General features: G+C 56.9%; 52 protein-coding genes and 1 rRNA gene (1 of these 53 cut by a window edge). 18 read left to right on the top strand and 35 right to left on the bottom strand.

Features of this window, described 5'->3' with window-relative positions:
• A protein-coding gene (locus tag AC0TOY_RS02240; protein ID WP_023310053.1) for an MmcQ/YjbR family DNA-binding protein crosses the window boundary here: on the top strand, window positions 1–165 show its final stretch. It extends 189 nt beyond the left edge of the window; only the last 165 of its 354 coding nucleotides appear in the window; its start codon lies off the left edge, out of view; its stop codon occupies window positions 163–165.
• Between the two features lie 3 nt (window positions 166–168).
• Here AC0TOY_RS02240 and uvrA read toward each other — a convergent pair whose 3' ends face one another.
• The gene (uvrA, locus tag AC0TOY_RS02235; RefSeq protein ID WP_024906722.1) at window positions 169–2,991 is read right to left on the bottom strand and encodes an excinuclease ABC subunit UvrA; all 2,823 of its coding nucleotides are present in this window, start codon (window positions 2,989–2,991) and stop codon (window positions 169–171) included.
• A 250-nt stretch (window positions 2,992–3,241) separates the two neighbouring features.
• Between uvrA and ssb1 the strand changes: the two genes are divergently transcribed.
• Window positions 3,242–3,772: a single-stranded DNA-binding protein SSB1 gene (gene ssb1, locus AC0TOY_RS02230; RefSeq protein ID WP_023310055.1), complete on the top strand. Its 531-nt coding sequence runs from the start codon at window positions 3,242–3,244 to the stop codon at window positions 3,770–3,772.
• A gap of 61 nt (window positions 3,773–3,833) precedes the next feature.
• On the opposite strand, the gene AC0TOY_RS02225 is transcribed toward ssb1, so the two are convergent.
• On the bottom strand, window positions 3,834–4,115 hold the full coding sequence (locus tag AC0TOY_RS02225) for a YjcB family protein (RefSeq protein WP_008503385.1): 282 nt from the start codon (window positions 4,113–4,115) through the stop codon (window positions 3,834–3,836).
• A 490-nt stretch (window positions 4,116–4,605) separates the two neighbouring features.
• Between AC0TOY_RS02225 and AC0TOY_RS02220 the strand changes: the two genes are divergently transcribed.
• Window positions 4,606–6,009 carry a sensor domain-containing diguanylate cyclase gene (locus AC0TOY_RS02220; protein WP_024906724.1) on the top strand — a complete coding sequence of 468 codons (1,404 nt, stop codon included), beginning with the start codon at window positions 4,606–4,608 and terminating at the stop codon, window positions 6,007–6,009.
• A 338-nt stretch (window positions 6,010–6,347) separates the two neighbouring features.
• Window positions 6,348–7,913, top strand: coding sequence for an EAL domain-containing protein (locus AC0TOY_RS02215; protein ID WP_048989829.1), 1,566 nt, complete (start codon window positions 6,348–6,350; stop codon window positions 7,911–7,913).
• Between the two features lie 6 nt (window positions 7,914–7,919).
• Here the strand turns inward: AC0TOY_RS02215 and soxS are convergent, their stop codons facing one another.
• Window positions 7,920–8,246 (bottom strand): superoxide response transcriptional regulator SoxS, encoded by a 327-nt coding sequence (soxS, locus tag AC0TOY_RS02210; protein WP_008503387.1) that lies wholly within the window; start codon window positions 8,244–8,246, stop codon window positions 7,920–7,922.
• Between the two features lie 98 nt (window positions 8,247–8,344).
• Here soxS and soxR point away from each other — a divergent pair, with 98 nt between their 5' ends.
• The 4 genes from soxR (at window position 8,345) to AC0TOY_RS02190 (ending at window position 13,204) form a co-directional block, all read left to right on the top strand.
• A complete protein-coding gene (gene soxR / locus AC0TOY_RS02205) occupies window positions 8,345–8,803 on the top strand; it encodes a redox-sensitive transcriptional activator SoxR (RefSeq protein WP_008503388.1) in 459 nt (152 codons plus the stop codon).
• 288 nt (window positions 8,804–9,091) lie between these two features.
• Window positions 9,092–9,763, top strand: coding sequence for a glutathione S-transferase family protein (locus tag AC0TOY_RS02200; RefSeq protein ID WP_473721443.1), 672 nt, complete (start codon window positions 9,092–9,094; stop codon window positions 9,761–9,763).
• A gap of 294 nt (window positions 9,764–10,057) precedes the next feature.
• Complete coding sequence (gene ghxP / locus AC0TOY_RS02195) at window positions 10,058–11,407, top strand: guanine/hypoxanthine transporter GhxP (RefSeq protein ID WP_032650612.1); 1,350 nt, start codon at window positions 10,058–10,060, stop codon at window positions 11,405–11,407.
• Window positions 11,408–11,557: 150 nt separating this feature from the next.
• Window positions 11,558–13,204 (top strand): Na+/H+ antiporter, encoded by a 1,647-nt coding sequence (locus tag AC0TOY_RS02190; protein ID WP_024906728.1) that lies wholly within the window; start codon window positions 11,558–11,560, stop codon window positions 13,202–13,204.
• 81 nt (window positions 13,205–13,285) lie between these two features.
• Here AC0TOY_RS02190 and AC0TOY_RS02185 read toward each other — a convergent pair whose 3' ends face one another.
• The gene (locus tag AC0TOY_RS02185; protein ID WP_473721442.1) at window positions 13,286–14,173 is read right to left on the bottom strand and encodes a LysR family transcriptional regulator; all 888 of its coding nucleotides are present in this window, start codon (window positions 14,171–14,173) and stop codon (window positions 13,286–13,288) included.
• A 102-nt stretch (window positions 14,174–14,275) separates the two neighbouring features.
• Between AC0TOY_RS02185 and AC0TOY_RS02180 the strand changes: the two genes are divergently transcribed.
• Together AC0TOY_RS02180 and AC0TOY_RS02175 are read left to right on the top strand one after the other, a co-directional pair.
• Window positions 14,276–14,686, top strand: a complete 411-nt coding sequence (locus AC0TOY_RS02180; RefSeq protein WP_021242769.1) for a CidA/LrgA family protein — start codon at window positions 14,276–14,278, stop codon at window positions 14,684–14,686.
• Window positions 14,679–15,368, top strand: coding sequence for an LrgB family protein (locus AC0TOY_RS02175; protein WP_024906731.1), 690 nt, complete (start codon window positions 14,679–14,681; stop codon window positions 15,366–15,368). The genes AC0TOY_RS02180 and AC0TOY_RS02175 overlap by 8 nt, the downstream gene beginning before the upstream one ends.
• Before the next feature lie 32 nt (window positions 15,369–15,400).
• Here the strand turns inward: AC0TOY_RS02175 and actP are convergent, their stop codons facing one another.
• The 3 genes from actP to acs form a co-directional block, all read right to left on the bottom strand.
• Window positions 15,401–17,050 carry a cation/acetate symporter ActP gene (gene actP / locus AC0TOY_RS02170; RefSeq protein WP_024906732.1) on the bottom strand — a complete coding sequence of 550 codons (1,650 nt, stop codon included), beginning with the start codon at window positions 17,048–17,050 and terminating at the stop codon, window positions 15,401–15,403.
• A complete protein-coding gene (locus tag AC0TOY_RS02165; RefSeq protein WP_024906733.1) occupies window positions 17,047–17,361 on the bottom strand; it encodes a DUF485 domain-containing protein in 315 nt (104 codons plus the stop codon). Before AC0TOY_RS02165 ends, actP begins: the two co-directional genes overlap by 4 nt.
• Window positions 17,362–17,489: 128 nt before the next feature.
• The gene (gene acs, locus AC0TOY_RS02160) at window positions 17,490–19,448 is read right to left on the bottom strand and encodes an acetate--CoA ligase (RefSeq protein ID WP_032650613.1); all 1,959 of its coding nucleotides are present in this window, start codon (window positions 19,446–19,448) and stop codon (window positions 17,490–17,492) included.
• Between the two features lie 422 nt (window positions 19,449–19,870).
• Between acs and gltP the strand changes: the two genes are divergently transcribed.
• Window positions 19,871–21,184 (top strand): glutamate/aspartate:proton symporter GltP, encoded by a 1,314-nt coding sequence (gene gltP, locus AC0TOY_RS02155; RefSeq protein WP_024906735.1) that lies wholly within the window; start codon window positions 19,871–19,873, stop codon window positions 21,182–21,184.
• Between the two features lie 80 nt (window positions 21,185–21,264).
• Here gltP and AC0TOY_RS02150 read toward each other — a convergent pair whose 3' ends face one another.
• From AC0TOY_RS02150 to fdhF, 3 genes are all read right to left on the bottom strand, one after another.
• Entirely contained in the window at window positions 21,265–21,939 is a 675-nt protein-coding gene (locus AC0TOY_RS02150) for a tetratricopeptide repeat protein (protein ID WP_090420745.1), read from the bottom strand.
• A 121-nt stretch (window positions 21,940–22,060) separates the two neighbouring features.
• The gene (locus AC0TOY_RS02145; RefSeq protein ID WP_013095084.1) at window positions 22,061–22,213 is read right to left on the bottom strand and encodes a Hok/Gef family protein; all 153 of its coding nucleotides are present in this window, start codon (window positions 22,211–22,213) and stop codon (window positions 22,061–22,063) included.
• Between the two features lie 322 nt (window positions 22,214–22,535).
• Window positions 22,536–24,683 (bottom strand): formate dehydrogenase subunit alpha, encoded by a 2,148-nt coding sequence (gene fdhF, locus AC0TOY_RS02140; RefSeq protein ID WP_473721441.1) that lies wholly within the window; start codon window positions 24,681–24,683, stop codon window positions 22,536–22,538.
• 256 nt (window positions 24,684–24,939) lie between these two features.
• On the opposite strand from fdhF, the gene AC0TOY_RS02135 reads away from it, so the two are divergent.
• Complete coding sequence (locus tag AC0TOY_RS02135) at window positions 24,940–25,671, top strand: response regulator (RefSeq protein WP_473721459.1); 732 nt, start codon at window positions 24,940–24,942, stop codon at window positions 25,669–25,671.
• A gap of 3 nt (window positions 25,672–25,674) precedes the next feature.
• Here AC0TOY_RS02135 and lpxO read toward each other — a convergent pair whose 3' ends face one another.
• From lpxO to AC0TOY_RS02100, 7 genes are all read right to left on the bottom strand, one after another.
• Window positions 25,675–26,583 (bottom strand): lipid A hydroxylase LpxO, encoded by a 909-nt coding sequence (gene lpxO, locus AC0TOY_RS02130; protein WP_473721440.1) that lies wholly within the window; start codon window positions 26,581–26,583, stop codon window positions 25,675–25,677.
• 143 nt (window positions 26,584–26,726) lie between these two features.
• Window positions 26,727–27,731, bottom strand: a complete 1,005-nt coding sequence (locus AC0TOY_RS02125) for a carbohydrate kinase family protein (RefSeq protein WP_473721439.1) — start codon at window positions 27,729–27,731, stop codon at window positions 26,727–26,729.
• Window positions 27,731–28,591: a ketose 1,6-bisphosphate aldolase gene (locus tag AC0TOY_RS02120; protein WP_234085220.1), complete on the bottom strand. Its 861-nt coding sequence runs from the start codon at window positions 28,589–28,591 to the stop codon at window positions 27,731–27,733. The genes AC0TOY_RS02125 and AC0TOY_RS02120 overlap by 1 nt, the downstream gene beginning before the upstream one ends.
• A 10-nt stretch (window positions 28,592–28,601) precedes the next feature.
• Entirely contained in the window at window positions 28,602–29,288 is a 687-nt protein-coding gene (locus AC0TOY_RS02115) for a D-lyxose/D-mannose isomerase (RefSeq protein WP_473721438.1), read from the bottom strand.
• A gap of 49 nt (window positions 29,289–29,337) precedes the next feature.
• A complete protein-coding gene (locus AC0TOY_RS02110) occupies window positions 29,338–30,279 on the bottom strand; it encodes an ABC transporter substrate-binding protein (RefSeq protein ID WP_021242935.1) in 942 nt (313 codons plus the stop codon).
• Window positions 30,280–30,309: 30 nt separating this feature from the next.
• Window positions 30,310–31,305, bottom strand: coding sequence for an ABC transporter permease subunit (locus AC0TOY_RS02105; protein ID WP_048990313.1), 996 nt, complete (start codon window positions 31,303–31,305; stop codon window positions 30,310–30,312).
• Window positions 31,306–31,307: 2 nt separating this feature from the next.
• The gene (locus AC0TOY_RS02100; protein ID WP_023334199.1) at window positions 31,308–32,822 is read right to left on the bottom strand and encodes a sugar ABC transporter ATP-binding protein; all 1,515 of its coding nucleotides are present in this window, start codon (window positions 32,820–32,822) and stop codon (window positions 31,308–31,310) included.
• Between the two features lie 125 nt (window positions 32,823–32,947).
• Between AC0TOY_RS02100 and AC0TOY_RS02095 the strand changes: the two genes are divergently transcribed.
• Entirely contained in the window at window positions 32,948–35,227 is a 2,280-nt protein-coding gene (locus AC0TOY_RS02095) for an ATP-binding protein (RefSeq protein WP_473721437.1), read from the top strand.
• A gap of 69 nt (window positions 35,228–35,296) precedes the next feature.
• Window positions 35,297–35,620 (top strand): DDRRRQL repeat protein YjdP, encoded by a 324-nt coding sequence (gene yjdP / locus AC0TOY_RS02090; RefSeq protein WP_032650638.1) that lies wholly within the window; start codon window positions 35,297–35,299, stop codon window positions 35,618–35,620.
• A gap of 52 nt (window positions 35,621–35,672) precedes the next feature.
• Here yjdP and phnP read toward each other — a convergent pair whose 3' ends face one another.
• The 16 genes from phnP to AC0TOY_RS02010 all read right to left on the bottom strand — a co-directional run bounded on the left by phnP (window position 35,673) and on the right by AC0TOY_RS02010 (window position 47,387).
• Window positions 35,673–36,431 (bottom strand): phosphonate metabolism protein PhnP, encoded by a 759-nt coding sequence (gene phnP, locus AC0TOY_RS02085; RefSeq protein WP_473721436.1) that lies wholly within the window; start codon window positions 36,429–36,431, stop codon window positions 35,673–35,675.
• A 9-nt stretch (window positions 36,432–36,440) separates the two neighbouring features.
• A complete protein-coding gene (phnO, locus tag AC0TOY_RS02080) occupies window positions 36,441–36,875 on the bottom strand; it encodes an aminoalkylphosphonate N-acetyltransferase (protein ID WP_024906746.1) in 435 nt (144 codons plus the stop codon).
• Window positions 36,868–37,419, bottom strand: a complete 552-nt coding sequence (gene phnN / locus AC0TOY_RS02075) for a ribose 1,5-bisphosphokinase (RefSeq protein WP_090420717.1) — start codon at window positions 37,417–37,419, stop codon at window positions 36,868–36,870. Before phnN ends, phnO begins: the two co-directional genes overlap by 8 nt.
• The gene (phnM, locus tag AC0TOY_RS02070; RefSeq protein WP_473701781.1) at window positions 37,416–38,552 is read right to left on the bottom strand and encodes an alpha-D-ribose 1-methylphosphonate 5-triphosphate diphosphatase; all 1,137 of its coding nucleotides are present in this window, start codon (window positions 38,550–38,552) and stop codon (window positions 37,416–37,418) included. Before phnM ends, phnN begins: the two co-directional genes overlap by 4 nt.
• Entirely contained in the window at window positions 38,549–39,229 is a 681-nt protein-coding gene (phnL, locus tag AC0TOY_RS02065) for a phosphonate C-P lyase system protein PhnL (RefSeq protein ID WP_473721435.1), read from the bottom strand. Before phnL ends, phnM begins: the two co-directional genes overlap by 4 nt.
• A gap of 9 nt (window positions 39,230–39,238) precedes the next feature.
• Entirely contained in the window at window positions 39,239–39,994 is a 756-nt protein-coding gene (phnK, locus tag AC0TOY_RS02060; protein ID WP_148769101.1) for a phosphonate C-P lyase system protein PhnK, read from the bottom strand.
• Window positions 39,991–40,836: an alpha-D-ribose 1-methylphosphonate 5-phosphate C-P-lyase PhnJ gene (locus AC0TOY_RS02055; protein ID WP_148769100.1), complete on the bottom strand. Its 846-nt coding sequence runs from the start codon at window positions 40,834–40,836 to the stop codon at window positions 39,991–39,993. The genes phnK and AC0TOY_RS02055 overlap by 4 nt, the downstream gene beginning before the upstream one ends.
• Window positions 40,829–41,893, bottom strand: coding sequence for a carbon-phosphorus lyase complex subunit (locus tag AC0TOY_RS02050; RefSeq protein ID WP_370884577.1), 1,065 nt, complete (start codon window positions 41,891–41,893; stop codon window positions 40,829–40,831). Before AC0TOY_RS02050 ends, AC0TOY_RS02055 begins: the two co-directional genes overlap by 8 nt.
• Window positions 41,893–42,477 (bottom strand): phosphonate C-P lyase system protein PhnH, encoded by a 585-nt coding sequence (gene phnH / locus AC0TOY_RS02045; RefSeq protein WP_048990324.1) that lies wholly within the window; start codon window positions 42,475–42,477, stop codon window positions 41,893–41,895. The genes AC0TOY_RS02050 and phnH overlap by 1 nt, the downstream gene beginning before the upstream one ends.
• Complete coding sequence (phnG, locus tag AC0TOY_RS02040; protein WP_148768856.1) at window positions 42,474–42,926, bottom strand: phosphonate C-P lyase system protein PhnG; 453 nt, start codon at window positions 42,924–42,926, stop codon at window positions 42,474–42,476. The genes phnH and phnG overlap by 4 nt, the downstream gene beginning before the upstream one ends.
• The gene (gene phnF / locus AC0TOY_RS02035) at window positions 42,927–43,652 is read right to left on the bottom strand and encodes a phosphonate metabolism transcriptional regulator PhnF (RefSeq protein ID WP_417928073.1); all 726 of its coding nucleotides are present in this window, start codon (window positions 43,650–43,652) and stop codon (window positions 42,927–42,929) included.
• A gap of 20 nt (window positions 43,653–43,672) precedes the next feature.
• Window positions 43,673–44,452, bottom strand: a complete 780-nt coding sequence (gene phnE / locus AC0TOY_RS02030) for a phosphonate ABC transporter, permease protein PhnE (protein WP_023334213.1) — start codon at window positions 44,450–44,452, stop codon at window positions 43,673–43,675.
• 116 nt (window positions 44,453–44,568) lie between these two features.
• Window positions 44,569–45,585 (bottom strand): phosphonate ABC transporter substrate-binding protein, encoded by a 1,017-nt coding sequence (phnD, locus tag AC0TOY_RS02025; RefSeq protein ID WP_061716114.1) that lies wholly within the window; start codon window positions 45,583–45,585, stop codon window positions 44,569–44,571.
• Between the two features lie 24 nt (window positions 45,586–45,609).
• Window positions 45,610–46,398 carry a phosphonate ABC transporter ATP-binding protein gene (gene phnC / locus AC0TOY_RS02020; RefSeq protein WP_048990326.1) on the bottom strand — a complete coding sequence of 263 codons (789 nt, stop codon included), beginning with the start codon at window positions 46,396–46,398 and terminating at the stop codon, window positions 45,610–45,612.
• Window positions 46,399–46,533: 135 nt separating this feature from the next.
• Window positions 46,534–46,971 (bottom strand): VOC family metalloprotein YjdN, encoded by a 438-nt coding sequence (gene yjdN, locus AC0TOY_RS02015; protein ID WP_024906758.1) that lies wholly within the window; start codon window positions 46,969–46,971, stop codon window positions 46,534–46,536.
• 80 nt (window positions 46,972–47,051) lie between these two features.
• On the bottom strand, window positions 47,052–47,387 hold the full coding sequence (locus tag AC0TOY_RS02010) for a zinc ribbon domain-containing protein YjdM (protein WP_023310096.1): 336 nt from the start codon (window positions 47,385–47,387) through the stop codon (window positions 47,052–47,054).
• Window positions 47,388–47,983: 596 nt separating this feature from the next.
• Here AC0TOY_RS02010 and crfC point away from each other — a divergent pair.
• Window positions 47,984–50,338: a clamp-binding protein CrfC gene (crfC, locus tag AC0TOY_RS02005; RefSeq protein WP_290094318.1), complete on the top strand. Its 2,355-nt coding sequence runs from the start codon at window positions 47,984–47,986 to the stop codon at window positions 50,336–50,338.
• Entirely contained in the window at window positions 50,335–51,210 is an 876-nt protein-coding gene (locus tag AC0TOY_RS02000; RefSeq protein ID WP_024906760.1) for a diguanylate cyclase regulator RdcB family protein, read from the top strand. Before crfC ends, AC0TOY_RS02000 begins: the two co-directional genes overlap by 4 nt.
• Before the next feature lie 62 nt (window positions 51,211–51,272).
• Here the strand turns inward: AC0TOY_RS02000 and kdgT are convergent, their stop codons facing one another.
• Window positions 51,273–52,265 (bottom strand): 2-keto-3-deoxygluconate transporter, encoded by a 993-nt coding sequence (gene kdgT / locus AC0TOY_RS01995; RefSeq protein WP_024906761.1) that lies wholly within the window; start codon window positions 52,263–52,265, stop codon window positions 51,273–51,275.
• A 649-nt stretch (window positions 52,266–52,914) separates the two neighbouring features.
• Between kdgT and proP the strand changes: the two genes are divergently transcribed.
• The gene (proP, locus tag AC0TOY_RS01990; protein ID WP_473721434.1) at window positions 52,915–54,417 is read left to right on the top strand and encodes a glycine betaine/L-proline transporter ProP; all 1,503 of its coding nucleotides are present in this window, start codon (window positions 52,915–52,917) and stop codon (window positions 54,415–54,417) included.
• A 33-nt stretch (window positions 54,418–54,450) separates the two neighbouring features.
• Here the strand turns inward: proP and AC0TOY_RS01985 are convergent, their stop codons facing one another.
• Window positions 54,451–55,404 (bottom strand): nickel/cobalt transporter, encoded by a 954-nt coding sequence (locus AC0TOY_RS01985; protein ID WP_048990339.1) that lies wholly within the window; start codon window positions 55,402–55,404, stop codon window positions 54,451–54,453.
• A gap of 497 nt (window positions 55,405–55,901) precedes the next feature.
• Here AC0TOY_RS01985 and AC0TOY_RS01980 point away from each other — a divergent pair.
• Window positions 55,902–56,137, top strand: a 16S ribosomal RNA gene (locus tag AC0TOY_RS01980); the annotation flags it as partial.

The raw sequence follows: 56,137 nt of genomic DNA, 5'->3' as shown, positions 1-56,137 counted from the left end.
CATGATGACGTGAGGCCGAGCAAGCACCTCAATAAGGCGCACTGGAGCACCGTCTATCTGGATGGATCGATTCCAGGCTCACAAATTTACTACCTGGTGGACGCCTCCTATCAGCAGGCGGTTGAGCTGCTGCCGGAAACCACCCGACAGCAACTCTCCGTGTGACAACTACAGCAACGGTTTAAGGAAGCGCGCGGTGTGCGAGGCTTCGCACTCTGCAACGGTCTCTGGCGTACCGGAGACAAGAATTTCACCGCCGCCGCTGCCGCCTTCCGGGCCGAGATCGACAATCCAGTCCGCGGTTTTAATCACGTCCAGGTTATGTTCGATGACCACGATGGTGTTGCCCTGATCGCGCAGCTGATGCAGAACCTCGAGCAGCTGCTGGATGTCAGCAAAGTGCAGGCCGGTGGTTGGCTCATCCAGAATGTAGAGCGTCTGACCGGTACCGCGTTTTGACAGCTCGCGCGCCAGCTTCACGCGCTGCGCTTCACCGCCGGACAGCGTAGTGGCGGACTGTCCCAGACGAATGTAGGTCAGGCCGACGTCCATCAGCGTCTGCAGCTTACGCGCCAGCGCAGGGACGGCGTCAAAGAATTCGCGCGCCTCTTCGATGGTCATGTCCAGCACTTCGTGGATGGTCTTGCCTTTGTACTTAATCTCCAGCGTTTCGCGGTTATAGCGTTTGCCTTTGCACTGGTCGCACGGCACGTAGATATCCGGCAGGAAGTGCATCTCAACCTTGATCACGCCATCGCCCTGGCACGCTTCGCAGCGGCCGCCGCGCACGTTAAAGCTGAAACGTCCTGGCGTATAGCCGCGGGAGCGCGCTTCAGGCACACCGGCAAACAGTTCACGTACGGGCGTGAAGACGCCGGTATAGGTCGCCGGGTTAGAGCGCGGGGTACGGCCAATCGGGCTCTGGTCAATGTCGATAACTTTATCGAAATGCTCCAGCCCCTGGATGTCGCGGTACGGTGCAGGCTCGGCCAGCGTCGCGCCGTTCAGCGCCGTCTGCGCAATCGGGAATAGCGTATCGTTGATCAGCGTCGATTTACCGGAACCGGACACGCCGGTGATGCAGGTAAACAGGCCAACCGGCAGCGTCAGGGTGACGTCTTTCAGGTTGTTGCCGCGCGCGCCCGTCAGCTTCAGCACTTTTTCCGGATCTGCCGCTACGCGCTGTTTTGGCACTTCAATCTTACGCTTGCCGCTCATGTACTGACCGGTCAGTGACTCGGGTACCGCCATAATGTCCTTCAGCGTCCCTTCTGCAACGACCTGACCGCCGTGCACGCCTGCGCCCGGACCAATATCGATCACGTGGTCTGCGGCGCGGATGGCATCTTCGTCGTGCTCCACAACGATCACCGTGTTGCCAAGATTGCGCAGGTGGATCAGGGTACCGAGCAGGCGCTCGTTGTCGCGCTGGTGCAGGCCGATGGACGGCTCGTCCAGTACGTACATCACGCCGACTAAGCCCGCGCCAATCTGGCTGGCCAGACGGATACGCTGAGCCTCACCGCCGGAGAGCGTTTCCGCCGAGCGGGAAAGCGTCAGGTAGTTCAGGCCGACGTTCACCAGGAACTTCAGGCGATCGCCGATCTCTTTCAGCACTTTTTCGGCGATTTTCGCGCGCTGGCCGGAGAGCTTCAGGTTATTGAAGAAGTCCATCGCGTGGCCGATGCTCATGTCTGAGATGGTCGGCAGCGCCGTGTTTTCCACAAACACGTGGCGCGCTTCGCGACGCAGACGCGTGCCCTCGCAGGTGGCGCAGGAGCGGTTGCTGATGAACTTCGCCAGCTCTTCGCGCACCGCGCTGGATTCGGTCTCTTTGTAGCGGCGCTCCATATTATGCAGCACCCCTTCGAACGGGTGACGACGCACGGAGGTATCGCCGCGATCGTTCATGTACTTGAACTCAATGTTCTCTTTGCCGGAACCGAACAGAATCACTTTGTGCACGTTCGGGCTCAGGCTGGCCCACGGCGCTTCGACGTCGAACTTGTAGTGCTCTGCCAGCGATTTCAGCATCTGGAAGTAGTAGAAGTTACGCTTGTCCCAGCCGCGAATGGCCCCGCCCGCCAGCGACAGCTCCGGGTTCTGGATCACGCGGTCCGGGTCGAAATATTGCTGGACGCCCAGGCCGTCACACGTCGGGCACGCGCCCGCCGGGTTGTTAAAGGAGAACAGGCGCGGTTCAAGCTCGCGCATGCTGTAACCGCAAATCGGGCAGGCAAAGTTGGCGGAGAAGAGCAGCTCTTCCGCTTTCGGGTCGTCCATGTCGGAGACCACGGCCGTGCCGCCAGAGAGTTCCAGCGCCGTTTCAAAGGATTCCGCCAGACGCGTGGCGAGATCGTCACGCACCTTGAAGCGGTCAATCACCACTTCGATGGTGTGCTTCTTCTGCAGCTCCAGCTTGGGCGGATCGGACAGGTCGCACACTTCGCCGTCGATACGGGCGCGGATATAGCCCTGGCTTGCCAGGTTCTCCAGCGTCTTGGTGTGTTCGCCCTTACGCTCTTTGATGATTGGCGCAAGCAGCATCAGGCGTTTGCCTTCCGGCTGCGACAGCACGTTATCCACCATCTGGCTGACGGTCTGGGCCGCCAGCGGGACGTCGTGGTCCGGGCAGCGCGGCTCACCCACGCGGGCATACAGCAGACGCAGGTAGTCATGAATTTCGGTAATGGTACCGACCGTTGAACGCGGGTTATGCGAGGTGGACTTCTGCTCAATAGAGATAGCAGGGGACAACCCTTCAATATGGTCAACATCCGGTTTTTCCATCAGCGACAGGAACTGACGCGCGTACGCAGAGAGTGATTCAACGTAACGACGCTGTCCTTCGGCATACAGGGTGTCGAAAGCCAGTGAGGATTTGCCAGACCCCGAAAGCCCGGTCACGACAATGAGTTTGTCGCGAGGGATTATGAGGTTGATATTCTTGAGATTGTGGGTGCGGGCGCCCCGAACTTCGATCTTATCCATTCACCTTTCCCGGTTGGAACACGGATTGCCTGATTTGTTTGAAGGACAAACGGCTGTCAGAAACGGCTAATTATGACACAATTTAACCTGTTTGAATATACAGTATTGGAATGCATTTTCTGATTCGCTGTGTAACAATGTCGAGTTGCGGGAGAACTCTGGAACGTGCTACGCAACTATCAAAGTGCAGCATGGAAATGGTACACTCGCGCGTTTACACTATTAAGAAACGTATTCAGGAGACACGAACATGGCCAGCAGAGGCGTAAACAAGGTGATTCTCGTCGGTAATCTGGGCCAGGACCCGGAAGTACGCTACATGCCGAGTGGTGGCGCAGTTGCCAACATTACGCTGGCTACTTCCGAATCCTGGCGTGATAAAGCGACCGGTGAGATGAAAGAGCAGACCGAATGGCACCGCGTTGTGCTGTTTGGCAAACTGGCCGAAGTGGCCGGTGAGTATCTGCGTAAAGGTTCTCAGGTCTATATCGAAGGCCAGCTGCGTACCCGCAAATGGACCGATCAGTCCGGTGCTGAGAAGTACACCACTGAAGTCGTGGTTAACGTGGGCGGTACCATGCAGATGCTGGGTGGCCGTCAGGGCGGCGGTGCACCGGCAGGTGGCGGTCAGAGCCAGCAGCAGGGCGGTTGGGGCCAGCCTCAGCAGCCACAGGGCGGCAACCAGTTCAGCGGTGGCGCGCAGTCTCGTCCGCAGCAGCAGTCTGCTCCGGCGCCGTCTAACGAACCGCCAATGGATTTCGACGACGACATTCCGTTCTGATTTCCGCGTACTTAAAACAAAAAACCCAGACCATCGTCTGGGTTTTTTATTGATGAAGGGATCAGGTAATGACCATCGGCCAGTCTGGCGGCGTGTGGCTCATCGCCTCAACCATCACCACTTTAATATTTTCCCAGACGGCGGCGATATCCAGCAGGGTAATGCCAAGCAGACCCGTTGCAAACCAGCAGGCAGCACCCAGCCCCAGCAGGGTGCTGATGACAGCAAGACCCGCATAGTCAGATTTACGAAACTGAATGTTCAGCGTGCTGGCCAAAAACATCAGTACCGCACTCAACAAAGGCCAGCGCAGGAGAACCATGCTGGTAGTAATGGTTGCCATAAAACCCATCCTCAACAAAACAGACGAACTGAATGAAACAGATTTTTTCGTTACACTATATGTGTGAACTATATCACATTTGCTGTTTTATTCGCCAGTCCCGGGGTGATGAAAAACGGGTGATTCATAGTTGCCGAGAATCAATGGGCGCCTGAGTGAAAATATATCTTTGCTGGCTAAGTTCTCCAGTTCCCGCACTCTTTATAATGAATTCATTAAGATAGCAAAACTGATGCAAAAGGATGCTCACTGTACAATGTTTACAGCAATAACCCTATGGCTTATGCTTGAGTGGACAATTAATTTTACTCGCAGCTAACCTTTCAGGTTTTTGAATTTAATTATTTTTTTATTTCTTTGTACGTTTTTAATTACACACAACGTTGTTTTTAATTCGCTACGCTGAGATTCAGCCTGTGCGTTGGTTTGTCGATTTTTCGAATCTGAAGAAAGTTGCGTCCGGTTTATCGCCTGATAATCAGCGAAAAAAATGAAAGAAAACCGACGTGAGATTGTTAATGACAGCATGCAAGCGTTGCATGCGCTGGCTAAGCTGATGCCTCAGCTTCATGCTCAATGTTCTCTGACCGACATGCTGACGACCATCAGTCGCGCGCTGGGCGCAAGTCTTGCCTGGGTAAGCGTTAATGGTGATGACGGGCTACAGCGCGTGGTATGCGCCGGGGAGATGACCTGCCATCCCTTCGAAGTGGCCGATTTCCTGGCGGACACCCTGCTCCAGCGGCATCATCGTTCATGGCGGGTGGTCTACTGGAAAGAGAATATTGGCCGTGCGTTATTTCCTCCTCAGCACCCGGGCTATGCGCAGTTGCATAGCGGTGTCCTGTGCAAACTTTCAACCCATAACTGGCACTGCAGCGGCTATTTCTTTTTAGCGTTTGATGAACGACTTTCCTCTCTGCCAATTCTGAAAAATATCGTCGTAGTGCTGGTCGAAAAATTAAAAGACTATTTCGCGGAAATTATTGCCCGGGAGAAAACTGCCCAGGAAATGCAGCGTGTCGTGACGCAATATAAGACGCTCTTTGAACGCGCCCCGGTTTTAATGAACTCTTTCGACAAATTTAACCGCTGCGTGCTGTGGAATGCCGAATGTGAAAAAGTATTCGGCTGGACGATGGCGGAGATCGCGGAACATGCCGATCCGCTTTCGCTGTTTTATCCTGACCCTGAAGAGCGGCGGCGGGTAAGAGAGTCGGTCAATGTCTCGCCGCTGAAGGATATGTATGAGTGGCATCCGCTACGCAAAGACGGGACCCCGCTGACGGTGCTGTGGTCCAACATTCTGTTGCCGGACAACTCTATCCTCAATATTGGGCTGGATATCACCGAGCGGAAAAAAGCCGAGCAGCAGCTGCAGGTAAAAGCCACTACTGACGATCTCACCGGCTGCTTTAACCGTTCGGCGATTTTGCAGCAGCTTGAGCTTGCGCTGGCGGCCAGTGCCCGGCATGAGGTTAACAGCCATTTTTGCGTCCTGATGTTTGACCTGGATTTCTTCAAACAGATCAACGATGAGTGGGGGCACCCGGTGGGTGATGCGGCGCTCCTTCACTTTTGTAACGCGATCCGTGAGTTATCACCTTCAGATTCGGCATTAGGCCGCGTGGGAGGAGAAGAGTTTTTGCTCTTGCTGGCGCAAACAAACGGCAATGGCGCTGCGCAGTTATCCGCCAGGTTGCGCACCTTTCTGCAAACCAACCCGCTGGCCGTGGGGGAGAGAAAACTGTCGCTGTCATTTAGTGCTGGGGTTGTGGAAGTAAGCGGAGGACAGCGGGATACTTCAGTCCTGCTGAGGCGTGCCGATAAAGCATTATATGAGGCCAAGCATTCGGGGCGAGGAAAAACGGTGGTGGCAGCTGATTATTTATAAATCAACGAACAAAATACGCCCGAACAAATAGCATAAAATGCCATGTCGAGGTTATGATTTTTCGCGCTGTTACAAGTTTGGCTTAATCAACAATCGTCTGTTGTGTTATCTTCCCACCGCCCTTGCGGGCTGGATAATTATTTTCCTTAATTGAAACGGAACGAATACTTACAGTTTAGCTTACGGGAAAATATTATCGTCATAACGAAATTTAAGATTTTTAATACGAAAAGTCAGTTGCTAACTTCGCATGATTCATGCAACGTAATCACCTGTTTAACAAAGCATCCGGCCTTCATTACTACAGGCGTACAACATGCAGGGATATAGGGCGGGAAATGAATCGTAGCGCGCGGCGCAAAATGCTCAGGGTGGTAGGGATCATCATGGTAGTTATGCTGCCTGTGATGCTTGCGCTATGGTTTGCCCAGCTACGAGCCGTATCTGAAACAAGCGCCCAGCTACGGACATTTGCTGAACTGGCTTTAGACAAAACAGAACTGGTTATTCAACAGGTTGATCTGGCCCGGGACGAGGCTGAAAAATATCAGGGTGAGCTTTGCACGCCGGGACATCGTCAATATATGCTGAACGTTGTTCGTGGCCGCCTGTTTGTCGCCGATTTAATTTACGCTCAAGGTCAGAATTTTCTTTGTTCGACCGTTTTTACACCGGATCGTCCCTACGCTATTCCTGTCGCTAATTACACGCGTAAACCTGACGTCGCTATCTATTATTATCGCGACACCCCATTTTATACTGGTTATAAAATGACATATATGCAGCGCGGAAATTATGTGGTGGTCGTCAATCCACTTTCATACAGCGAAGTCATGTCTGCGGATCATTCTCTCTCATGGGGAGTGTACGACACGGTAACCAATGCTTTCTTTTCCGTCAGCCAGAAAGCCAATGTTTCTTTATTAAATTCGATGATTCGGGATAAGGAATCGGTATTTCAAAAAGATAACCGCTTTTATACGATCGTAAGTTCCCCCAAAAGACCGATTGCGGCCATTGTATCGACATCGAATAAACGCTTTTATGAAACGCTTTATCACCAGGCGACGTTGACGCTGCCGCTGGGCATGATCTGCAGCATTATTATTTTGCTGGTATGGTCCCGTACACATCGTGAGCTCAATTCGCCGGGGCGCTTACTGCACCGGGCACTGACCAAACGACAGCTTTGCGTGCACTATCAGCCGATTATTGATATCAAGAACAACCGGTGCGTGGGCGCGGAGGCGTTATTACGCTGGCCTGGTTTTAACGGGCAGGTGATGAGTCCGGCGGAGTTTATTCCGCTGGCGGAAAATGAGGGGATGAGCGAGCGGATCACAGACTATGTCGTTGAAGAGGTGTTCAGCGATCTGGGTCATTTTCTGGCCGAGCATCCCCATCTCTATATTTCGATTAACCTGTCGGCCACGGATTTCCACTCCTCGCGGCTGATCGCCATGATTTCCGAGAAGGCTCGCCATTACGCCGTCCGTGCGCAGCAAATCAAAATAGAAGTGACGGAACGCGGTTTTATCGATGTGCCAAAAACCACGCCGGTGATACAGGCTTTCCGTCAGGCGGGTTATGAAGTCGCGATTGATGATTTTGGTACCGGTTACTCGAACCTGCACAACCTCTACTCGCTGAACGTGGATATCCTGAAAATCGATAAATCGTTTATCGATACCTTAACGACCAACAGCACCAGCCACCTGATCGCCGAGCATATTATCGAGATGGCGCAAAGCCTGCGGCTGAAAACCATTGCGGAAGGGGTAGAGACGGCAGAGCAGGTGAGCTGGCTGTTGAAGCGCGGCGTCCAGTTTTGTCAGGGATGGCACTTCGCGAAAGCGATGCCGCCCCAGGAATTTATGACCTGGCAGCAGCAACCTTTGCACTGATATTCATTAATTCAACTGGTGGCGATAGTCGCTCGGCGTGCGGTCAAACTCGCGGCGAAACACGCGGGAAAAGGTTTGTTGCGACACATAGCCAAGATCCATCGCGATATCAAAAATCGGCCGCTGCGTTGAGCGTAGCGCCTGCGCCGCCAGCAGCAGTCTGCGCTGGCGAATGTACTCACCCAGGGTCTGATGCATGACCGTGCGGAACATTCTCTGTAAATACCATTTCGAATAGCCCGACTTTTTAGCGACCACATCAATGTTCAACGGTTGGTCGATATGGTCATCAATCCATTCAATAAGCGTCTGAATAATCTGCTGATGCGACATAAGGTTGCCCCTCTGTAGATACAACTATCTCGGTTAATTCGTCGTTTTCTCTGCGGGGGAGTATAATTCCTCAAGTTAACTTGAGGTAAAGAGGTTTTATGGAAAAGAGATTGCCGCGAATTAAAGCGCTTTTAACCCCCGGCGAAGTGGCAAAGCGAAGCGGCGTTGCCGTGTCGGCGCTCCACTTCTATGAAAGCAAAGGGTTAATCAAGAGTATCCGTAACGGAGGAAACCAGCGTCGCTATACCCGCGACGTGCTCCGCTACGTGGCGATTATCAAAATTGCGCAACGAATCGGAATTCCCCTGGCCACGATCGGCGAGGCCTTTGGCGTGCTGCCGGAAGGGCACACGCTGAGCCCGAAAGAGTGGAAAGAGCTGTCATCCCAGTGGCGCGAAGAGCTGGACAGGCGTATCCATACGCTGGTCGCGCTGCGTGACGAACTGGATGGCTGCATTGGCTGCGGCTGCCTGTCGCGGAGCGATTGTCCGTTGCGTAACCCCGGGGACAAGCTGGGCGAGCAGGGGACGGGGGCACGGTTGCTGGAAGAGGACTGAGATTGCGCGGCAAAAAGCACATAAAGAACTAAAGCGCCACATAAGGGCGCTTTAGTTTTTCCCGGTCTTTGTCTTTCACTCTATCCCGCTGGTTCACGGGAGGGTTTCCCCCGACGTCAGCACCCCTCGTGTCGAGCTGGTTGGGGAGGTTCCGGATTGTGCTGACACTTTAATTCTATGCAAGACCCGTTTTTTCGCCAGCCTCGCTGACCGGTTTTTAGCCGAATTTTTTTCGCGGTGTTGTTCAATTTTCTATAGTTAAAAAGTATGAATAACCAGGAGAAAACCATGCTCACGGTACATCACCTAAACCAGTCGCGCTCGCATCGCGTGATCTGGGCGCTGGAAGAACTCGGCCTGCCTTATGAGATCGTTCACTATCAGCGTGAAAAGAACATGCTGGCACCTGAGGCTCTCAAAAAAGTGCATCCGTTGGGCAAATCACCGGTCATCGAAGATAACGGACTGATCCTCGCAGAGTCAGGCGCCATTCTGGAGTATCTGCAGGAAACGTACGATGCCGAGTCGCGGCTTAAGCCTTTAGATCCGGCGCATAAGGTGCAGTACCGCTTCTGGCTGCACTACGCGGAAGGATCGCTGATGCCGCTGCTGTTAATGAAGCTGGTCTTCAACAGCCTCGGCAAGCCGCCCGTGCCGTTTGGTATCCGAACCCTGGGGAAAGCGCTGGGGCAGGGGGTGCAGAAAGCGTACCTCAACCGCCAGCTGGAAACCCATGCACGCTTTATTGAGTCGCATCTTGCTAAAAACAGCTGGTTTGCCGGGGATTCGCTCAGCATGGCCGACATCCAGATGAGCTTCCCGATCTTTGCCCTGCTGGCGCGCGGCGGTATTAATAACCTGCCGCATAGTCAGGCATGGAAAACGAAGGTTGAAAACAGCCCTGGCTGGCAACGAACGCTGGAGCAAGGGGGGCCGTTATCTATCCCGGGCGAGGACTGAAATGTAAACAAATTGCGCATAGACGATAACGTTTGCGCATCCTCTGTTTATTTCTTCAGCATCATAAGTGAATTTTAGCGAAAAACAATAAAGTTCAGTTGAAAAGGGCGGGGATTACGCTAGATAATCGTTTGCCTTAATTTGACCACCCGTTTGTAAGCGCGGAGCTAAACGTTTGCTTTTTTTGTGACGCCCTTTCGTCGCAAACGCAACACAAGGATTTGACGTTTAGCTGGCAGCGGCGTCTCCACCTCGCTTACGGACTTCCTAAAAAACTCTCAGGGGATGTTTTCTATGTCTACGCCATCTGCGCGTACTGGCGGTTCACTTGACGCCATGTTTAAAATTTCGGCCCGCGGCAGCACCGTGCGCCAGGAGATCGTTGCCGGTTTGACAACGTTTCTGGCGATGGTTTACTCCGTCATCGTTGTGCCGGGCATGCTGGGCAAAGCGGGCTTCCCGCCAGCGGCTGTCTTTGTGGCAACCTGCCTTGTGGCCGGCGTAGGCTCCATCGTGATGGGCCTGTGGGCGAACCTGCCGCTGGCGATTGGTTGCGCCATCTCTCTGACCGCGTTTACCGCGTTCAGCCTGGTGCTGGGCCAGCACATCAGCGTACCGGTTGCGCTGGGTGCCGTGTTCCTGATGGGGGTGCTGTTTACCGTGATTTCAGCGACCGGCATCCGTAGCTGGATTTTGCGCAACCTGCCGCAGGGCGTGGCGCACGGTACCGGTATCGGCATCGGCCTGTTCCTGCTGCTGATCGCCGCCAACGGCGTCGGTCTGGTCATCAAGAACCCGCTGGACGGTCTGCCGGTGGCGCTGGGCCACTTCGCCAGCTTCCCGGTGATTATGTCGCTGATCGGCCTGGCGGTGATTATCGGTCTGGAAAAACTGAAAGTGCCGGGCGGCATTCTGCTGACCATTATCGGCGTTTCCATTGTTGGCCTGATTTTCGATCCGAACGTCCATTTCTCCGGCATTTTCGCCATGCCGTCGCTGAGCGATGACAAAGGCAACTCCCTGATTGGCAGCCTGGATATCGTCGGCGCGCTGAACCCGGTGATCCTGCCAAGCGTGCTGGCGCTGGTGATGACCGCGGTGTTTGACGCGACCGGTACCATCCGCGCGGTGGCCGGTCAGGCGAACCTGCTGGATAAAGACGGTCAGATTATTGATGGCGGCAAAGCGCTGACCACTGACTCCCTGAGCAGCGTCTTCTCTGGCCTGGTGGGTGCGGCACCTGCGGCTGTGTACATCGAATCCGCAGCGGGTACGGCGGCAGGCGGTAAAACCGGCCTGACGGCAATCACCGTCGGCGTGCTGTTCATGCTGATCCTGTTCCTCTCTCCGCTCTCCTATCTGGTTCCGGCGTATGCGACTGCGCCAGCGCTGATGTACGTTGGCCTGCTGATGCTGAGCAACGTGGCGAAAATCGACTTTGCAGATTTCGTGGACGCCATGTCTGGCCTGATTACCGCGGTCTTCATCGTGCTGACCTGTAACATCGTGACCGGCATTATGATCGGCTTCGCGTCGCTGGTGATTGGTCGTCTGGTCTCCGGTGAGTGGCGCAAGCTGAATATCGGCACCGTGATTATCGCCGTTGCGCTGGTGGCATTCTACGCGGGCGGCTGGGCAATCTAAGTTGTCCTTTGATGCGAAAACGGGTGGCTCAGGCCGCCCGTTTTTATTTTCAGGACTCATCCTGTTGCCTTTTGCGTTACTCTGGGGAAGATAGAATAAAAGGCACGACGCCTTCCGGAGTACATAAGCAACACAGCAAACAGGGAACGCATGGAAATCTTCTTCACAATACTCATCATGACCCTTGTGGTCTCGCTATCCGGGGTGGTTACACGCGTACTGCCCTTTCAGGTCCCCCTGCCATTAATGCAAATTGCCATCGGCGCGCTGCTGGCGTGGCCGACGTTTGGCCTGCACGTGGAATTTGACCCCGAACTGTTCCTCGTGCTGTTTATCCCGCCACTGCTGTTTGCCGATGGCTGGAAAACGCCCACGCGCGAATTCCTTGAGCACGGGCGCGAGATCTTCGGCCTGGCGCTGGCGCTGGTGGTGGTCACCGTCGTCGGGATTGGTTTTCTGATCTACTGGGCGGTACCGGGCATTCCGTTAATACCGGCTTTTGCGCTGGCCGCCGTGCTGTCGCCAACCGATGCCGTGGCGTTGTCCGGCATTGTGGGTGAAGGCCGTATTCCGAAGAAAATCATGGGGATTTTACAGGGGGAGGCGCTGATGAACGACGCCTCCGGCCTGGTTGCCCTGAAGTTTGCCGTGGCCGTTGCGATGGGCACGATGGTCTTTACCGTCGGCGGCGCGACGCTGGAGTTCTTCAAGGTAGCGATTGGCGGTATTCTCGCGGGCTTCGTGGTGAGCTGGCTGTACGGCCGCTCATTGCGTTTCCTCAGCCGCTGGGGCGGCGATGAACCCGCTACGCAGATCGTACTGCTGTTCCTGCTGCCGTTTGCCTCTTATCTGATTGCTGAACATATCGGCGTATCGGGCATTCTGGCGGCAGTGGCGGCAGGGATGACCATTACCCGCTCCGGCGTGATGCGCCGCGCGCCGCTGGCCATGCGTCTGCGTGCCAACAGCACCTGGGCCATGCTGGAGTTTGTCTTTAACGGCATGGTATTCCTGCTGTTGGGCCTGCAGCTGCCGGGCATTATGGAATCCTCGCTGGTGGCGGCCGAGGCCGACCCGAACGTTGAGGTCTGGATGCTGTTTACCGACATCGTGCTGATCTACCTGGCGCTGATGCTGGTGCGTTTCGGCTGGCTGTGGACGATGAAAAACTTCAGCGTCCGTTTCCTGAAGAAAAAGCCGATGGAGTTCGGCTCGTGGACAACGCGTGAACTGCTGATTGCTTCTTTTGCGGGCGTACGCGGGGCGATCACCCTTGCCGGTGTCCTCTCCATTCCGCTGCTGCTGCCGACGGGCGACGTCTTCCCGGCGCGCTACGAGCTGGTCTTCCTGGCGGCGGGCGTGATTCTGTTCTCCCTGTTTGTCGGCGTGATTATGCTGCCGATTTTACTCCAGCATATTGATGCCGGTGATTCGACCCAGCAGCATAAAGAGGAGCGTATTGCGCGGGCGGCTACCGCCGAAGTGGCGATTGTCGCTATCCAGAAAATGGAAGAGCGTCTGGCCGCGGATGCGGAAGAGAACATCGACAATCAGCTGCTGACGGAAGTGAGTTCCCGCGTGATTGGTAACCTGCGTCGTCGGGCCGACGGGCGTAACGACGTGGAAAGCTCGCTGCAGGAGGAGAACCTGGAGCGTCGGTTCCGTCTGGCGGCGCTGCGCTCCGAGCGTGCCGAGCTGTATCACCTGCGCGCCACGCGCCAGATCAGCAACGAGACGCTGCAAAAGCTGCTGCACGATCTGGACCTGCTGGAAGCGCTGTTGATAGAGAATCAGTAGCGCTGTTTTGCCGGGTGGCGGCTTCGCCTTACCGGGCCTACGGTTCGAACGTAGGCCCGGTAAGCGCAGCGCCACCGGGCATTATTCAGACCGCACCCAAAACCCCTCACAACACTGCAGCCACGCCTGTGCGCTGTGCGACAGATACACCCCTTCACGCCAGATCATCCCCAGCTGCCAGTGCAGGTCGCTCTCCAGCGGGATCCAGCGCAGCGTGTTTTTATCCAGACGCTCGCAAATCGGCTGCGGCAGAATGGCAATCCCCACGCCGGCCTGCACCATCGCCGCCAGGAAATCCCACTGCCCGCTGCGTACCGCAATGCGTGGCTTCACGTTATGCTGGTTAAACAGCGTCATCAGCTGGCGGCTGAGGGCGAAGTCTTCGTTGTAGATCAGCAGAGGGTGCTCGCCGAGCAGTTCAGGCTTCACCGACTCCCTCTTCAGCCAGTCGCCGGAGCGGGGCACCAGCACGCACAGCGGGTGGCTAAAGAGCGGAAGCGTCGCCAGGCCGCTCTCTTCCTCAACGGGGAGGGCGGTCATTGCTACGTCGAGCTCGCCGTTGGTGACGGCCTGCTGGACGGTTAACCCACCAAACTCCGAAATCTTCAGCTCTACGCCGGGATAACGCTGGCGAAACAGGCTGATCGGCCCGGCCATCATCATGCCGACCATCGGGGGAATGCCGAGGCGAAGCACCCCTTTGGTCAAATGGTTTATATCGTCCAGCTCCGCTTCCAGCTGGCGGAACTCCGCCAGAATCGCCAGCCCGCGTTCGAACACCACGCGTCCGGTGTCGGTCAGCAGCAGCTTGCGCCCGTCGCGGATCAGCAGGGTACAGTTCAGTTCATCTTCGAGGTTTTTCAGCATCTTGCTGATGGTGGGTTGGGTGACAAACAACTTCTCCGCTGCGCGGGTAAAACTTTGCTGACGAACCACTTCGACAAAATAGCGCAGCGTTCTTATGTCCATGATTATTCCTCGAAACTATACCTTTGATGATTTTAATTCATTTCAGTCCACACCGTGCGCTCACTATACTGGCGCCTCGTCTCATTTTTGAGGAAAACCCCCATGGCCGTGGCGTTAAGCCGTGTTACGCCTGCCGTTGTTCAACGACTCCAGGTCCCGGTTCAGGTACTGCTCTACGCGGGACTGTTTGTTTTTGCCGAATATCTTGTCGGTTGGCTCCACCTGCCGCTGCCTGCCAACCTGGTGGGGATGCTGCTGATGCTGACGCTTATTCTGTGTCGCGTGATCCCCCTCAACTGGGTGCGCGCCGGGGCGCGCTGGCTGCTTGCGGAGATGCTGCTGTTCTTTGTCCCCGCCGTGGTGGCGGTGGTGAACTATGCGCAGCTGCTGATGGTGGACGGCTGGCGAATCTTTGCGGTGATCGCGCTGAGTACGTTGATGGTGCTGGGGGCGACCGCCTGGGTGGTGGATAAAGTCTACCGCTTTGAAATCAGCAGGCACAAACATGACTAACTTTCAGATCAGCGTCTTGTGCTTGATTGCGACGCTCGGGATCTACTTTGCCAACAAGCGACTGTATCGTCGTTTTCACGCCCTGCCGCTGATGCCGCTGGTCTTCACGCCGATCCTGCTGGTGCTGATGCTGGTCTTTGGCCACATTTCCTGGCAGAACTACATTGGCGAATCCCACTGGCTGCTGTGGCTGCTCGGCCCGGCGACCATCGCCTTTGCCGTGCCCGTTTACGACAACCTGGCGATTATCAAACGCCACTGGATGTCGCTCAGCGCAGGGGTGATCACCGCCACGGTGGTCGCGGTCTGTAGCTCCGTCTGGCTGGCGAGACTGTTTACGCTGCCCGATGAAATTCAGCGCAGCCTGGCCGTGCGCTCGGTGACCACGCCGTTTGCGCTGGCGGCGGCAAAACCGCTCGGCGGGCAGCCGGACCTGGTGGCGCTGTTTGTGGTGGTGACGGGCGTCTTTGGGATGGCGGTGGGCGATATGCTCTTTCTGCGGCTTTCCATTCGCGAAGGCATGGCGAAAGGGGCAGGGTTCGGCGCGGCGTCGCACGGCGCGGGCACGGCACGTTCGTATGAGCTGGGCCAGCAGGAGGGCGTTGTCGCGAGCCTGGTGATGATGCTGTCGGGCGTGGTGATGGTGCTGGTTGCACCGCTGGTGGCGTGGGTGATGTTTTAAGCTCCCCGGCCAGAATGGCCGGGGAGAAAGGCTTAGTGCGCGCGGCCCTGCTCGACGCCGAGACCGGTTTGTGAACGAATAAACTGGGCGCGGAATTTTTCGCGCTCCAGATTACCCTCCGGCGAATTGTCGGTGGCCGAGAAGAACCAGATGCCGATAAACGCCACGGCAATGGAGAACAGTGCCGGGTATTCATACGGGAAGATGGCGCTTGCGTGACCGAGGATCTGCACCCAGATCGTCGGGCCCAGAATCATCAGGATCACCGCCGTCAGCAGCCCCAGCCAGCCGCCAATCATCGCGCCACGGGTGGTCAGTTTCGACCAGTACATGGAGAGCAGGATGATCGGGAAGTTACAGCTTGCCGCAATGGAGAAGGCCAGCCCCACCATAAAGGCGATGTTTTGCTTCTCGAACAGAATGCCTAACAGAATCGCCACCACGCCCAGCACCAGCACGGTGATTTTGGAGACCTTCAGCTCATCGCGCTCGCTCGCGCCTTTGCGGAAGACGTTGGCGTAGAGGTCATGCGAGACCGCCGACGCCCCGGCCAGCGTCAGACCCGCAACCACCGCAAGAATGGTGGCGAAAGCCACGGCAGAGATAAAGCCGAGGAACAGGTTACCGCCCACCGCGTCCGCCAGGTGCACCGCCGCCATGTTGTTACCGCCAATCAGCGCGCCTGCGGCATCTTTAAATGCCGGGTTCGCCCCCACCAGCATGATCGCGCCAAAGCCGATGATAAAGGTCAGAATATAGAAGTAACCCATGAAGCCGGTGGCGTAGAAGACGCTCTTGCGCGCTTCACGCGCGTCGCTCACGGTGAAGAAGCGCATCAGAATATGCGGCAGACCCGCGGTACCGAACATCAGTCCGAGACCCAGTGAAAGCGCCGATATCGGGTCTTTCACCAGCCCGCCCGGGCTCATGATTGCTTCCCCTTTCGGGTGGACCGCCATGGCTTCGGTAAACAGGTTATTGAAGCTGAACCCGACGTGCTTCATCACCATAAAGGCCATAAAGCTGGCGCCGAACAGCAGCAGCACGGCTTTGATGATCTGCACCCAGGTCGTCGCCAGCATGCCGCCGAACAGCACGTACATCACCATCAGTACGCCCACCAGCACCACCGCGATGTGGTAGTTCAGGCCGAACAGCAGTTGGATCAATTTACCCGCGCCCACCATCTGCGCAATCAGATACAGCGCCACTACCACCAGCGAGCCGCAGGCGGAGAGGGTGCGAATCGGTCCCTGCTTCAGGCGATACGAGGCCACGTCAGCGAAGGTATAGCGGCCCAGGTTGCGCAGGCGCTCGGCAATCAGGAACAGAATGATCGGCCAGCCGACGAGGAAGCCGAGGGAGTAAATCAGGCCGTCATAGCCGGAGGTGTAGACCAGCGCGGAGATGCCAAGGAAGGAGGCGGCGGACATAAAGTCACCCGCAATCGCCAGCCCGTTCTGGAAGCCGGTAATGTTGCCGCCTGCGGTGTAGTAATCGTTACGGGAGCGCACGCGTTTCGACGCCCAGTAAGTGATATACAGCGTCAGCACCACGAAAATCAGGAACATCACAATCGCCTGCCAGTTGGTCGGCTGGCGCTGTACCTCGCCGGTAATGGCATCCGCCGCGTGGGCGGCAAAGGGAAGTGTGGCGGCGAGCGCCGTCAGAACTCGCTTCATGATGCTTTTACCTCTTGCAGTACCGCTTTATTAAGACGATCGAATTCACCGTTCGCGCGCCAGACGTAGACGCCGGTCAGCAAGAATGAAATCACAATCACGCCAATGCCAATCGGAATGCCGCGCGTCACGCTGGTCCCCTCGTGCAACGGGGTGCCCAGCCAGTGTGGGGCAAAGGCGATCAGCAAAATAAAGCCGACATAGATAATCAGCATGATGATGGAAAGGATGAAGGCAAACCGTTGCCGCTTATCGACGAGCTCCCTGTAGTGCGCACTATTCTCTATCTGCTGACAAATATCGTTATTCATCACAGAGTTCTCCAGAGGTAAGGTTGGTTTGTTTTATCCCCTCTCCCCTATGGGGAGAGGGTTAGGGTAGGAAGGTGCGGTCTGATGCCCTCACCCCGGCCCTCTCCCACGGGGAGAGGGAGAAAAGATTACGAGGGCATTGCGATGGCCTGCTTCTCTTCGAGCAGTTTTTCCACCACGCCAGGATCCGCGAGCGTTGAGGTATCACCGAGGTTGCTGGTGTCCCCTGCCGCGATTTTGCGCAAGATACGACGCATAATTTTGCCGGAGCGGGTTTTCGGCAGCGAGTCGGTCCAGTGCAGCACGTCCGGCGTTGCCAGCGGGCCAATCTCTTTACGCACCCAGTTGCGCACCTCAGCGTAGAGCTCTGGCGATGGCTCTTCCCCGTGGTTCAGGGTGACATAGGCGTAAATCGCCTGGCCTTTGATGTTGTGCGGAATACCGACAACGGCGGCTTCGGCAATCTTCGGATGCGACACCAGCGCCGATTCAATCTCTGCGGTGCCCAGACGGTGGCCGGAGACGTTAAGCACGTCGTCCACGCGCCCGGTTATCCAGTAATAGCCATCTTCGTCACGACGCGCGCCGTCGCCGCTGAAGTACATGTTTTTAAAGGTCGAGAAGTAAGTCTGCTCGAAGCGATCGTGATCGCCGAACAGGGTACGCGCCTGACCCGGCCAGGAGTCTGTGATCACCAGGTTGCCTTCGGTGGCGCCTTCCAGCGGGTTGCCTTCATTATCCACCAGCGCAGGCTGCACGCCGAAGAACGGACGGGTCGCGGAACCGGCCTTCAGTTGCGTGGCGCCCGGCATCGGGGTGATCATAAAGCCGCCGGTTTCGGTCTGCCACCAGGTGTCCATCACCGGGCATTTCTCGTTGCCGATTTTCTTCCAGTACCACTCCCAGGCTTCCGGGTTAATGGGCTCGCCCACGGAACCGAGGATGCGCAATGAAGAGCGGTCGGTGCCTTCGATGGCTTTGTCGCCTTCCGCCATTAATGCGCGGATCGCCGTTGGCGCGGTGTAGAGAATATTGACCTGGTGTTTGTCGACCACCTGGCACATACGCGCCGGGGTCGGCCAGTTGGGTACGCCCTCAAACATCAGCGTTGTTGCGCCGCAGGCCAGCGGGCCGTACAGCAGGTAGCTGTGTCCGGTGACCCAGCCCACGTCGGCGGTACACCAGTAGATGTCGCCCGGATGGTAGTCGAAGACGTATTTGAAGGTGGTGGCCGCATAGACCAGATAGCCGCCGGTGGTGTGCAGTACGCCTTTTGGCTTACCTGTGGAGCCGGAGGTATAAAGAATGAACAGCGGATCTTCTGCGTTCATCTCTTCCGGCTGATGCTGGTCGCTCGCTTTTTCAATCAGGTCGCTCCACCACAGGTCGCGACCTTCGTTCCAGTCGATCTTGCCGCCGGTACGCTTAAGGACGATGACGTTGCTGACCGTTTTGACGTTCGGGTTTTTCAACGCTTCGTCGACGTTTTTCTTCAGAGGGATACCGCGTCCGGCGCGCACGCCTTCATCGGCGGTGATCACCAGTTTTGAACTTGAATCGACAATACGACCCGCAACCGCCTCTGGTGAGAACCCGCCAAAAATCACTGAGTGAATCGCACCGATGCGCGCGCAGGCCAGCATGGCCACCGCCGCTTCCGGCACCATCGGCATATAGATAGCGACCACGTCGCCTTTTTGAATGCCTTTTTCCAGCAGAACGTTGGCGAAGCGGCATACGTCACGGTGCAGTTCTTTATAGGTAATATGTTTGCTCTGCGAGGCATCATCGCCTTCCCAGATAATCGCCGTCTCATTCCCGCGCTCGGCAAGGTGACGATCAAGGCAGTTCGCCGCCAGGTTCAGGGTGCCATCTTCATACCATTTAATGGAGACATTGCCGGGCGCAAAGGAGGTGTTCTTCACCTTCTGATAAGGTTTGATCCAGTCAAGGATATGGCCCTGCTCACCCCAGAAGGTGTCCGGGGCGGTGATAGATTGCTGATATTTCTCGTGGTACTGCTCCGGGGTGATCAGGCAACGGTCCGCAATATTTGCGGGAATGTCATGTTTGTGGATTTGGCTCATGGCTTTTTTTCTCCTTGTAAGATGTTAATAATATGTCGCAAAAACGTTAATTGTAGGGGCTTTACAAGCTTTGTTTAGTATTTGGGCTACAGATCACGCATTGTTTGAAGAGTATGAAAAATGAGCGAATGAAACTTTGAAGGAAAATAATTTATGCTGACGATTATTCACATTTATGTTTAAAAAAGCGTTTTTATAACAAAAGGTTATTTATAAGAAGTAGAACAAACTCCCGTCATCGTCGCTTTTGTGAGTGAAACGCGTCGTTCTTTAAGGCTTGCGCAACAGGTCGCGCAAATGATACTCATACGCCGCGTTAAAAAATCCCATAAACCAACGCAACACAATTCATACCCTTTCAGTATGTCTCCATATTCATGCAGTTTGCGTGAATAAGGCGCTCATTGAGGAAGTCAGTTTCTATGAAAAACGTTAAAGTCAGCCTTGCCTGGCAGATCTTAATCGCCCTTGTGCTGGGCATCTTGCTGGGCAGTTACCTTCACTATCACAGCGACAGCCGCGAATGGCTGATTGCGAACCTGCTCTCTCCCGCAGGGGATATCTTTATTCATCTGATCAAGATGATTGTGGTACCGATTGTGATCTCGACGCTGGTGGTCGGTATTGCGGGCGTCGGCGATGCGAAGCAGTTAGGTCGTATTGGTGCGAAAACCATTATATATTTCGAAGTGATCACTACGGTGGCGATCATTCTCGGTATCACCCTGGCGAACGTGTTCCAGCCGGGTTCCGGGATTGATATGTCGCAGCTGGCTACGGTGGATATTTCGAAATACCAAAGTACGACCGCTGACGTGCAGAGCCACGCGCATGGCCTGATGGGCACGATCCTGTCGCTGGTGCCGACCAACATCGTGGCGTCGATGGCGAAGGGCGAGATGCTGCCGATTATCTTCTTCTCGGTGCTGTTTGGTCTGGGGCTCTCTTCTCTGCCGGCGACGCACCGCGAGCCGCTGGTCACCGTGTTCCGCTCTATCTCCGAAACCATGTTTAAAGTGACCCACATGGTGATGCGCTACGCGCCGGTAGGGGTGTTCGCGCTTATTGCCGTCACCGTGGCGAACTTCGGTTTTGCCTCCCTGTGGCCGCTGGCGAAGCTGGTGATCCTGGTGCACTTCGCCATCCTGTTCTTCGCGCTGGTGGTGCTGGGGATCGTGGCACGTCTGTGCGGGCTGAGCATCTGGATCCTGATTCGTATCCTGAAAGATGAGCTGATTCTGGCCTACTCCACGGCAAGCTCTGAGAGCGTGCTGCCGCGTATTATTGAGAAGATGGAAGCCTACGGCGCGCCAGCGTCGATCACCAGCTTCGTGGTGCCGACCGGTTACTCCTTTAACCTGGATGGTTCGACGCTGTACCAGAGTATCGCCGCTATCTTTATTGCGCAGCTGTACGGCATTGACCTGTCGCTCTGGCAGGAGATCGTACTGGTACTGACGCTGATGGTGACGTCCAAAGGTATTGCAGGCGTTCCGGGCGTTTCGTTCGTGGTGCTGCTGGCAACGCTGGGCAGCGTTGGTATTCCGCTCGAAGGTCTGGCATTTATCGCCGGTGTGGACCGTATCCTCGACATGGCGCGTACGGCGCTGAACGTGGTGGGCAATGCCCTGGCGGTGCTGGTTATCGCCAAGTGGGAGCACAAATTCGACCGCAAAAAAGCGCTGGCATATGAACGCGAAGTGCTGGGTCGTTTTGATAAGACGGCTGACCAGTAACATCCTAAGCCCGGTGGCGCTGCGCTTACCGGGCCTACGGGTTTTGTAGGCCGGGTAAGGCGAAGGCGCCACCCGGCACTTTACTCCCCGCTTAACGCATCAAACTCTTCGCATCCCGTATCAAACCCTTCAGTGCAGCTCAGGTTCAACCAGTACAGTGCTTTCTGCTTATTTGGCGTGATAAAGCCTTTCTCGCCCTGCCTGAACAACATCCCCGCCCAGTACTCGGCGTAGCCGGTACGCGAAAGGGCTGAACTCCGCTTGAACCACGAGGCGGCCTGCACGTCATCCTGCGCTACCTCGACGCCGTTGGCATAAATCAGCCCCAGCAACAGCTGCGCATCGACCGCAGAGTCGCTGTCGATATCTTCGGTTGCCGTTTGCAGCAGTTTAATGGCCTGGGGGTAGTCAGTTTTCCCCGCCTGAGTGTTGACCAGCACGCGTGCCAGCATGATCGCGCCGCGTTTGCTGCCAGCAATGTTTGCCTGTTGGGCCAGGGCTTTGGCCTGTGCGTAATCGCCCTGCGTAAAAAGGATTTGCGACAACAGAGCCATGGCGTCGACATCGCCGCCTTTTGCGGCTTTCTCTGCCCACAGCGCGGCCTGCTTGCTGTCGCCGGAGCTGAAGTACGTATCAGCAAGATAATACTGGGCACGCGCATCACCGGCTTCCGCCTGCTTCTGATACTGGCTGCCTATCTCATCCGCGCGGGCGAAGGACGTTAAAAACACTAACAACAGAAAAATGGATTTCATGGATTCTTATCATCTGGGTACACGCCGCGCAGTATAATCGCGGGCGCAAAAGAAAAAAATGGGTGCATTAAGACCTCAGCATCCTACAAGCCGGGCGGAACCGTTGTTCCGCCCATAGAGGTTAGCCTGCGACGCAGGCTAATTTCGCCGCCACCTCCTGATGTTCACTCTTTATTGTGAGCTCGCAGAGCTTCCCGCGAGTAATAAAGGTAAATATCACTATCGTCAGGCAGATAATAAAGACGATGCCTAACGCAGTTTTTAATGGCGTCATGCCTTTTACTCCTTGTCAAAAAAAGAATAAGAGGCTACTCTCAACCTGTTGGGAGTTGAGGGAGTAGCCTCGGGTAAATGAAAATTTCCCGGGGCTTTCTACTTTCTGTCCCTCAACAATGCTCAAGACAGAAAGTCTTAAGCACCCGCCGCACATCTTATCCCTCTGAATTAAAATGCAAAGATGTAATTCTTTTTCGCGAAAATTACATTATTTCTGCGAGCCGCTTTCCAGAATAATAATTGATATTATTGATAAGCCAACCGGAAATAAAAAGGGAGTGAATATTTCACTCCCTTTATTCATCGATGAATTAACGGCTTCAACCCATTGCGCTTTCGCGCAGCCGGGCTTTTAGCTTGTTATATTCGTCGATCACGTACTGTTCCGCCGCGTGCTGATCCGCAATCGGCTCAACGTTGACGGCGCAGTATTTATACTCCGGCGTTTTGGTTATCGGGCTTAAGTTCTCCGTCACCAGCTCGTTGCAGGCACCAATCCACCACTGATAGGTCATATAGACCGCCCCTTTGTTTGGACGGTCGCTGACCTGCGCACGGGTGATAATCCGCCCTTTGCGCGAGTTCACCCACACCAGCGCCTCGTCCTCAATACCAAGGCGTTCTGCATCGGCGGTGTTGATTTGCGCATAGCCCGGTTCGTCCGCCAGCGCGGCCAGCGCGGCGCAGTTGCCGGTCATCGAACGACAGGAGTAGTGCCCCACCTCACGTACGGTGGAGAGCACCATCGGATACTCATCGGTGAGTTTATCAATGGGCGCGACCCAGTCGCAGGTGAAGAATTGCGCCAGCCCGTTCGGGGTGTCGAATTTCTCCTTAAAGAGATAGGACGTGCCTTGATCGGCCTCCGACTCATCCCGGCACGGCCACTGGATGTATCCCAGCTCACCCATTTTTTCATAGGTGGCGCCGTAGAAGTCCGGACACAGGCTGCGCAACTCGTCCCAGATCTCCTGGGTGTTGTTGTAGTGCATCGGGTAGCCCATACGGGTGGCGATTTCGCTGATGATCTGCCAGTCCGTTTTCAGATCCCACTTCGGCTCGACCGCCTTGAAGAAGCGCTGGAAGCCGCGGTCGGCCGCCGTGTAGACGCCTTCATGCTCGCCCCAGGAGGTCGACGGTAAAATGACATCCGCCGCCGCCGCGGTTTTGGTCATGAAGATATCCTGGACAATCACCAGCTCCAGATCCTCAAACCCTTTGCGCACCGCCGAGAGCTCGGCGTCGGTCTGGAGAGGATCTTCGCCCATGATGTAGGCCGCACGCACTTCGCCATGCGCCGCGCGGTGCGGCAGCTCGCTGATGCGGTACCCGGTGTGTTCCGGCAGGCTTTCCACGCCCCAGGCCTTCGCGAATTTGGCGCGGTTCTCCGGAAATTTCACGTACTGGTAGCCAGGATAAGTATCCGGCAGCGCGCCCATATCGCAGGCGCCCTGCACGTTATTCTGACCGCGCACCGGGTTCACACCAACGTGGGCTTTACCCAGATTACCGGTCAGCATCGCGAGGCTGGTCAGAGAGCGCACGGTCTCCACACCCTGGTAGAACTGGGTCACGCCCATACCCCAGAGGATGGCGGCGGTTTTCGCCCCGGCATACATCCGTGCCGCCTGGCGGATCGCCTGCGCGCTGACGCCGGTAATCGCTTCAACCGACTCCGGCGTATAGCCTTCGACTATTTTCTTGTACTCTTCAAAGCCTTCCGTACGGGTCGCGACAAATGCCTGGTCGTACAGGTTCTCCTCAATGATGACGTGCCCCATTGCGTTCAGCAGCGCGATGTTCGAGCCGTTTTTCAACGCGATGTGCATATCCGCAATGCGCGCGGTTTCAATTTTGCGCGGATCGCAGACGATGATTTTCGCCCCATTTTGTTTAGCGCGAATAACGTGGTTCGCGACGATAGGGTGAGAATCCGCCGGGTTATAACCAAAGATGAAGACGAGATCGGTATTATCTATCTCGTTGATGGCATTGCTCATTGCGCCGTTACCGACCGACTGGTGCAGACCTGCAACCGATGGGCCGTGTCAGACGCGAGCGCAGCAGTCGACGTTATTGGTTCCAATAACGGCGCGCGCGAATTTTTGCATCACATAGTTGGTTTCATTTCCCGTCCCGCGGGAAGAGCCGGTGGTCTGAATCGCATCCGGGCCATATTTGGCCTTGATGGCGCTCAGGCGCGTGGCGACGTAATCCAGCGCCTCGTTCCAGGAGACGGCTTCCAGCTTGCCGCCGCGCTCGCGGCGGATCATAGGGTTTTTCAGGCGCGGGGTGAGGATTTGGGTATCGTTAATAAAATCCCAGCCGTAGTAACCTTTCAGGCATAGCGTGCCCTGGTTGGTTTTCCCCTGTGCGGCCTCTGCCCGGACGATTTTGCCGTTATCGACCACCAGGTGGATCTTGCAACCTGAGGCACAATAAGGGCAAACCGTGACGACTTTTTTCATCAGTCTGCTCCAGTTAATCGAATCATTCGCACCCACTATGCAGCTTCTATGCCATGTTTTTCGTATGGGTATACCCTGACTTTACGGCCCCTTCGCGGTGAAAACCCTGACAAAAAACAGCCAATCGTCAAAATTGACGTGTCGACAAGGCAGCGGATGTGACATGGGTTGAATTTCCGTCACTGAAAAAACCATTTGACTGGAGCCGACGGCAGAATGGTTCAGACTTAACATAATCCCCTGACGGAAGCATATGATGAAACCGGCGATTCTGGTGGTTGATGACGATACGGCAGTCTGCGAACTGCTTCAGGACGTGCTGAGCGAGCACGTCTTTAGCGTGCTTGTCTGCCATAACGGCCAGGATGCACTGCGGCAGGTACAGCAGGAGCCGAATATCGCGCTGGTGCTGCTGGATATGATGCTGCCGGATATCAACGGCCTGCAGGTTCTGCAGCAGCTGCAAAAGCAGCGGCCAGCGCTACCGGTTGTGATGTTAACCGGGCTGGGGAGTGAGTCAGACGTGGTGGTGGGGCTGGAGATGGGGGCCGACGATTATATTGGCAAACCGTTCAACCCGCGCGTGGTGGTCGCCCGTGTTAAGGCGGTATTGCGCCGTACCGGCGTGCTTGCTGCGGAATCCCCCGTAGCGCCCGTCGCGGGCATTGCGTTTAACGGATGGACGCTCGATACCACCCGATGTGAGCTGAGCGATCCCCAGCGTAATCCCGTCCCGTTAACCCAGGGCGAGTACGGCCTGCTGCTGGCGCTCACGCAAAATGCCCGTCGGGTGCTGAGCCGTGACCGGCTGCTTGAGCTGACCCACAGCGAAAGCGCCGACGTGTTCGACCGCACGATTGACGTGCTGATCATGCGCCTGCGCCGGAAAATAGAGGCTAACCCGCATCAGCCTGCGCTCATCAAAACGATCCGCGGGCTGGGTTACGTGTTTGCCACCGATGTGAGCCGGCCCGAACAGGCGGCATAAGGCTTACGTTATCGCCGGAACAATGATGGCGGCAAAAATCGCGATGATGCACAGATACTTGAGGGCGTAATAGGCCTTACGGTTTCTTTTTTTCAGACGCTGCCCCCGTTCGCGACCCGCATGAACGTATTTAAAGATGCGGTTAATGCCGCCAGTGCTGTCATTCTCGTCATTCGGTGAGCTGGCTGCAGACATTAGCGTGGTTCCCACCCAATGGTTAACCGCCTGCGCCCAGCGCCATTTCATCGGACGCTCAATATCGCAGAAGAGAATAATGCGCGTTTGATCCGTTTTATTCTCTGCCCAATGGACGTAGGTCTCATCAAAAATAACGGCTTCACCGTCCCGCCAGCTGTGGCGCTGCCTGTCGACTTCAATAAAGCAGCGATCGTCATTCGGTGTGAATAAGCCCAGATGGTAACGAACCGAGCCCGCGTAAGGGTCCCGGTGCTTGCCAAGCTTCGCCCCCGCCGGCAGCTCGGCAAACATGGCCGCCTTCACCGAAGGGATTTCACTTACCAGCCGGGTCGTCACCGGGCATAAAGACTGTGCGGAGGGATGGGCATCGGCATACCACTTCAGATAAAAACGTTTCCAGCCGCGTTTAAAAAAGGTGTTAAAGCCAGCGTCGTTATTATTTTCCGCCGCCTTAATATGATGCTGCAAACGCAGCGCCTCTTCGCGAATAATCAGCCAGTTTTCCGTCAGCTTATTTAATTCCGGGAAGCGTTCAGTTTCAAAGAAAGGCTGCCTGGCGGGCAGGGAAGAAAACGCCGTCATAAACATATTGATGGGCGCCATGAACGTCGAATGGTCGAAGAGCTGACGAGAAAGCGTCTGTTTTTCTTTGCCGCGTGAATGCGCATAAATAACGCTGATAATGAAAATACCGATGATGATGACTGCGAACATTTTTCCCTTGTCCTCTTTCTATCTCATTTCGGAAAAGCGTGCGGACAGTGTACTGCCCACGCCGAATATGCCAGATGGAGAGAGTGTAGTTCGGGGATGTAAAATTCATAGAACTGTAATGAAATATCGCAATTATTGTTAAATTAAACGCTCTCGCGAATAAACGCCTGCAGCTCGGCAAGCGTTTTTGCACCGTCAATCGCATTGGCTGCCAGCAGGCTTGCCCGCGCGCAGGCGTGCGCCAGATAAATGCTCTCCGTGAGCGGCAGCGATTCATGGCAACCGTATAAAAATCCGGCGCAAAACGCATCGCCCGCGCCAACGCTGCCGATAATCTCTTTCTGCTCCAGTAACCATGATGGGATCCAGCGGCCTTGCTCACCCGGCGCTTCACCCCATGCGCCTTCGGGGCAGTGGATAACCACCCGCTGGCGAACGCCTGCCGCCAGCAGCTGTGCGGCGGCTTCAGCAATATGGGCTGTGTTCAGCGCATCGCTGCCGTCGCGCATCTCCAGCCCGCTAAACTCCCCGGCTTCCAGCTCGTTAATGACCAGATAATCAAGATGGCGCAGGGCAGGGAGCACCAGCGGCTGGTAGCGCGGGTCGCCCTTGCGGGACACCAGATCGAGCGAGGTTTCATACCCCTGGTCGTGCATCTGCGCCAGCAGCCGCGCGCTGCGGGTGCCAAATTCGTCATCGGGCATATCCAGGCTGTCGAGCAGCAGCAGGTAGCCGAGATGGAAGATCTTCATCGATCCGTCTAAGCGATCGAAAGCGGGAAGATCCAGCAGGCGGTTGGCCCCCGGTGAGTGGAAAAAGGTGCGCTGTCCGCTGGGATCGGTCATCACCTGCGACATGGAGGTCGGTGCGAAGGTGGTGCGCTGTACGCGCTGGCGATTGACATGGTACTGGTCGAGCATCGCCAGAATGTAATCCCCGTCGCCGTCTTCGCCAATCAGCCCCACCGCCTGCAGCGGCAGGCCAACGTGCATTTTCGCCAGCGTCAGCAGGACGTTGAGCGGCGCGCCGCCGGTTGAGCGTTCGCTGTGGGTGATTTCCGCCAGCCAGCCGCGCTCCGGCCACTGCACGATCTGGTGGACGTGGTCCACCAGCATATTGCCTGCGGCGATGATGCCCTTACGTTCCATTATGCCTGCCCCGCGCTGCCGAAGATGCGCATCTGTTCGGCGACCGTATCGGTTATCGCCTCTTCTATCCCCAGCAGCAGCTCGGCAAATTCATCATACAGCGGCTGGCGCTTCGCCATGCGCTGCTCAACGGCAGCGAGCGCGGCCTGCGACATGCCGGTATAGAAATTGATTTTATGAATGCCCAGCTCAATCGCGCGACGGAAGTCGGCATCGCTAATCCCGGAGCCGCCGTGTAAAACCAGCGGCAGCCCCGTCTGCTGGCGAATGGCGTCCAGACGGGGGAAATCGAGCTTCGGCTCGCCCTTGTATTTGCCGTGCGCGTTGCCGATAGCAACCGCCAGCGCGTCAATGCCGGTTGAATCGACAAATTCGCGCGCCAGCTGCGGGTCGGTAAAGAAAGCTTCATCCGCATGCCCGTACAGCGCGCCGCCTTCATCGCCCCCGACCGCGCCCAGCTCCGCCTCCACCGAGACGCCCACCGCGTGGCACATCTTCACCACTTCCCGCGTCTGGCGAATGTTTTCCTCGTAGCTCAGCGTAGAGCCGTCGAACATCACCGAGCTGAACCCTAAGCGCAGGGCGCGCACCACGGCGTCAAAATGCAGGCCGTGGTCGAGATTGAGCACCACGGGAATGTCGTGACGGGCGGCTTCGAACTTCACCGCTTCGACAAGGGAATCCAGCGACACGTACTTAAAATGCACTTCGGCGATGTTGATGATAAACGGCGAGCGCTCCTGCTTTGCGGCGGCGAACAGCGCGCGCAGGAAGTGGGAGTCGAGCACGTTAAATGCGCCCAGCGCATAGCGGTGTTGTCTGGCGTGGGCAAGACCGTCGGCAAGAGAAATCAATGGCATCATTCACCCCTTATATCCGAAACAGGTTGTACTCATTGCACAGCACCAGCAGCGCCGGCTCGTCTTCTTCGATGTTGTTATAGCGGGCAACGGGTTGCAAAAAGTGGTTGTCGTGCTCGTCGTCGTTTACTGAGGACACTTCCCCGACCAGCACGTCGCCGAAGCCGCGTTCGCCCCAGAAACTGTGGTAAAGACCGGGCGTCAGGCAGATGCTTTCCCCTGGCGTGAGGCGCAGCTGGCTGCCGGGGGCGTGGGTTTGACGGCAGCCGTCGACCGTGACCGTCACGTCGGTGTTTTCCGTCTCTTCATGCGCCCCGGCATTCCATAATTCCACGATCAGATTCCCGCCGCCTCGGTTGATGATGTCTTCCCGTTTATGCCAGTGAAAATGCATCGGCGTGACCTGGCCGTCCCGCACGTGCATGATTTTTTCGGCATAGTTTTTTTCATACGGCACGCCGTTGGGCGAGCCGTTGCGCAGGGTAAACAGCGTCAGGCCCTGAGCGGCAAAGTTGTTGCCCCCGAATGCCGTCACGTCCCAGCCGAGCCTGAGGTCGAACACTTCCTGCCATGCGGCCTGGTCAAGCTGCTGCCATTTCGTTGGCGGAAAGCTGGCAAACGGCGGGAGATGCACGTCGTGCATGGAGAAAAACTGCCGCGTGTGGCCGAGGATTTCATTGATGTCGGAGCGTTTCATGGGGACTCCTTGAAAACAGTTCCCTCTCCCTGCGGGAGAGGGAAAAGGATCATTTAACCGTCCACCCCTTATACGTGCCGACGTTCTTTTTATCGATCATCGTCACCGGGATCAGCACGGGCGCTTTCGGTGCAGGTTTGCCCTGGAGAATGTCATAGCCGATCTCCACCGCTTTTGCCGCCATGACCTGCGGATCCTGCGCCGGGGTCGCCACAAACAGCGAGTTTTCGCGCTTCAGCGCTTCCTCACCGTCCGGTGAACCATCCACGCCAACGATAAAGAACTCATTGCGCTGCGCCTGTTTCGCGGCCAGATCGGCGCCGATCGCCGTCGGATCGTTAATCGCAAACACGCCGTCGATCTTTGGATTGGCCGCCAGCAGCGAGGTCATGACTTCCAGACCGCCTTCACGACTGCCTTTGGCGTTCTGGTTATCCGAGAGCACCTTGATATCCGGATGTTTTTTGAACTCCGTCTGGCAACCTTCCACGCGGTTTTGCACCGCTGAGACCGGCGGTCCGTTGATGATCACCACGTTGCCTTTCCCTTTCAGGCGGTCGGTAATGTACTTACAGGCCATCTCACCCGCCTGGGTGTTATCGGAGGTGATGGTCGCATCAGCCCCTTCCGCCGCCACGTCAACCGCCACGACCACGATCCCGGCGTCCTTCGCGCGCTTCACCGCCGGGCCGATCCCTTTGGAGTCCGCGGCGTTGAGGATGATCATGTCCACTTTCGCGGCGATGAAGTTGTCGATCTGCGCCACCTGCTGGCCCAGATCGTAACCGCTGGAGACCAGCGTCACCTTGACGTTATCCCCTGCCAGCTTGCGCGCTTCCAGCTCGGCACCTTTGGTGATCTGCACGAAGAACGGGTTAGCCAGGTCACCCACCGTCACGCCAATGGACTTCAGATCTTTCGCCTGCGCAAACGGCGTTGCGGCAAGCAGCGCGCCAGCACAGAGCGCGGTTACTAACGGTTTCAAACGCATCTTGTCTTCCTCACTCGTAGGGTATTGTTGTTATGCACTTTGATGGTGTCGGGTACGGTATTTGTCGATTAGCACCGCAATGATGATCACCGCCCCTTTGATCACCAACTGCCAGAAGTAGGAGACGCCCATCAGCGTCATGCCGTTGTTGAGGGTGGCGATGATCAATGCGCCGACCAGCGTGCCGGTGATCGTGCCGATCCCGCCGACAAAGCTGGTGCCGCCGAGGATCACCGCCGCAATCGCATCCAGCTCGTAACCTGTGCCGAGGTTACCGTTAGCGCTGTACAGGCGTGAGGCGCTCATGACGCCGCCGAGGCCGGAGAGCAGGCCGCTCATGCCGTAGACAAACAGCAGCACCAGCCAGACCTTAATGCCCGTTAAGCGCGCCGCCTGCATGTTGCCGCCCACCGCGTAGATGTGTACGCCGAGCGTGGTGCGGCGCAGGATGAACCAGCAGATAGCGATGACCGCGAGGGCGATCACCACCAGCCACGGAATCGGGCCGAGATAGTTATTACCGATCCACTCAAAGTTGATGTTGGAGTTAATGACCGTCGTGCCGTCGGCCAGCAGATACGCCGCACCGCGCAGTGCCGTATAGGTGCCGAGCGTCACGATGAAGGGCGGCAGTCCGGCGAAGGCCACCAGCGCGCCGTTGAACAGGCCCAGCACCATGCCGAGCATCAGCGCGGCCGGAATGGAGAGCATGGCAAATTCAGGGATAAGCGAGACCACCATCGCCGCTACCGCCGTAGTGCCCAAAATCGAGCCCACGGAGAGGTCAATCCCGCCGGTTAAAATGATGAAGGTCATTCCCGCCGCCAGCACGATGTTGATCGACGCCTGACGGGTAATGTTGAGCAGGTTGCTCTCGGTAAAGAAGTTCGGGGCAATAAAGCCAAATACCGCCACAATCAGGATCAGAATCGGCAAAATACCGACCGTTTGCATCAGATCGCTCATCAGCATTTTTTTTGCGGAGGCGGATTTCGCCACCTGCTGCGGACTGGTTGAATGTGTCATGGTTACACCGCCTGATGATGAGTGTCGTTCACGCCGGTTGCCAGCGTCATGATGTTTTCCTGAGAGATGTCGCGCCCGTGGAGCTCGCCCGCAATGCTGCCTTCACGCATCACGTACACCCTGTCGCTCATCCCCACCACTTCCGGCAGCTCACTGGAGATCATCAAAATCGCCACCCCTTTGCGCGCCATCTGGTTCATGATGCGGTAGATCTCGCTTTTCGCGCCGACGTCCACGCCGCGGGTGGGTTCGTCCAGAATCAGAATGCGCGGACCGATGGCCACCCAGCGGGAGATCAGCAGCTTTTGCTGGTTGCCGCCCGAGAGCCCGCCCGCGCGCACCTGCGAATGCGGCACGCGGATGTTGAGCAGGGCAATGGCATCATCGGAAATCGACTGGGCTTTTTTACGGTTTAGCATGCCGAAGGTGGCGTCGCGTTCCAGCGTCGCCATGGTGATGTTCTCCTGCGCCGCCAGCTCCAGAAACAACCCCTGCTCCTTGCGGTTTTCGGTGAGAAAACCGATGCCGTTTTCGATGGCCGCACGCGGGGAGTGGATCACCACCGGCTCGCCGTCGACCTCAATCATGCCGCCCGTGGCTTTGCGCACGCCGAAGATAAGCTGCGCCAGCTCGGACCGTCCGGCCCCGACCAACCCCGCCAGCCCGACGATTTCGCCGGAACGCACCTGCAGGCTGCAGGGCTGTACTTTTTTACCGTCGGTGAGGTGATGCACGTTGAGGCGCGGGCTGCCGAGGGGAATGTCACGCTCCTTGTTGAACAGGTCGCTTAACGGTCGTCCCACCATCATGCGCACCAGCTCGGAAGCGTTGAGCTTGTCGCGCGTCAGGCTGCCGACGTACTGCCCGTCACGCAGAACGCTGACGCGGTCTGAGAGTTCATACACTTCCGCCATGCGGTGGCTGATGTAGATGATCGCCATCCCTTCATCGCGCAGGCGCAAAATCAGTTCGAACAGACGATGCGTTTCCCGCGAGGAGAGGGCGGCGGTGGGTTCATCCATCACCAGAATGCGGCTGTTGCGGTGCAGCGCGCGGGCAATTTCCACCTGCTGCTGCTCGGCGATGGTCAGCTTCATCACCAGATCGGTGGCGCTGAACTGCGCCCCGAGGCGGTCAATCACCGCCTGCGCCTGGGCAGCCATCTCTTTGCGTTGCACCATCCCGCCGCGCGACAGCTCGCTGCCGAGGAAGATGTTTTCGGCAACGGTCAGATTGGGCGCGAGCTGCATCTCCTGATAAATCAGGGTGATGCCTGCGGCCAGCGCATCTTTCGGCCCTTTAATGTGAAACGGCTGGCCGTCGATCAGGATCTCGCCGCTGGTGGCGGTATAGGCTCCGGCGAGGATTTTCATCAGCGTACTTTTTCCCGCGCCGTTTTCCCCCATCAGCGCGTGGATCTCACCGGGGAAAACCGTCAAATCCACACCCTTGAGCGCGTGGAAACTGCCAAACGTTTTGGCAATGCTGCGCATCTCTAATACCGGGGTTCTGCTCATGGCGGATCTCCTGTGAATGCCGATTTCTGCACTTCATCACAGGTGCGTAAATGCAAAATGTCAGAAGCTGTTCATATTTGTCATAGTTATGAATAGCTAATGTGGATCACAGTTACGGAGTCAACATGTCTTCACGCCCCCCGTTTTTCGCCAGCGCCCGCGGTCGCCTGCTGATATTTAATCTGCTGGTGGTCGCCGTGACGCTGATGGTGAGCGGCGTGGCGGTGCTTGGCTTTCGTCACGCCAGTCAAATCCAGGAGCAGGTTCAGCAGCAAACGCTGGATGACATGACCGGCAGCATGAACCTGGCCCGTGATACCGCCAACGTGGCGACGGCGGCGGTGCGGCTCTCGCAGGTCGTCGGGGCGCTGGAGTACAAAGGCGAAGCCGAGCGCCTGAAGCAGACGCAAATGGCGCTGCGCCGCTCGCTGGAACAGCTTGCCGATGCGCCGCTGGCGCAGCAGGAGCCGGCGCTGGTGGCGCGCATTATTCAGCGAAGCAATGAATTACAGCAGAGCGTGACGGAGATGCTTGAGCGCGGGCAGCGACGCCATCTGGAGCGTAACGCGCTGCTGAGTTCGCTATATCAAAGCCAGAGCTACCTGCGTCATCTGCAGGACATCAACCGCCGCTATGGCAGCAATGTTCCGGATGCGCAGCAGCTGATGGAGATGGATCGGCTGATCGCTGCTGCCATCGACACCCCTTCGCCGCGCGCGACCGTTCATCAACTGGACGCAGTGGCCGCAACGTTGCCCCGAAATGCCGTACAGCCGGTCGTGAAGGAGGTTCTGCTTGATTTTAATGCCGAGCTAGGCAAACTCGCCCCGCTATCGAAGCAGCTGGAAGAGAGCGATCTGGCGATAAGCTGGTATATGTTCCACATCAAGGCGCTGGTGGCGATCCTCAACAGCGACATCAATCAGTACGTCGGGCAGGTGGCGCAGGCCTCCCGGCTTCGTACTGACCAGAGTCATCACGAGCTGCAATCCATCAGCGTGTTTATCAGCATCTTCGCCATCCTGGCGCTGATCATCACCGGGTGCGCCTGCTGGTATATCTACCGCAATCTGGCCTCTAACCTGACGGCCATTTCCCGGGCGATGTCGCGCCTTGCTCACGGCGAACAGGATGTTTCCGTTCCCGCCCTCCAGCGGCGCGATGAGCTGGGTGAACTGGCGCGCGCGTTTAACGTTTTTGCCCGCAATACCGCCTCGCTTGAGCACACCACGCGTCTGCTGAAAGAAAAAACCACGCAGATGGAGATCGACCGCGTCGAGCGTCAGGGGCTGGAAGAGGCGCTGCTGCACAGCCAGAAGATGAAGGCGGTCGGACAGCTGACCGGCGGGCTGGCGCATGATTTTAACAACCTGCTGGCGGTGATCATCGGCAGCCTTGAGCTCACCGACCCCGAATCAAAAGATGCGCCGCGCATTACCCGGGCGCTGAAGGCGGCCGAGCGTGGCGCCTTACTGACCCAGCGCCTGCTGGCGTTTTCCCGCAAGCAATCCCTGACGCCACATGCGGTAGAGATGCTGCCGCTGCTGGAGAACCTTCGGGAACTGATGCGCCACTCCTTGCCCGCGACCCTGACCCTGGAGATTGAAGCGCAATCGCCGGCCTGGCCCGCGTGGATAGACGTCAGCCAGCTGGAAAACGCCATCATCAACCTGGTGATGAACGCCCGCGATGCGATGGAGGGGCAAAGCGGGGTGATTAAAATTCGCACCTGGAATCAGCGCGTCACCCGCAGCGACGGTCGCAGGCAGGATATGGTAGCGCTGGAGGTCATTGACCGCGGCAGCGGCATGTCGCAGGAGGTGAAATCCCGGGTCTTTGAACCGTTCTTCACCACCAAGCAGACCGGAAGCGGGAGCGGGTTAGGCCTGTCGATGGTCTATGGCTTTGTGCGCCAGTCCGGTGGGCGCGTGGAGATTGAAAGCGCGCCGGGGCAGGGGACGACCGTCCGGCTTCATCTCCCGCGATCTGTGCTGCCCGCCGCTGCAGATGATGAAGCGCTGTCAGCCACCGCCTCCGTCGAGAGCGAGCGCCTGGTTCTGGTGCTGGAGGATGAAGCGGATGTCCGCCAGACCCTGTGCGAGCAGCTGCATCATCTTGGCTACCTGACGCTTGAAGCGGACAACGGCGAGCAGGCGCTGAGCATGCTGGCGGCATCACCGGATATTGGCATGTTTATCAGCGACCTGATGTTGCCCGGCAGCCTCAGCGGAGCCGAGGTGATAAACCATGTGCGTAATCATTATCCGCAGCTTCCGGTGCTGCTGATCAGCGGCCAGGATTTACGACCCACGCATAACCCTCAGTTGCCGGACGTTCCGTTACTGCGTAAGCCGTTTACGCGGGTGCAGCTGGCGCAGGCGCTGCGGAAAGTGATGGTAATTTGAGATTCCTCCGCTACCCCAGTTCCCTGCCGTTCATTATCGTAAGGTCAGTTCACCTGCGAGTCTGGCCTTATGAAACGTTACTCAACTGCTCTGTTATTCGGTCTGCTGTCACTCACCAGCCAACTGGCTCATGCCGATATTGTTGATGATGCTATTGGCAACATTCAGCAGGCGATCAACGATGCCTATAATCCCAGCAGCAGTCGCAGCAGCAGCGATGACGATCGTTATGACCGCAGCCGTCAAATCGACAGCAGACAGTACGACGATCGTCGTCGACAGCTTGAGGACAGACGACGCCGTTTAGACGAGCGCCAGCGACAGCTGGATGACGATCGCCGTCGGTTAGAAGAGGATGAGCGCAGGTTAGAGGACGATTACGATCGAGGCTAAGTGCGGCCTGTTGCCCTCACCCCAACCCTCTCCCACGGGAGAGGGAGAAAACCTAATCCAGCATCAGCACCATCCCGTCATACCCCGCTTCAATGCCGTCGGGCAGCGGATTATCCATCATCCACACGTCAAACTGATGACTGATGTGGGTCAGGATCACCTGCGGGCAGCCAATCGCCTCGTTTAGCGCAATCACGGTATTTAAGTCGCAATGGTTTCGCGGCGTCTCGTCGCGCGGTGCATGGCTGCAGTCGATAATCATCGCCTGCGGCTGATTGTTGAGCAGGAACTTCACTGTTTTTTCCGGCAGCCCGGCGGTGTCGGAAAGCCAGGCCACGCGGCTGTGGGCCGACTCCAGCAAATACCCGAAGGTCAGTTTTGAATGGTTGAGCGGCAGCGGCGTGACCCGCATCCCCTGAAGTTCAAACATCACAAACGGTTCGACCGTGTGGCTGAAATCCAGAATCCCCGGGTGTTTAAACAGGTCGTCGCATCCTGCTTCGTCCGGCGGACCGTAAACCGGAATCGTCGCGCCAACGCCCCAGCGCAGGGGGAACAGCCCCTGAACGTGATCCATATGGTAATGGGTGAGCAAAAACTGCTGAAAGCTGCCTGCGGGCCAGTCGTCCATCAGGTGCGGAATGCCCGCGTCCAGCAGCGTCACCGCATCGTTGAATTTGACCACCGCGCTACAGGGGCGACGGCGATAGGTCTCCTGCAGGCGCGCCCGGCGACACGCCGCGCAGTCGCAGCCAAAGACCGGCACGAGTTGCGCGCTTCCGGTTCCCGTTAACGTGATCGTCAGACTCATAACGCACCTCTACAGCGGTTTGGTGAATCGGAAATGGCTCTGCGTGTATCCTTCACGAACGTAAAAACGGTGCGCGTCTGTGCGCTTCACGCTGGTGGAAAGTTCGGTCAGCTCCGCGCCGGCCTGCCGTGCCACCTCTTCCGCCCAGGCCAGCAGCTGGCTGCCCACCTTTAACCCACGCGCCTGCGGCATCACCACCAGCTCCTGGATTTCGCCGATCCAGCGCGCGTGATGGAGGTGAAACTGCATATGCAGGCCGATCATGCCGACAACATGTCCGCCCAGCTCGGCAAGCTGGTAGCGCATATTGTGATCCTGAAGGTTGGCAAGAAATCCGGCGTGGAACGCCTGATGGTCGAACTCTGCCTGTTTAAGTTCGCAGATCAGGGCATAGACAATCTGCGCATCGTCGGCAGTAGCGGGGCGAAGCTGGCAGTCAGGCATGCTGTTTCTCCTTCTGACGGATAAGCGATAAAAAGGTATCGACTGACTGTAGCAAACTTCCGTCGTTATTGAGGATGTGGCAGTCGGACGGGGCATAGCGGGCCGCACGCTCTAGCCGCTGATCGATCTCACGGGCTGATTCACGCCCCCGGCTCTGCAACCGGCTACGCAGAACGTCCGGCGAAACCTGCAGACAGACCGGTAGCAGGGCTGCTCCATAGCGGGCGCGCGCCTGCGGAAGATGCGCCCGCGAGCCGTTAACCAGCACATCGAACCCCGCATGCAGCCACAGATCGGTCTCAATGCCGATCCCGTAGTAATAGCCGTTGGCATGCCAGCTCAGCGCCAGCAGGTTTTGCCCGGCACGGATGAAAAACTCCTGCTCGCTCAGGGCGATATGGTTTTCACTCCCTGCATTAGCCGCGCGGGTAATATAGCGGTGCGCCACCAGCAGCTGCGGATGTTCCCGCTGCCGTAAGGCGGACAGCAGGCTGTCCTTACCGGAACCTGAAGGCCCCATTAGCCAGATTAATCTCCCCATCAGAACACCCTTTTTCCCTGACGCCAGACGTGGTCGATATGAACGTGCTCGCCCTTACGGTGGGCGAGTACCAGGTCCGCACGTTTCCCTTCGGCAATTTCTCCGCGATCGTGAAGGTTAAGCGCCGAGGCTGGGTTTTTCGTCACCAGGCGAATCGCCTGCGGCAGCGTAAAGCGGTTGCCCTCGTCGTCGGCCACTAGGAACGCCGCATCCAGCAGGCTGGCGGGGTAGTAGTCGGACGAGAGGATATCCAGCAGGCCGAGGGAAGCGAGCTTGCTTGCCGCAACGTTGCCGGAGTGCGAGCCGCCGCGCACGATATTTGGCGCGCCCATCAGCACGTTCATGCCGTGCTTTCGGGAGGCTTCAGCCGCTTCAAACGTGGTGGGAAATTCGGCGATCACGCTGCCAAGCTGGTGGGATTCAAGCACGTGATCGTGCGTGGCGTCGTCATGGCTGGCCAGCGCGATATTGCGGTCACGACACATCGCGGCAATTTTGAGGCGGTTCGGCTGCGACCATTGTGCCGCAAGCGCCAGCTGCTCTTCTTCGTAACGGGCCATCTCCGCATCGCTGAGCGAGTATTTGCCCTGATAGTATTCGCGATACTTTTCAATGTTGGCGAACTGACGCTGTCCCGGCGAGTGATCCATCAGAGAGACCAGCGAGACCGGCTCGCGCCCGACCAGCTTTTCAAACAGCGGCAGGGTGGTGTGGTGCGGCAGTTCGCAGCGCAGGTGCAGACGGTGCTCGGCGCGGTTGAGGCCGCGTTTTTGCGTCTCCTCCACGGCGTTGATCATCTTCTCCAGGTTCTCCAGGCGATCGCCGCCGTCGCGCACGTCGCCAATGGCCACCGCGTCCAGTACGGTAGTGATGCCGCTGGCGACCATCAGCGCGTCGTGGCTGCTCATCGCTGAATGCGCGGGCCAGTCCACCTTTGGGCGCGGGGTGAAGAATTTGTCCAGATTGTCGGTATGCAGTTCAATCAGCCCCGGCAGCAGCCAGCCGCCGTCGCCGTCCATCGCTTCAGGGGTACGGCTTTGGGTTTCGGCAAAGGCGCGAATAACGCCTTCATGAACTTCAACCGAGCCATCAACGACTTCATTTTCCAGCACCATCTTGACGTTATTGATAATCATGCGGGAGTCCCCATTGGGTGCAGTCTGTCTGCGACGCGGGTGCGAACGGTCTCGTCGTGGAAGATCCCGACGATCGCCGTCCCGCGCGCTTTGGCCTGTTCGATCAGCGCCACTACGGCCGCGCTGTTTTTATCGTCGAGCGAGGCGGTGGGCTCATCAAGCAGCAGTATTGGGTAGTCGACGATAAAGCCGCGGGCGATATTGACGCGCTGCTGCTCGCCGCCGGAAAAGGTCGACGGGGCAAGGTGCCACAGGCGCTCGGGCACGTTGAGGCGCGTCAGCAGGCTGGCGGCTTTGGCGGCGCAGGTTTCGCGCGGCACGCCGAGATCCAGCAGGGGCTGCATCACCACGTCGAGGGCGGAGATCCGCGGGATCACCCGCAGAAACTGGCTCACCCAGCCGATCGTCGAGCGGCGCACCTCCAGCACTTTACGCGCGGGGGCCTTTACCAGGTCGATCCATTCATCGCCGTGGCGAATGTGAATGTGGCCTTCGTCGGGCAGATAGTTGGCATACAGGGAGCGCAGCAGGGTCGATTTTCCGCTGCCGGAGTGGCCGTGCAGCACTACGCATTCGCCCTTGTTTACCTCTAACGAGGCGTTTTGCAGCACCGGCAGGCGCACGCCGTTTTGCTGGTGGAGCACAAAGGTTTTACTTACGTTTTGTACGCGGATCATGTTGGCCTCTTAATTCTGCAATACGGACGACACCAGCAGCTGGGTGTACGGATGGTGCGGATCGTCGAGCACGCGGTCGGTTAATCCACTTTCCACCACCCGACCCTGCTTCATCACCAGCAGGCGGTCCGCCAGCAGGCGCGCGACGCCCAGATCGTGGGTGACAATGACCACCGCAAGGTTCAGATCTACCACCAGGCCGCGCAGCAGGTCGAGCAGGCGCGCCTGCACCGAGACGTCCAGCCCGCCGGTGGGTTCATCCATAAACACCAGCTTCGGGTGCGTGACCAGGTTGCGGGCGATCTGCAGGCGCTGCTGCATACCGCCGGAGAAGGTGGTGGGCAGGTCGTCGATGCGCGAGGCGGGGATTTCAACTTCTTCCAGCCAGTGCTGCGCCGTAGCGCGGATATTGCCGTAATGGCGCGCGCCGGTGGCCATCAGGCGTTCGCCGATGTTGCCGCCCGCCGAGACCTGACGGCGCAGGCCGTCCATCGGGTGCTGATGCACCACGCCCCACTCGGTTCGCAGCAGGCGGCGGCGCTCGGCCTCGCTCATGCCGTAGAGGGAGTGTCCCTGATAGAGTATCTCGCCGTGTTGCGGCGCGAGGCGCGCGGAGATGGACTTCAGCAGGGTGGTTTTGCCGGAGCCAGACTCGCCGACGATCCCCAGCACTTCGCCCGGCCACAGCTCGAACGACACGTCGCTAAAGCCTTTGCCCGGCGCATACAGGTGGGTCAGGTTGTTAACCGAAAGCAGCGGTTTCATTGGCCGTTCGCCTCGCTCTGTTGGCGGCAGAAATCGGTGTCGGAGCAGACAAACATCCGTTTGCCCGTGTCGTCCAGCACCACTTCGTCCAGGTAGCTGTGTTTGGATCCGCAGATGGCGCACGGCTCGTCCCACTCCTGCACCGTAAACGGGTGATCGTCGAAATCCAGGCTTTCGACACGCGTGTAAGGCGGGACGGCGTAGATGCGTTTTTCACGCCCGGCGCCGAACAGCTGCAGGGCGGGCATCATGTCCATCTTCGGGTTATCGAATTTCGGGATCGGCGACGGGTCCATGACGTAGCGCCCATTCACCTTCACCGGGTAGGCGTAGGTGGTGGCGATATGGCCGAAGCGGGCGATATCCTCATACAGCTTCACCTGCATGACGCCGTACTCTTCCAGGGCGTGCATGGTGCGGGTCTCCGTTTCGCGCGGCTCGATAAAGCGCAGCGGCTCCGGAATTGGCACCTGGAAAATCAAAATCTGATCTTCAGCGAGCGGGGTTTCCGGAATGCGGTGACGGGTCTGGATCAGCGTCGCGTCTTCGGTTTTTTCAGTGGTGGTGACGCCGGTGACGCGCTGGAAGAAGCTGCGGATCGACACGGCGTTGGTGGTGTCGTCGGCGCCCTGATCGATGACCTTCAGCACGTCCGCCTCGCCGATCACGCTGGCGGTGATCTGAATACCGCCCGTGCCCCAGCCGTAGGGCATCGGCATTTCGCGGCCGCCGAACGGCACCTGATAGCCCGGAATGGCCACCGCTTTTAAGATGGCGCGGCGGATCATGCGTTTGGTTTGTTCATCCAGATAGGCAAAGTTGTAGCCGCTTAAGTTAGCCATGTTTGCGCTCCCGTTGCAGGCGTTTCAGCAGTTCCAGTTCGGCCTGGAAATCGACGTAGTGCGGCAGCTTGAGGTGCGAGACAAAGCCCGCGGCCTCAACGTTATCCGCGTGGGCCAGCACGAACTCTTCGTCCTGCGCCGGGCCTGCAACGTGCTCGCCGTAGTCCGGTGCCTGCAGCGCACGGTCAACCAGCGCCATCGCCATCGCCTTTCGTTCACCGAGGCCAAACACCAGCCCGTAGCCGCGGGTAAAGTGCGGGTCTTCATTTTCGGGCGCGACAAATCCGTTAACCATTTCGCATTCGGTCATCAGCAGTTCGCCGACGTTGACGGCAAATCCCAGCTCTTCCGGCACGATTTCGACGTCGATATAGCCGCTGCGGATCTCGGCCGCAAACGGGTGGTTGCGCCCGTAGCCGCGCTGGGTGGAGTAGGCCAGCGCCAGCAGATAGCCTTCGTCGCCGCGCATCAGCTGCTGCAGGCGGGACGAGCGCGAGCACGGGTAAACCGGCGGCGTGCGGGTGATGTCATCCGGCTGCGCGTCTGAATCCTCTTCCGCCTTCGCCAGACCCTGTTTCGCCAGCAGGCTGAAAACGTGCGGAGACGGTTCTTGTTCGGCGTCAGAGGTACTGAGCGGCGGGGTTTCGCCGTTCGCCAGCAGGGTAAAATCCAGCAGGCGGTGGGTGTAGTCACAGGTAGGGCCAAGCAGCTGGCCGCCGGGAATGTCTTTATAAACGGCAGAAATGCGGCGCTCCAGGCGCATCTCCGCCGTGTTCACCGGCTCGCTGACCGCCAGTTTGGCAAGCGTGGTGCGGTAGGCGCGCAGCAGGAATATAGCTTCCACGTTATCGCCGCTGGCCTGCTTCAGGGCCAGCGCCGCCAGCTCGCGGTCGGCGATGCCACCTTCGGTCATCACCCGGTCGACGGCGAGGTTAAGCTGCTGTTCAATCTGGGCGACGCGCAGCTCGGGCAGCCGTTCATCGCCCCGTCGTCTGTGCGCCTGCAGCGCATGGGCGGCGGCGATGGCCTTCTCGCCCCCTTTGACGGCAACGTACATCAGCACACCTCCACGTGGGTGGTCCGCGGGATCGCCAGCAGGCGCTCGCCGCAGGTCAGGATCAGGTCAATGCCCAGCGGGAACGGGTGCGGGCGCTCGGTCAGCTCGTGAATGATGCACTCCGGCAGCTGTGGCGCGACCATGCGCTCGTCGGCGATGCCTGCCCCCGTGAGGCGCAGCATGCGGCCGCCGCTGAGGCTGGAGACCTGCAAAATCAGCGTGGCGCTGGTCTCCGGGGCGACGGCGCTGCCTTCGCTCAGGTCGTTGAGCTGCTCGTGGCTGATGTGCTCGTCGGCCACGGCAAAGACCGCCTGCCGGGGCTGATCGACCAGCGGGGCGCCGGTGTGAAAGCGCAGGTTCTGGCTGGCGATGTCGTTCGACAGCGCGCCCGAAAGCCATACCGGGGTGTCGTTATCGGCAAGCGTCAGCAGCACGCTGGTGGTGGCCAGATTCAGCGGCAGCCAGCCCTGGGAGAGCTGGTGCAGCGAAACAATCACGCCCGGCTCGCTCATCGCTTTCAGCAGGCGACGAAAACTGTGTTGGGCATCCTGGACGGCCAGGGTAAAAGCAGGTTGAAGCGTCATGCGTTGTCTCCGCGAACGAGCGTAAAGAAGTCGACCCGGCTGGTGTTTACTTCGGCCTGACGTGCGGCAATGCGCGCGGCGCGGTCGGCTTCCAGCGGGGCAATAAGGGTTTCCATTAACGTCTGGAAATAGGACTGTTCCTGTAAAAGCGCGTCGATCACCGCGCAGCGCTCGGCGTGCGCTTTGTCGCGCCCGAGCACGTAGCTGTAGCCCAGCGTGCCGCTGTTCAGACGGATCGCTGCGCGGGTGAGGGTGGCGTCTCCGGCGAAAAAGCGCTCGCCGGTGCCGCCCATGCGCGCCTGGATCTGAACGAGGCCGATCTCCGGGGCGCGGAGGGTGTCGTAATCAGGTGCCAGACTAAGGGCGCTCATGCGGGCAGAGAGCGCGGCAGGCTGGCTGTGGGCCAGCACGCGCATCCAGCGCTGTCGGGTGGCGGTGTCGAAGTGCATTCAGTGCTCCATGGTGAATTCGATCATGTCGGCGCGGGTCAGGCTGACGGAGTATTCCGTCGCGTCGATCTCGCCGTCACGGTGGTTGAGGGTGCGTACGCAGAGCAGCGGGGCCATATTGGGAATTTCAAGCACCTTGCTCTCTTTCGCCTGCGCGCGACGGGCGCTGATGCGCGTCTGGGTGCGCTTGAGCGCAATGCCTGTCGCATCCTGAAGAAAATCATGCAGCGAGCCGCTGGAGAAATGCTGCAGCACAGGCCAGAGGGTGAGATCCGCGAAGTAATGGTCTATCTGGCACACCGCCACGCCGTTAACGCGACGCAGGGTGCGCAGGTGGATGACGTTATCGCCCTCCTGAATCCCCAGCGCGTCCGCCACGTGGCTGGAGGCCGGACGCAATACCGAGAGCAGCTTTTCGCTGGTCGGGTGGCTGCCCTGATCCAGCAGGTTCTGGCTGAAGCGCGCCTGGGCGTTTAGCGGGTAGTCGAACGGGCGCATCAGCACCAGCACGCCCACGCCCTGACGGCGCTGGACCCAGCCGCGCTCGACCAGCTGGTCAATGGCGCGGCGCAGGGTGTGTCGGTTCACCTCATAGCGGTCGGCAAGCTGCTGCTCGGCGGGGAGATAGTCCCCGCAGCGGTAGTGCGTGCGCAGCTCCACTTCGAGCTTTGCCGCAATCTCTTGCCAGCGGGTGGGGTAACTGGTCGGATGTCTGGATAAGTGCATAGAAAACAAAGCCTCGCTTCTCAGATGAAGTGCTTACGCAAACGTTGAGAGAGGAAATCCAGCAGGCTGACGGTGACGATGATGAGTACCATCAGGGCGCAGGTTTGCTGGAACTGGAAACCGCGAATCGCTTCCCACAGGGTGACGCCAATCCCGCCTGCGCCCACCATGCCGACCACGGTGGCGGAGCGGACGTTGGACTCAAAGCGGTACAGGGAGTAGGAGATCAGCAGCGGCATCACCTGCGGCAGAACGCCGTAGAGGATCTCTTCGATTTTGTTGGCACCCGTTGCGCGGATGCCTTCCACCGGGCCGGGCTCGATGGCTTCGACCGCCTCGGAGAGCAGCTTGGAAAGCACGCCGGTCGTGTGGATGAAAAGCGCCATTACGCCGGCGAACGGACCCAGGCCGACAGCGACCACGAACAGCATCGCAAAGACCATTTCGTTGATGGCGCGGCAGGCGTCCATCAGGCGGCGCATGGGCTGATACACCCACCACGGCACGATGTTTTCGGCGCTCATCAGGCCAAACGGAATAGAGAGAACGACGGCCAGCGCGGTGCCCCAGACGGCGATTTGCAGAGTGACCGCCATTTCGCTGAGATAGTCCTGCCACTGGCTGAAGTCCGGCGGGAAGAAGTCGGCGGCGAAGGTCGCCATGTTGCCCGCGTCTTTGAAGAGCAGCAGCGGATCCATTTCCGCGCCCTTCCAGGAGATAACCAGCACCGCCAGCAGGATGGCCCAGCTAATGAGCGAGAACCAGCTGCGCTTTGGCGGTGGGAGGGTGATGGTTTGCATGTTTGACTCCTTAATCCGTTCTCCCTCTCCCTGTGGGAGAGGGCCGGGGTGAGGGCATCAGCGTGCGCATTTCCCCCTCACCCTAACCCTCTCCCTCAAGGGAGAGGGGACTTGAGTTACTGCACCGCTTTATTCACGCTGGTCATCGCGCCTAGCGCGGCGGTCAGGCGGTCGAGGTCTTCAAGCTGGGCCTGAATCGCGGCCACTTTGCTGGTCTTCTCCTCGTCCTTCAGGCCTTTGTTGTCCTTCACGCCCTGCATCTCTTTAAACAGCGCCAGCTGGCGAATCGGGACCAGCTGCAGGTCGCTTGACGGGCGGAACGGTGCCCAACCCAGACGTTCGAGGACCGCTTTCTCTTCCGGCGTTTTGCCATAGGTCATAAAGAAGTCGTACACCTTGTCCTTGGTGTTTTCGGACAGGTTTTTACGCCACACGATCGGGTCGCCGGGGATCAGCGGGGATTTCCAGATAACCTTGATCTCTTTCAGCTTGTCCGGTGCGGAGGTCTTCAGCTTGTCGAGGTTCTCGGTGTTGTTGGTGGCAACATCCACCTGCTTGTTGGCCACGGCCAGAGCGTTGGTTTCATGGCTGGCGTTCACCGTGCGTTTGAAGTCGCTGGCGGAGGCGTTGTTTTTGGCGAAGACGTAGTATCCAGGGACAAGGTAGCCCGAGGTGGAGTTCGGATCGCCGTTGCCGAAGGTCAGCTCTTTGCGTTTGGCGAGCATGTCGTTGAGGTTGTTGATCGGGCTGTCTTTGTTGACGATCAGCACGCTCCAGTACCCCGGGGAGCCATCTGCCGCGACGGTCTGGGCAAAGACCTGGCCGTTCGCGCGGTCCACCGCTTCCATGGCGGAGAGGTTGCCGTACCAGGCGATGTCCACTTTGTTAAAGCGCATCCCCTGGATGATGCCCGCGTAGTCCGGGGCGAAGAAGGCGTTCACTTTGATCCCCAGCTTGGTTTCCATATCTTTCAGGAACGGTTCCCACTGAGGCTTCAGGTTCTGCTGTGATTCCGTCGAAATAATGCCGAAGTTCAGCGCTTTTTCCTGCTCTTGTGCATACGCCGGGCTTAGGAGGGTGCTGAGGCTGAACATGCTGGTAAAGGCCAGCGCGGCAACGGCTTTGTAGCTCATGTACTTTCCTCGGATCGGGTTTAATTAAGCAGCCTGCGCGTTCTCTTCGACGCGGTTAATGCTGCGGTAGAGATGGTCAAAACGTTCGTTATCAAACTGATGGCTCGCGCCATCAAAGAACACGTGTCCCTGACGCAGGGCGACAATGCGTTCGCAGTAGCGCAGGGCGTAATCCACCTGATGCAGCGTGACCACCACGGTAATGCCGTCGTTCTGGTTAATGTCGCGCAGGGTCTCCATCACGATGCGGGCGGACTCCGGATCCAGCGAGGCAATGGGTTCGTCAGCAAGAATGATTTGCGCTTTCTGCATCAGGGCGCGGGCGATGGCGACGCGCTGCTGCTGTCCACCGGACAGGGTGGAAACGCGCTGGTGGGCGAAATGCGCCATGCCGACGCGGGTCAGCGCCTGTAAGGCTTCCTGCTTTTGGGAAGGGGAGAACCAGCGCAGGCAGGTGCGCCAGAACGGGGTGCTGCCAAGCGCGCCAATCAGCACGTTCTCCAGCACCGTCAGGCGGTTTACCAGGTTGAACTGCTGGAAGATGTAGCCCGTCTGGGCGCGGCTCTTACGGATATCGCTGGCGAGACGCCCCGCGCGCTGCACGGTATTGCCCAGCAGCTCGACGTGGCTTTCCGGCGTTTTATCGCAGATGATAAGGCCGCTTAAATGACGCAGAAGGGTGGATTTACCTGAACCAGATGGCCCGAGAAGCGCCACCATGTCGCCCTGCTGGACGGTCAGATCAACGGCATGCAGAGCCTTATTGTGATTGAAGGTCTTGCTCAGTTTCTCGACGCGGATGACAGTTTGCATGTGCTGGGCCTCATGATAAATGTGGCCTCATGCTGGCGCATCAATGTGACATTTGGGTTAAGTCTGGGTTGCGGGAGTTTGAAGAGTTGAGCGGAGTTTGATGACAGGCGGAGGCAGAACGCCCCCGCCCGAAAATTAGTGCTGCTGTTTAACGACGTTAATCATCCACGGCACGCCGTATTTATCGGTGACTTTACCGAAACCGTGTGCCCAGAAGGTTTCCTGCCAGGCCATTTCGATATTCCCGCCCGCGGCGAGGTTGTCGAACCAGCGCTTGCCTTCATTGACGTCCTGGGTATCGAGTACCAGCGTGAAACCCGCGTACTGAGCGTTGCTGCCCGGCGGCATCCCGTCGCTCATCATGATATCGCTGCCTGCAATGCGGACGTTGGAGTGAGCGATAGCGGAATCCGGAAATTTCATACCGGACGGACAGCCTTCCTCGCTGTTATCGCTTTTTGGCATTTCGCCGAAGGTGATTTTATAGAGAGGCTCTGCGCCGACGGCTTGCTGGTAGAAGGCGGTGGCCTCTGCGCAGTTGCCGGCGAAAGAGATGTAGGGACTTAACGGCATAATCTTTACCTCACGTAAGAAAAGCCCATTAAGTGTAGTTCCCGAAAGCCCGGTAAGCGAAGCGCCACCGGGCGGGTAAATCAGTTCTTTTTCACGAACTCTGATTTCAGTTTCATCGGACCGAAGCCGTCAATTTTGCAGTCGATATTATGATCGCCTTCCACCAGACGGATATTCTTCACTTTGGTGCCAATCTTCAGCATGGAAGAACTGCCTTTCACTTTCAGGTCTTTAATCACGGTTACGCTGTCGCCGTCCGCCAGCAGATTGCCGTTCGCATCTTTTACGACAAGTGCATCAGCATCGTGTGATGGTTCGGCATCATTCCATTCGTGAGCGCATTCCGGGCAGATGAACATGCCATTATCTTCATAGGTGTATTCAGAATTGCATTTCGGGCAGTGTGGGAGTGACATATCGGTATCCTCAAAAAGTGTAAACGCGCTGGAAGTGCCAGCTAAATGACGGCAGCGTGCCGAAAAAGGCGGCAAGTATAGCGCAAATCCACACGGTTGTCGGTGATATTGTGAATTAAAAAAGATGCAAAAAGCGTATCGGGAGTGACACTTCCTGTCAGTCAGTTAAGCGATGCTTACGTCATTAGCACGGTGGGAAAAAATTGATGCTAAATATATCGAATATTTTATTGCAGCAAATTGCTACGCCCCTCCATTTCGGATAAGGTGAAGCAACACATCGTTATTTATCTCCTGACCTCGCTGCCATACATATCTTTTGGCAGGGGCGTATTACCTCTCTTTTTAGATGGGTAAATAATGATGATATATCCTGAAGTTTCTTAAAATTGGGCTACGCTTTTTTCTTTTGGCTGTCAGGCCAGGAGGAGAGCTTTACACGCCATGCAAGGATAGCGAATTATTTCTGATTATCATCAATTAGTTATATTTCGGCGAACATGTTTTCCACACGTGATCATATAAGCCTGAACAACATAATTAATACCAGTGGCTTAATAAAAGTAATAAATTTGCGTTAAGGAAAGTCTTTTATCATGCACACACAGACCATTTTTGAATTAAGCCAGGAAGCCGAGCGTTTGTTACAGCTCGCCCTGCAAAATCTTGATACGTTGAAATCAATGCCGGCTGCGATGCTGGAGAGCACAGCGGCTGCCATTACGGGTGAAAAGAACAACGTTTTACCTTTGCATTTTAGCGCGCGCGGCGTCGATGCACAGCAGGCGATGCTGAATAATGAATTACGGAAAATAACCCGGCTGGAAATGGTTCTGGCTATTGTTGGCACCATGAAAGCGGGGAAATCGACCACCATTAATGCGATTGTAGGGACCGAAGTGTTGCCGAACCGCAATCGTCCGATGACGGCGCTTCCCACCCTGATTCGGCACACGCCGGGTCAGAAGGACCCGGTGCTGCATTTTTCACATGCCTCGCCGATTGATGAATTGATTCAACTGCTCCAGAAAAAGCTATGCGATTACGATCGGGGGAAGCTGGCCCAGCATCTTGAAATTGATAAAGACATGAATACGCTGCTGGAGCGCATTGAAAAAGGAGAAGCTTTTGAGAAGCATCACCTTGGCGCGCAGCCGATATTTCATTGTCTGAAAAGCCTCAACGACCTGGTGAGACTTTCCCAGGCGTTAGGTGTGGCGTTTCCGTTCTCTGAATATGCGGCTATCGAACATATTCCGGTCATTGAAGTGGAGTTCGTGCATCTTGCGGGTCTGGATGCTCATCTCGGACAGCTGACGCTGCTCGATACGCCCGGGCCGAATGAGGCCGGACAGCCACATCTGCAAAAAATGCTCAACGAGCAATTGTCCCGTGCGTCGGCGGTGCTGGCCGTGATGGATTATACCCAGCTTAAATCCATCTCTGATGAAGAAGTTCGCCAGGCCATTTCCGCTGCGGGAAAATCAGTGCCGTTGTATGCGCTGGTCAATAAATTCGATCAGAAAGATCGCAATAGCGACGATGAAGAGCAGGTCCGGGCGATGATCTCCGGTACCTTAATGAAGGGCAATATTTCACCTGGCCAGATCTACCCCGTTTCATCCATGTGGGCATATCTGGCGAACCGCGCGCGCTACGAGATGAGTACCCACGGACAGCTGCCGGATCATCAGGAGCAGCCCTGGGTGCAGGATTTTGCCGAGGCTGCGCTTGGTCGTCGCTGGCGCACGGCGGACCTGGACGATATCGATCATATTCGTCATTCTGCCGATTTGCTCTGGGAAGATTCGCTGTTTGAACAACCCATACGCAAATTGATTTACGCCGCCTATGCCAATGCCTCGCTATACGCCCTGCGTTCGGCTTCGCATAAGCTCCTTAATTACGCACAAAATGCCCGGGAGTACCTCGACTTCCGCTATCAGGGTCTGACGGTTGCCTTTGAGGCGCTGGAATTGAATATTGCACGTCTGGAAGAGGACACGGCGCTTCTTCAGACGCGCCAGTGCGTCGTGAGCGATGAGGTGAAACATGAAGTTGAGGAGGCGCTGAACGCCACTGCGGACTTTATGGGGGCCCAAAAAACCGCGCTTAACCAGGCGATTGGCGAGGTGTTCAGCGCTCGGCATATTCTTGATTTGGCAGGCATCGATCGGCAGAACCCTCACGGTGGCGAGCCGCACGAGCTGAAGCAGCTGGTTCTGGACGATGAAGGGCAGGCGCAGATCGCGCTGAGTAAAATCCGCTCCTCCTGCGAGCTGGTGATGCTGGATGCGCAGACGAAGATTTGCCGGGAACTGGCGTTACGCTTCGACCAGCTTGAGTCTACGCTGGCGCGCTCCCTGAACGAAGCCATGCGCCCTATCGAAGCACGTATTAAAGAGCATCTGAGCCATGCGGGTTTTCGGGCGCGAATCAGTTTCCCGGCGTTTCAGGCGAGCCAGCTTAACTTCAATACGCGGGCGCTGTTTAACGATGCGATTGCGCAGGATGACAGTCAGGCAGACCCGCCATCAGGCGGGAGCAGCATGCGGGAAACGGTCTCTCGCTGGCTCAATAATCCGGGCTGGGGCTGGGATGAGTATGTGGAAACGCGCACGCGCTATGTTATCGACATTGCGCAGCTACATGACAAATTTAAGCAACATATTGAGCAGTTTTGTGAACAAATACGTAAAGCTTTGTCCGCGCAGGTCGATGTCTCTGTTACGGCAGGAATGGCAACGTTCTTTGCAGAATTTTCGTTGTGCCTGACCGGGTTACAGGAAAGCTTGCGTGATAGCCTCGCAGTGCGTCAACAGAATGAGCATTCAACCCGAGCGCTCTGCCAGTTGTTGAAGCAAAGTATCACTACTGCGACGTGGATACAGGAAGATACCCGACTGTTACGCGATGATATTCAAACTCTATTCGCGGCAGAGCAACCATGACAACACCACTACTGGACGGCCCCGGGCGAACGCTGGAGTGTATTAATCCAAAATTTATGGTCGATCTGGTGCAGGGGGGAGACGCGGCGCGTCATCCTCACCTGGGACCACAGCAGCTTCAGTTTCGTGAGCGTTTGACGCAGGAAATCATGACGCATACCCGGCTACGCCCCTGGGCGATGGCGGGGATGCTCAATGAAAATGCGGGGCTGCGCCTGGGGCTGGCGGAAAAACTGGCCGGCATGCTTGATCCGGGTCATCTCGCGCTGACGCTGATGGCTGAGAAGCTGATTGCTTTGCGCCAGCAGACTCACCCGCGCGCCCCGCAATCCCCTGGGCTGATGCAGCAATACGGTGAACTCGCTTCTCATTTTACCCAACGCGCAGCATATAAAGAAAAGGCGCTGACCCAGCGCGGGCTCACGGTGCAGGCGGGCGAGCACAGTGAGCAGATTTTTACCCGCTGGCGGGCCGGGCACTATGATGGCTGGTCGCTGGCCGGGCGCTGTTTTATTGTCCTGGAAGAGCTGCGCTGGGGGGCATTTGGTGATGCATGCCGCCTCGCGAATGAAGATGTGGCGGCAATGCTTAAGGATAACCTGCGCAGCATGGCGGCTAACTATCTGGCGCAGGGCATTAATGCGTCACCCACGACCCGCCATTTCTATCACCAGTGGCTGACAACGCCGGCCTCTCCGGGTTTAATCGATCATAAAGACATGCTGGGGTGGCTGGGGGACTGGTGTCAGGCGGATCAACATCCGGTGAGCTGGTCAGTCACGCAAAACTGGCAGACCGTCGCGCTGGGTATGCCGAGGCTCTGTTCGGCAAAACGGCTGGTTGACGGGATGGTGGAAGAGATTTTTGGATGATTCCTTCCCCCTCACCCTAACCCTCTCCCCGCAGGGGAGAGGGGATGGTTTGGTGCGGTGTGTTAATGATTCATTTCTATTGGTTTCGGTTCAGGCTGGGCCTCTTGCATATTCCCGTAGCGTTTCGCATACAGCGCCGTGATGATTGGCACCAGAATCGCGGTGACAATGACGCTGGCGGCAACCAGCGCCGTCGCTGAAGCGGCCACCGGTTCAAAGGCCGGGTTAATCTGGGCAATAATCACCGGGTTTGCGACGGCAGCCCCTGCGGCTGAAGAGGCGGCGACGCCGGCCGTGCCGTTTCCTCCTCCGATCACGCGGTCGGCAATGATCAGCGGAATACCGGTAATGACGATCACGGCGACCCCCAGCACAATACCCAGCAGGCCGGTATCGAGGATAACCTTCAGATTAATGGTGTTCCCCAGTGCGAAGCCGAAGAACGGGATCAGCACCGGCGTGGCTTTGCTGAAGAAATCACGCAGATCGTGATCGAGATTGCCAAGGGCAAAGCCGATCAGGAAGGGCAGGATCGCGCCGACAAAGTGGTGGGGTTCAAAAGAGGCCAGGCCAGCAGACCCCAGGATCAGCATCGTCATCAGCGGACCAGATTCCAGAGACATCAACACAAATGCGCCGGACTCTTCTTTCGTCCCATACTGGTTCATCAGGCTGGCGTACAATCCGCCGTTAGTCATATCCATCGCCGAGACAATCGCCAGGACCGATAATCCCGCGAAGAACCCGGTCTGAATTCCAGTCTCCGGGATGAACATCGCGCATATCATTGCTACCGCCCAGGCTACGGCTATTTTGGTTATCACCAGCGTGCCGGATTTCCGTATTACAGTACCTGTTGCCCGCAAATTAATGGATGCGCCGATACAAAAAAACCAGACGGCAAGAATCGGAACCGTGCCCGTTATCATGCCTTTTGTGAAACCGCCAAAATAAGCCCCGGTATCAGGGGCAAGGGTATTCAGGATGGCGCCCAGTACCAGCGGAACCAGCATCATACCGCCGGGTATGCGTTCTATCGTGGCTTTAATCTTCATGGACAAACCTCACATCGGATCCCGCAGGACGGGTGACAGGTGTTAAAAATTAGTCAATAAATTCAATTAATTGCTCTTGTCGCTTGCGGTGTTTTTTCGATAATCCTGCACGCATAATTAAATGTGTGCTCTCGATTAACCTCATTCTGTAAAACATAAAACGCTGAATTCAGATTTATCATGCGATCATTGGAATATCGATTCAATGAAAATAAAACATCGTTTTAGTTATCTTTGTCACATATTCAATGTAAAACCTGAGTCCGGTTCCTGTTGATGGAAATTTATGTAAATTTGATGTGAATTAACGAGGTTTGTTTTTCTGTTACGAAAGAAATAATGACGTGCGTGAGGATGCTCTTTAGGTAGGTTAAGGAAGTGCTTATTGGCACTCCTTGACAAAAATTTGACTAGGTTGACCGGACGCGAAAATATGTGTGAAGTTGATCACAAATATAAACGCTGGTAGGGTAAAAAGGTCATTAACTGCCCAGGCAGGCGTCAACAGGTTCGGTTGTATCGGCGTAAAACGTCAATGTAAGTAAACCTGCTACGCTTGAATAAGGCGATTCGCATGGAGCGGATCCCATGGTTCACAGAACGTAAACTGGACTGTGAAACAGACAGGGCCGAGTCAACGAGGATAGCTATGCTAAGAAGGAAAAAGATTAAACCCATCACACTTCGCGACGTCACCATTATTGATGACGCAAAGCTGCGTAAAGCCATTACCGCAGCCTCGCTCGGTAATGCGATGGAATGGTTCGATTTTGGTGTCTACGGCTTTGTGGCCTATGCGTTAGGTAAAGTGTTTTTCCCCGGGGCCGATCCCAGCCTTCAGATGATTGCCGCACTGGGTACGTTCTCCGTTCCCTTCCTGATTCGCCCGCTGGGTGGACTGTTCTTCGGTATGCTCGGCGATAAATATGGCCGTCAGAAAATTCTTGCCATCACCATCGTCATTATGTCGATCAGTACATTCTGTATCGGCCTTATCCCGTCTTACGCCACCATCGGCATTTGGGCACCGATTCTGCTGCTGATCTGTAAGATGGCACAGGGCTTCTCCGTGGGGGGTGAATACACCGGCGCCTCGATCTTTGTTGCCGAGTACTCCCCGGACCGTAAGCGCGGTTTTATGGGAAGCTGGCTGGACTTCGGCTCGATTGCCGGGTTTGTTCTGGGCGCGGGCGTGGTGGTGCTGATTTCAACCGTAGTGGGAGAAGCGAACTTCCTCGACTGGGGCTGGCGTATCCCGTTCTTCCTGGCATTGCCGCTGGGGATCATTGGTCTCTACCTGCGTCATGCGCTTGAAGAAACGCCCGCGTTCCAGCAGCACGTCGATAAGCTGGAACAGGGTGACCGCGAAGGGCTGCAGGATGGTCCGAAGGTATCGTTCAAAGAGATTGCCACTAAGCACTGGCGCAGCCTGCTGACCTGTATTGGCTTGGTGATTTCGACCAACGTGACCTATTACATGCTGCTGACCTACATGCCGAGCTATCTGTCGTATAACCTGCACTACTCGGAAGATCACGGTGTCTTGATTATTATCGCCATCATGGTCGGTATGCTGTTTGTGCAGCCGATTATGGGCCTGTTGAGTGACCGTTTTGGCCGTCGACCGTTCATTATTCTGGGAAGCGTTGCGCTGTTTGCTCTGGCAATCCCGGCATTTATTCTGATTAACAGCGATGTGCTGGGGCTGATTTTTGCCGGTCTGCTGATGCTGGCGGTGATCCTTAACTGCTTTATCGGGGTGATGGCCTCAACGCTGCCAGCGATGTTCCCGACACATATTCGCTACAGCGCGCTGGCCGCGGCCTTTAACATCTCGGTGCTGATTGCCGGTCTGACCCCGACGCTTGCCGCCTCGCTGGTGGAGAGCACGCAGAACCTGATGATGCCGGCTTATTACCTGATGGTGATCGCGGTGATTGGTTTGATTACCGGTATTACCATGAAGGAGACGGCGAATCGTCCTCTGAAAGGCGCAACGCCTGCGGCATCGGATATTCAGGAAGCGAAAGAGATCCTGCGTGAGCACTACGATAACGTAGAGCAGAAGATTGAGGATATTGACGCAGAGATTGAAGAGCTGCAGAAAAAACGCTCCCGACTGGTGGACCAGCATCCACGCATCAACGAGTAATAAAAAAACCCGCCAACGGCGGGTTTTCTTTTATTAGCATCCGGCGGCGATGTAGTCGCCATTGGCACTGATGGGGATCACCGTCAGGAACAGCACCGTCGCGAACAGGATCAGGACTATCCCTCCGGCTATTTTGACTGCCGGTACGAGCCATCTTAATGAGGCGCTTTCTCCGAACCAGCTCACCGTGCGCTCGCGGGCGTAGCGTACTGCCAGTGAAAGCCCCACGATAGAAAGCGCGGTTCCCAAAGACATGGTCATGACGGCGGCCACCCCCCAGGTGACAATGCCCAGCGCGTTCGAAAACATCAGAATCATGATCGCCCCGCTGCACGGGCGTGCGCCAATCGCCAGAATCACACCAAGACGGGTTTTCCAGTCGCTTTGTGTCAGGTTTGCCCCCACGCCATGATGACCGCAGCCACAGTGTTCATCGTGCTGATGAAGCGGTTTGATGGCTGAGATCGTTAACCTGTGTGGACGCAGGCTCTTCAGCGCCTGGTAAATAACAAACGCGCCAAATGCGCCAATAAGCACTGCACTTATCTTCTCCACGTACCAGCGGCTGGTACTGATATCCCCTGAGGCGAGGTTAAACCCTATAGCCAGAATAAAGACAAAAAGAATGGCGCTGACGCCCTGCATCAGGCTACCCAGGAAGGGGACGACCCGGGCGGCCAGCTCGCTTTCCTTATTGGTGGTCAGATAGGTCGTCACAATGAATTTTCCATGCCCGGGTCCGATGGCGTGGAGAACGCCATAAAGGAAAGCGCCCGTTAACAGCCATAATCCGCCGCTGTACTGGTGGTTATTAAGCTGCAGCAGATACATCACCAGATAACGGTGCAGCGTAATTTGTGTGGCGAGACACCACTGGATAAAAGCGTTCCAGTGCGCATGCAGGGTAAAACCGGCAAAGAGGATTGCCAGCAGCATCACTCCTGCTGTAGGGAGACGCCAGTCACGGGCGAGGCGTTGTGTGGTCATGAGGATGGGCCTGCACAGGGGAGAGTATTTGCCGCTAGTATAGTTGATCTTCCCGCGCAATTCGTAGGATCGCATCGCGATCCGCTCATGATTGTGGATAACTTTGTGTGTAAAAGGGTATAAGGCGGGGTTTTGCTGGGGAATGCAGCAGTCAGTCATTTTTTTGCAACTTTTCGGTTGCGGTCGTTCGGGAACTCCCTATAATGCGCCTCCATCGACACGGCGGATGTGAATCACTTCACACAACAAGCAGTTCGGTTGAAGAGAAAAAATCCTGAAATAACGGGTTGACTCTGAAAGAGGAAAGCGTAATATACGCCACCTCGCAACGGTGAGCGAAAGCCGCGTTGCACTGCTCTTTAACAATTTATCAGACAATCTGTGTGGGCACTCAAAGTGACATGGATTCTTAACGTCGCAAGACGAAAAATGAATACCAAGTCTCTGAGTGAACATACGTAATTCATTACGAAGTTTAATTCATGAGCATCAAACTTAAATTGAAGAGTTTGATCATGGCTCAGATTGAACGCTGGCGGCAGGCCTAACACATGCAAGTCGAGCGGTAGCACAGGGAGCTTGCTCCTGGGTGACGAGCGGCGGACGGGTGAGTAATGTCTGGGAAACTGCCTGATGGAGGGGGATAACTACTGGAAACGGTAGCTAATACCGCATAACGTCGCAAGACCAAAGAGGGGGACCTTCGGGCCTCTTGCCATCAGATGTGCCCAGA

It is taken from the genome of Enterobacter sp. PL_is379 (assembly GCF_055817355.1).
Note: the sequence above shows the minus strand (reverse complement) of the source record. Positions and strands in the feature narration are given on the sequence as shown.

What these genes read in the sequence shown, in the direction of transcription:
- AC0TOY_RS02105 (WP_048990313.1), bottom strand. Translation starts at nt 31,305, where the DNA reads ATGACACATTCAACCAGTCCGCAGCAGGTGGCGAAATCCGCCTCCGCA.
- phnK (WP_148769101.1), bottom strand. Translation starts at nt 39,994, where the DNA reads ATGAAACCGCTGCTTTCGGTTAACAACCTGACCCACCTGTATGCGCCG.
- AC0TOY_RS02000 (WP_024906760.1), top strand. Translation starts at nt 50,335, where the DNA reads ATGACAACACCACTACTGGACGGCCCCGGGCGAACGCTGGAGTGTATT.
- AC0TOY_RS02010 (WP_023310096.1), bottom strand. Translation starts at nt 47,387, where the DNA reads ATGTCACTCCCACACTGCCCGAAATGCAATTCTGAATACACCTATGAA.
- phnH (WP_048990324.1), bottom strand. Translation starts at nt 42,477, where the DNA reads ATGACGCTTCAACCTGCTTTTACCCTGGCCGTCCAGGATGCCCAACAC.
- phnM (WP_473701781.1), bottom strand. Translation starts at nt 38,552, where the DNA reads ATGATTATCAATAACGTCAAGATGGTGCTGGAAAATGAAGTCGTTGAT.
- ghxP (WP_032650612.1), top strand. Translation starts at nt 10,058, where the DNA reads ATGTCTACGCCATCTGCGCGTACTGGCGGTTCACTTGACGCCATGTTT.
- AC0TOY_RS02175 (WP_024906731.1), top strand. Translation starts at nt 14,679, where the DNA reads ATGACTAACTTTCAGATCAGCGTCTTGTGCTTGATTGCGACGCTCGGG.
- AC0TOY_RS02120 (WP_234085220.1), bottom strand. Translation starts at nt 28,591, where the DNA reads ATGCCATTGATTTCTCTTGCCGACGGTCTTGCCCACGCCAGACAACAC.
- gltP (WP_024906735.1), top strand. Translation starts at nt 19,871, where the DNA reads ATGAAAAACGTTAAAGTCAGCCTTGCCTGGCAGATCTTAATCGCCCTT.
- AC0TOY_RS02215 (WP_048989829.1), top strand. Translation starts at nt 6,348, where the DNA reads ATGAATCGTAGCGCGCGGCGCAAAATGCTCAGGGTGGTAGGGATCATC.
- ssb1 (WP_023310055.1), top strand. Translation starts at nt 3,242, where the DNA reads ATGGCCAGCAGAGGCGTAAACAAGGTGATTCTCGTCGGTAATCTGGGC.
- AC0TOY_RS02125 (WP_473721439.1), bottom strand. Translation starts at nt 27,731, where the DNA reads ATGGAACGTAAGGGCATCATCGCCGCAGGCAATATGCTGGTGGACCAC.
- phnC (WP_048990326.1), bottom strand. Translation starts at nt 46,398, where the DNA reads ATGCAAACTGTCATCCGCGTCGAGAAACTGAGCAAGACCTTCAATCAC.
- AC0TOY_RS02180 (WP_021242769.1), top strand. Translation starts at nt 14,276, where the DNA reads ATGGCCGTGGCGTTAAGCCGTGTTACGCCTGCCGTTGTTCAACGACTC.
- phnL (WP_473721435.1), bottom strand. Translation starts at nt 39,229, where the DNA reads ATGATCCGCGTACAAAACGTAAGTAAAACCTTTGTGCTCCACCAGCAA.
- proP (WP_473721434.1), top strand. Translation starts at nt 52,915, where the DNA reads ATGCTAAGAAGGAAAAAGATTAAACCCATCACACTTCGCGACGTCACC.
- soxS (WP_008503387.1), bottom strand. Translation starts at nt 8,246, where the DNA reads ATGTCGCATCAGCAGATTATTCAGACGCTTATTGAATGGATTGATGAC.
- phnP (WP_473721436.1), bottom strand. Translation starts at nt 36,431, where the DNA reads ATGAGTCTGACGATCACGTTAACGGGAACCGGAAGCGCGCAACTCGTG.
- AC0TOY_RS02050 (WP_370884577.1), bottom strand. Translation starts at nt 41,893, where the DNA reads ATGTACGTTGCCGTCAAAGGGGGCGAGAAGGCCATCGCCGCCGCCCAT.
- acs (WP_032650613.1), bottom strand. Translation starts at nt 19,448, where the DNA reads ATGAGCCAAATCCACAAACATGACATTCCCGCAAATATTGCGGACCGT.
- AC0TOY_RS02220 (WP_024906724.1), top strand. Translation starts at nt 4,606, where the DNA reads ATGAAAGAAAACCGACGTGAGATTGTTAATGACAGCATGCAAGCGTTG.
- AC0TOY_RS02135 (WP_473721459.1), top strand. Translation starts at nt 24,940, where the DNA reads ATGAAACCGGCGATTCTGGTGGTTGATGACGATACGGCAGTCTGCGAA.
- yjdP (WP_032650638.1), top strand. Translation starts at nt 35,297, where the DNA reads ATGAAACGTTACTCAACTGCTCTGTTATTCGGTCTGCTGTCACTCACC.
- crfC (WP_290094318.1), top strand. Translation starts at nt 47,984, where the DNA reads ATGCACACACAGACCATTTTTGAATTAAGCCAGGAAGCCGAGCGTTTG.
- AC0TOY_RS01985 (WP_048990339.1), bottom strand. Translation starts at nt 55,404, where the DNA reads ATGACCACACAACGCCTCGCCCGTGACTGGCGTCTCCCTACAGCAGGA.
- AC0TOY_RS02150 (WP_090420745.1), bottom strand. Translation starts at nt 21,939, where the DNA reads ATGAAATCCATTTTTCTGTTGTTAGTGTTTTTAACGTCCTTCGCCCGC.
- actP (WP_024906732.1), bottom strand. Translation starts at nt 17,050, where the DNA reads ATGAAGCGAGTTCTGACGGCGCTCGCCGCCACACTTCCCTTTGCCGCC.
- yjdN (WP_024906758.1), bottom strand. Translation starts at nt 46,971, where the DNA reads ATGCCGTTAAGTCCCTACATCTCTTTCGCCGGCAACTGCGCAGAGGCC.
- AC0TOY_RS02115 (WP_473721438.1), bottom strand. Translation starts at nt 29,288, where the DNA reads ATGAAACGCTCCGACATCAATGAAATCCTCGGCCACACGCGGCAGTTT.
- soxR (WP_008503388.1), top strand. Translation starts at nt 8,345, where the DNA reads ATGGAAAAGAGATTGCCGCGAATTAAAGCGCTTTTAACCCCCGGCGAA.
- AC0TOY_RS02095 (WP_473721437.1), top strand. Translation starts at nt 32,948, where the DNA reads ATGTCTTCACGCCCCCCGTTTTTCGCCAGCGCCCGCGGTCGCCTGCTG.
- AC0TOY_RS02190 (WP_024906728.1), top strand. Translation starts at nt 11,558, where the DNA reads ATGGAAATCTTCTTCACAATACTCATCATGACCCTTGTGGTCTCGCTA.
- phnF (WP_417928073.1), bottom strand. Translation starts at nt 43,652, where the DNA reads ATGCACTTATCCAGACATCCGACCAGTTACCCCACCCGCTGGCAAGAG.
- AC0TOY_RS02145 (WP_013095084.1), bottom strand. Translation starts at nt 22,213, where the DNA reads ATGACGCCATTAAAAACTGCGTTAGGCATCGTCTTTATTATCTGCCTG.
- AC0TOY_RS02225 (WP_008503385.1), bottom strand. Translation starts at nt 4,115, where the DNA reads ATGGCAACCATTACTACCAGCATGGTTCTCCTGCGCTGGCCTTTGTTG.
- AC0TOY_RS02100 (WP_023334199.1), bottom strand. Translation starts at nt 32,822, where the DNA reads ATGAGCAGAACCCCGGTATTAGAGATGCGCAGCATTGCCAAAACGTTT.
- AC0TOY_RS02200 (WP_473721443.1), top strand. Translation starts at nt 9,092, where the DNA reads ATGCTCACGGTACATCACCTAAACCAGTCGCGCTCGCATCGCGTGATC.
- phnG (WP_148768856.1), bottom strand. Translation starts at nt 42,926, where the DNA reads ATGCACTTCGACACCGCCACCCGACAGCGCTGGATGCGCGTGCTGGCC.
- phnO (WP_024906746.1), bottom strand. Translation starts at nt 36,875, where the DNA reads ATGCCTGACTGCCAGCTTCGCCCCGCTACTGCCGACGATGCGCAGATT.
- phnE (WP_023334213.1), bottom strand. Translation starts at nt 44,452, where the DNA reads ATGCAAACCATCACCCTCCCACCGCCAAAGCGCAGCTGGTTCTCGCTC.
- kdgT (WP_024906761.1), bottom strand. Translation starts at nt 52,265, where the DNA reads ATGAAGATTAAAGCCACGATAGAACGCATACCCGGCGGTATGATGCTG.
- AC0TOY_RS02165 (WP_024906733.1), bottom strand. Translation starts at nt 17,361, where the DNA reads ATGAATAACGATATTTGTCAGCAGATAGAGAATAGTGCGCACTACAGG.
- AC0TOY_RS02110 (WP_021242935.1), bottom strand. Translation starts at nt 30,279, where the DNA reads ATGCGTTTGAAACCGTTAGTAACCGCGCTCTGTGCTGGCGCGCTGCTT.
- AC0TOY_RS02055 (WP_148769100.1), bottom strand. Translation starts at nt 40,836, where the DNA reads ATGGCTAACTTAAGCGGCTACAACTTTGCCTATCTGGATGAACAAACC.
- phnD (WP_061716114.1), bottom strand. Translation starts at nt 45,585, where the DNA reads ATGAGCTACAAAGCCGTTGCCGCGCTGGCCTTTACCAGCATGTTCAGC.
- uvrA (WP_024906722.1), bottom strand. Translation starts at nt 2,991, where the DNA reads ATGGATAAGATCGAAGTTCGGGGCGCCCGCACCCACAATCTCAAGAAT.
- lpxO (WP_473721440.1), bottom strand. Translation starts at nt 26,583, where the DNA reads ATGTTCGCAGTCATCATCATCGGTATTTTCATTATCAGCGTTATTTAT.
- AC0TOY_RS02185 (WP_473721442.1), bottom strand. Translation starts at nt 14,173, where the DNA reads ATGGACATAAGAACGCTGCGCTATTTTGTCGAAGTGGTTCGTCAGCAA.